The organism is Pseudomonas sp. MS15a(2019), from assembly GCF_013277805.1.
In the GTDB taxonomy this organism is placed as follows: Bacteria; Pseudomonadota; Gammaproteobacteria; order Pseudomonadales; family Pseudomonadaceae; genus Chryseomonas; species Chryseomonas benzopyrenica.
Genome location: NZ_VBTN01000003.1, coordinates 345,492 through 400,817, shown reverse-complemented (window position 1 = coordinate 400,817; position 55,326 = coordinate 345,492). Strand labels below are relative to the sequence as shown.

51 protein-coding genes, 1 tRNA gene, 1 pseudogene and 2 riboswitches (1 of these 55 cut by a window edge) are annotated in these 55,326 nt (G+C 66.2%); of the genes and pseudogenes, 24 read left to right on the top strand and 29 right to left on the bottom strand.

Annotated elements, in window-relative coordinates; all coding sequences use genetic code 11:
* On the bottom strand, positions 1–1,065 hold the 5' portion of the coding sequence (locus FEZ61_RS05430; RefSeq protein ID WP_017640452.1) for an isovaleryl-CoA dehydrogenase. The gene continues 99 nt to the left of window position 1, outside the view; the window shows 1,065 of its 1,164 coding nt (coding positions 1–1,065); the start codon lies at positions 1,063–1,065; its stop codon lies beyond the left edge, outside the window.
* 365 nt (positions 1,066–1,430) lie between these two features.
* Between FEZ61_RS05430 and FEZ61_RS05425 the strand changes: the two genes are divergently transcribed.
* On the top strand, positions 1,431–2,339 hold the full coding sequence (locus FEZ61_RS05425) for a LysR family transcriptional regulator (RefSeq protein ID WP_017640453.1): 909 nt from the start codon (positions 1,431–1,433) through the stop codon (positions 2,337–2,339).
* Between the two features lie 19 nt (positions 2,340–2,358).
* Here the strand turns inward: FEZ61_RS05425 and FEZ61_RS05420 are convergent, their stop codons facing one another.
* The 6 genes from FEZ61_RS05420 to FEZ61_RS05395 form a co-directional block, all read right to left on the bottom strand.
* On the bottom strand, positions 2,359–2,583 hold the full coding sequence (locus FEZ61_RS05420) for a DUF2188 domain-containing protein (protein ID WP_017640454.1): 225 nt from the start codon (positions 2,581–2,583) through the stop codon (positions 2,359–2,361).
* Positions 2,584–2,703: 120 nt separating this feature from the next.
* A complete protein-coding gene (gene aldA, locus FEZ61_RS05415; RefSeq protein ID WP_173147602.1) occupies positions 2,704–4,137 on the bottom strand; it encodes an aldehyde dehydrogenase in 1,434 nt (477 codons plus the stop codon).
* Between the two features lie 13 nt (positions 4,138–4,150).
* Positions 4,151–4,951: an HpcH/HpaI aldolase/citrate lyase family protein gene (locus FEZ61_RS05410; protein WP_173147600.1), complete on the bottom strand. Its 801-nt coding sequence runs from the start codon at positions 4,949–4,951 to the stop codon at positions 4,151–4,153.
* Between the two features lie 20 nt (positions 4,952–4,971).
* The gene (locus tag FEZ61_RS05405; protein WP_173147598.1) at positions 4,972–6,306 is read right to left on the bottom strand and encodes an MFS transporter; all 1,335 of its coding nucleotides are present in this window, start codon (positions 6,304–6,306) and stop codon (positions 4,972–4,974) included.
* 21 nt (positions 6,307–6,327) lie between these two features.
* Positions 6,328–7,512, bottom strand: coding sequence for an L-rhamnonate dehydratase (gene rhmD, locus FEZ61_RS05400; RefSeq protein WP_027599531.1), 1,185 nt, complete (start codon positions 7,510–7,512; stop codon positions 6,328–6,330).
* A 12-nt stretch (positions 7,513–7,524) separates the two neighbouring features.
* Entirely contained in the window at positions 7,525–8,823 is a 1,299-nt protein-coding gene (locus FEZ61_RS05395) for an MFS transporter (RefSeq protein ID WP_064308597.1), read from the bottom strand.
* A gap of 178 nt (positions 8,824–9,001) precedes the next feature.
* On the opposite strand from FEZ61_RS05395, the gene FEZ61_RS05390 reads away from it, so the two are divergent.
* The 5 genes from FEZ61_RS05390 (at position 9,002) to FEZ61_RS05370 (ending at position 11,933) form a co-directional block, all read left to right on the top strand.
* Complete coding sequence (locus FEZ61_RS05390) at positions 9,002–9,949, top strand: LysR family transcriptional regulator (RefSeq protein ID WP_064308596.1); 948 nt, start codon at positions 9,002–9,004, stop codon at positions 9,947–9,949.
* Positions 9,950–10,114: 165 nt separating this feature from the next.
* Positions 10,115–10,191 (top strand) — tRNA-Asp (locus tag FEZ61_RS05385).
* Between the two features lie 155 nt (positions 10,192–10,346).
* Positions 10,347–10,922, top strand: coding sequence for a hypothetical protein (locus FEZ61_RS05380; RefSeq protein ID WP_017640461.1), 576 nt, complete (start codon positions 10,347–10,349; stop codon positions 10,920–10,922).
* A gap of 362 nt (positions 10,923–11,284) precedes the next feature.
* Complete coding sequence (locus tag FEZ61_RS05375; RefSeq protein WP_017640462.1) at positions 11,285–11,659, top strand: histone-like nucleoid-structuring protein, MvaT/MvaU family; 375 nt, start codon at positions 11,285–11,287, stop codon at positions 11,657–11,659.
* Positions 11,660–11,792: 133 nt separating this feature from the next.
* Entirely contained in the window at positions 11,793–11,933 is a 141-nt protein-coding gene (locus FEZ61_RS05370; protein ID WP_156522342.1) for a hypothetical protein, read from the top strand.
* Between the two features lie 28 nt (positions 11,934–11,961).
* On the opposite strand, the gene FEZ61_RS05365 is transcribed toward FEZ61_RS05370, so the two are convergent.
* The 11 genes from FEZ61_RS05365 to FEZ61_RS05315 form a co-directional block, all read right to left on the bottom strand.
* A complete protein-coding gene (locus FEZ61_RS05365; protein ID WP_064308595.1) occupies positions 11,962–12,651 on the bottom strand; it encodes a response regulator in 690 nt (229 codons plus the stop codon).
* Positions 12,652–12,712: 61 nt separating this feature from the next.
* Positions 12,713–15,340, bottom strand: a complete 2,628-nt coding sequence (locus FEZ61_RS05360) for a sensor histidine kinase KdpD (RefSeq protein WP_173147596.1) — start codon at positions 15,338–15,340, stop codon at positions 12,713–12,715.
* On the bottom strand, positions 15,337–15,888 hold the full coding sequence (gene kdpC, locus FEZ61_RS05355) for a potassium-transporting ATPase subunit KdpC (RefSeq protein ID WP_173147594.1): 552 nt from the start codon (positions 15,886–15,888) through the stop codon (positions 15,337–15,339). The genes FEZ61_RS05360 and kdpC overlap by 4 nt, the downstream gene beginning before the upstream one ends.
* A gap of 10 nt (positions 15,889–15,898) precedes the next feature.
* Positions 15,899–17,929, bottom strand: a complete 2,031-nt coding sequence (gene kdpB, locus FEZ61_RS05350; protein WP_173147592.1) for a potassium-transporting ATPase subunit KdpB — start codon at positions 17,927–17,929, stop codon at positions 15,899–15,901.
* A gap of 1 nt (position 17,930) precedes the next feature.
* Complete coding sequence (kdpA, locus tag FEZ61_RS05345; protein WP_173147590.1) at positions 17,931–19,628, bottom strand: potassium-transporting ATPase subunit KdpA; 1,698 nt, start codon at positions 19,626–19,628, stop codon at positions 17,931–17,933.
* Between the two features lie 9 nt (positions 19,629–19,637).
* Positions 19,638–19,727: a potassium-transporting ATPase subunit F gene (locus FEZ61_RS05340; protein WP_017640468.1), complete on the bottom strand. Its 90-nt coding sequence runs from the start codon at positions 19,725–19,727 to the stop codon at positions 19,638–19,640.
* Positions 19,728–19,865: 138 nt separating this feature from the next.
* Entirely contained in the window at positions 19,866–20,084 is a 219-nt protein-coding gene (locus FEZ61_RS05335; RefSeq protein WP_158897040.1) for a hypothetical protein, read from the bottom strand.
* A gap of 338 nt (positions 20,085–20,422) precedes the next feature.
* The gene (locus tag FEZ61_RS05330) at positions 20,423–20,635 is read right to left on the bottom strand and encodes a hypothetical protein (RefSeq protein WP_093251390.1); all 213 of its coding nucleotides are present in this window, start codon (positions 20,633–20,635) and stop codon (positions 20,423–20,425) included.
* A 157-nt stretch (positions 20,636–20,792) separates the two neighbouring features.
* A complete protein-coding gene (gene acnB, locus FEZ61_RS05325; RefSeq protein WP_160922539.1) occupies positions 20,793–23,393 on the bottom strand; it encodes a bifunctional aconitate hydratase 2/2-methylisocitrate dehydratase in 2,601 nt (866 codons plus the stop codon).
* Between the two features lie 352 nt (positions 23,394–23,745).
* Positions 23,746–24,477, bottom strand: a complete 732-nt coding sequence (locus tag FEZ61_RS05320) for an aspartate/glutamate racemase family protein (protein WP_093251383.1) — start codon at positions 24,475–24,477, stop codon at positions 23,746–23,748.
* 8 nt (positions 24,478–24,485) lie between these two features.
* Positions 24,486–25,190 carry a GntR family transcriptional regulator gene (locus tag FEZ61_RS05315; protein WP_017640473.1) on the bottom strand — a complete coding sequence of 235 codons (705 nt, stop codon included), beginning with the start codon at positions 25,188–25,190 and terminating at the stop codon, positions 24,486–24,488.
* Positions 25,191–25,488: 298 nt separating this feature from the next.
* On the opposite strand from FEZ61_RS05315, the gene FEZ61_RS05310 reads away from it, so the two are divergent.
* The 3 genes from FEZ61_RS05310 (at position 25,489) to miaE (ending at position 28,192) form a co-directional block, all read left to right on the top strand.
* Positions 25,489–26,934: an NCS1 family nucleobase:cation symporter-1 gene (locus tag FEZ61_RS05310; protein ID WP_093251375.1), complete on the top strand. Its 1,446-nt coding sequence runs from the start codon at positions 25,489–25,491 to the stop codon at positions 26,932–26,934.
* A gap of 96 nt (positions 26,935–27,030) precedes the next feature.
* Positions 27,031–27,507, top strand: coding sequence for a DUF1289 domain-containing protein (locus FEZ61_RS05305; protein WP_026083772.1), 477 nt, complete (start codon positions 27,031–27,033; stop codon positions 27,505–27,507).
* A gap of 73 nt (positions 27,508–27,580) precedes the next feature.
* A complete protein-coding gene (miaE, locus tag FEZ61_RS05300; protein WP_160922795.1) occupies positions 27,581–28,192 on the top strand; it encodes a tRNA isopentenyl-2-thiomethyl-A-37 hydroxylase MiaE in 612 nt (203 codons plus the stop codon).
* A gap of 27 nt (positions 28,193–28,219) precedes the next feature.
* Here the strand turns inward: miaE and FEZ61_RS05295 are convergent, their stop codons facing one another.
* Positions 28,220–28,912, bottom strand: coding sequence for an endonuclease I family protein (locus tag FEZ61_RS05295; RefSeq protein ID WP_017640477.1), 693 nt, complete (start codon positions 28,910–28,912; stop codon positions 28,220–28,222).
* A 138-nt stretch (positions 28,913–29,050) separates the two neighbouring features.
* Here FEZ61_RS05295 and earP point away from each other — a divergent pair.
* The 3 genes and pseudogenes from earP to FEZ61_RS05280 form a co-directional block, all read left to right on the top strand.
* Positions 29,051–30,178, top strand: a pseudogene (gene earP, locus FEZ61_RS05290) (elongation factor P maturation arginine rhamnosyltransferase EarP); the annotation flags it as partial.
* Positions 30,179–30,226: 48 nt separating this feature from the next.
* Positions 30,227–30,793 (top strand): elongation factor P, encoded by a 567-nt coding sequence (gene efp, locus FEZ61_RS05285; RefSeq protein WP_160922794.1) that lies wholly within the window; start codon positions 30,227–30,229, stop codon positions 30,791–30,793.
* 116 nt (positions 30,794–30,909) lie between these two features.
* Entirely contained in the window at positions 30,910–31,650 is a 741-nt protein-coding gene (locus FEZ61_RS05280) for a sulfite exporter TauE/SafE family protein (RefSeq protein ID WP_173148097.1), read from the top strand.
* A 176-nt stretch (positions 31,651–31,826) separates the two neighbouring features.
* Here the strand turns inward: FEZ61_RS05280 and FEZ61_RS05275 are convergent, their stop codons facing one another.
* Positions 31,827–32,678: a LysR substrate-binding domain-containing protein gene (locus FEZ61_RS05275; protein WP_017640480.1), complete on the bottom strand. Its 852-nt coding sequence runs from the start codon at positions 32,676–32,678 to the stop codon at positions 31,827–31,829.
* Between the two features lie 101 nt (positions 32,679–32,779).
* Here FEZ61_RS05275 and FEZ61_RS05270 point away from each other — a divergent pair, with 101 nt between their 5' ends.
* On the top strand, positions 32,780–33,031 hold the full coding sequence (locus tag FEZ61_RS05270) for a DUF1127 domain-containing protein (RefSeq protein WP_017640481.1): 252 nt from the start codon (positions 32,780–32,782) through the stop codon (positions 33,029–33,031).
* Positions 33,032–33,065: 34 nt separating this feature from the next.
* A complete protein-coding gene (locus FEZ61_RS05265; protein ID WP_173147588.1) occupies positions 33,066–34,265 on the top strand; it encodes a crosslink repair DNA glycosylase YcaQ family protein in 1,200 nt (399 codons plus the stop codon).
* 19 nt (positions 34,266–34,284) lie between these two features.
* Here the strand turns inward: FEZ61_RS05265 and FEZ61_RS05260 are convergent, their stop codons facing one another.
* On the bottom strand, positions 34,285–35,631 hold the full coding sequence (locus FEZ61_RS05260; RefSeq protein WP_173147586.1) for a 3-deoxy-7-phosphoheptulonate synthase class II: 1,347 nt from the start codon (positions 35,629–35,631) through the stop codon (positions 34,285–34,287).
* Between the two features lie 112 nt (positions 35,632–35,743).
* Between FEZ61_RS05260 and FEZ61_RS05255 the strand changes: the two genes are divergently transcribed.
* Both FEZ61_RS05255 and FEZ61_RS05250 read left to right on the top strand, forming a co-directional pair.
* A complete protein-coding gene (locus FEZ61_RS05255) occupies positions 35,744–36,493 on the top strand; it encodes a spermidine synthase (protein WP_017640484.1) in 750 nt (249 codons plus the stop codon).
* Between the two features lie 281 nt (positions 36,494–36,774).
* Complete coding sequence (locus tag FEZ61_RS05250; RefSeq protein WP_017640485.1) at positions 36,775–38,469, top strand: DEAD/DEAH box helicase; 1,695 nt, start codon at positions 36,775–36,777, stop codon at positions 38,467–38,469.
* Between the two features lie 69 nt (positions 38,470–38,538).
* Here FEZ61_RS05250 and FEZ61_RS05245 read toward each other — a convergent pair whose 3' ends face one another.
* Positions 38,539–39,921: an adenylate/guanylate cyclase domain-containing protein gene (locus FEZ61_RS05245; RefSeq protein WP_017640486.1), complete on the bottom strand. Its 1,383-nt coding sequence runs from the start codon at positions 39,919–39,921 to the stop codon at positions 38,539–38,541.
* 200 nt (positions 39,922–40,121) lie between these two features.
* On the opposite strand from FEZ61_RS05245, the gene FEZ61_RS05240 reads away from it, so the two are divergent.
* On the top strand, positions 40,122–40,688 hold the full coding sequence (locus tag FEZ61_RS05240; RefSeq protein ID WP_173147584.1) for a nitroreductase family protein: 567 nt from the start codon (positions 40,122–40,124) through the stop codon (positions 40,686–40,688).
* On the opposite strand, the gene FEZ61_RS05235 is transcribed toward FEZ61_RS05240, so the two are convergent.
* From FEZ61_RS05235 to FEZ61_RS05220, 4 genes are all read right to left on the bottom strand, one after another.
* Entirely contained in the window at positions 40,663–42,036 is a 1,374-nt protein-coding gene (locus FEZ61_RS05235; protein ID WP_017640488.1) for a HAMP domain-containing sensor histidine kinase, read from the bottom strand. The two genes, FEZ61_RS05240 and FEZ61_RS05235, sit on opposite strands and share 26 nt — an antisense overlap.
* 227 nt (positions 42,037–42,263) lie before the next feature.
* Positions 42,264–42,698, bottom strand: coding sequence for an LTXXQ domain protein (locus FEZ61_RS05230; RefSeq protein ID WP_058791428.1), 435 nt, complete (start codon positions 42,696–42,698; stop codon positions 42,264–42,266).
* A gap of 111 nt (positions 42,699–42,809) precedes the next feature.
* The gene (locus FEZ61_RS05225) at positions 42,810–43,487 is read right to left on the bottom strand and encodes a response regulator transcription factor (RefSeq protein WP_173147582.1); all 678 of its coding nucleotides are present in this window, start codon (positions 43,485–43,487) and stop codon (positions 42,810–42,812) included.
* A gap of 4 nt (positions 43,488–43,491) precedes the next feature.
* A complete protein-coding gene (locus tag FEZ61_RS05220; RefSeq protein WP_064308855.1) occupies positions 43,492–44,076 on the bottom strand; it encodes a septation protein A in 585 nt (194 codons plus the stop codon).
* 60 nt (positions 44,077–44,136) lie between these two features.
* On the opposite strand from FEZ61_RS05220, the gene FEZ61_RS05215 reads away from it, so the two are divergent.
* From FEZ61_RS05215 to FEZ61_RS05205, 3 genes are all read left to right on the top strand, one after another.
* On the top strand, positions 44,137–45,009 hold the full coding sequence (locus FEZ61_RS05215; protein ID WP_017640492.1) for a PHP domain-containing protein: 873 nt from the start codon (positions 44,137–44,139) through the stop codon (positions 45,007–45,009).
* On the top strand, positions 45,006–45,635 hold the full coding sequence (locus FEZ61_RS05210; RefSeq protein WP_064308856.1) for an L-threonylcarbamoyladenylate synthase: 630 nt from the start codon (positions 45,006–45,008) through the stop codon (positions 45,633–45,635). Before FEZ61_RS05215 ends, FEZ61_RS05210 begins: the two co-directional genes overlap by 4 nt.
* Positions 45,636–45,745: 110 nt before the next feature.
* The gene (locus FEZ61_RS05205) at positions 45,746–46,474 is read left to right on the top strand and encodes a ScpA family protein (protein WP_160922791.1); all 729 of its coding nucleotides are present in this window, start codon (positions 45,746–45,748) and stop codon (positions 46,472–46,474) included.
* Here FEZ61_RS05205 and FEZ61_RS05200 read toward each other — a convergent pair.
* The 3 genes from FEZ61_RS05200 to FEZ61_RS05190 are packed head-to-tail and all read right to left on the bottom strand — an operon-like array spanning position 46,465 to position 47,720.
* On the bottom strand, positions 46,465–46,839 hold the full coding sequence (locus tag FEZ61_RS05200; RefSeq protein WP_017640495.1) for a cobalamin biosynthesis protein: 375 nt from the start codon (positions 46,837–46,839) through the stop codon (positions 46,465–46,467). The genes FEZ61_RS05205 and FEZ61_RS05200 overlap by 10 nt on opposite strands.
* Positions 46,839–47,516, bottom strand: a complete 678-nt coding sequence (locus tag FEZ61_RS05195; RefSeq protein WP_017640496.1) for a CbtA family protein — start codon at positions 47,514–47,516, stop codon at positions 46,839–46,841. The genes FEZ61_RS05200 and FEZ61_RS05195 overlap by 1 nt, the downstream gene beginning before the upstream one ends.
* 12 nt (positions 47,517–47,528) lie before the next feature.
* Positions 47,529–47,720, bottom strand: a complete 192-nt coding sequence (locus tag FEZ61_RS05190; RefSeq protein ID WP_017640497.1) for a CbtB domain-containing protein — start codon at positions 47,718–47,720, stop codon at positions 47,529–47,531.
* A gap of 85 nt (positions 47,721–47,805) precedes the next feature.
* Positions 47,806–48,144, bottom strand: a riboswitch (cobalamin riboswitch).
* Positions 48,145–48,202: 58 nt separating this feature from the next.
* Positions 48,203–48,434: riboswitch (cobalamin riboswitch) on the top strand.
* A 101-nt stretch (positions 48,435–48,535) separates the two neighbouring features.
* Here FEZ61_RS05190 and cobW point away from each other — a divergent pair.
* The 4 genes from cobW to FEZ61_RS05170 are packed head-to-tail and all read left to right on the top strand — an operon-like array spanning position 48,536 to position 55,048.
* Positions 48,536–49,588, top strand: a complete 1,053-nt coding sequence (gene cobW, locus FEZ61_RS05185; protein WP_173147580.1) for a cobalamin biosynthesis protein CobW — start codon at positions 48,536–48,538, stop codon at positions 49,586–49,588.
* A gap of 6 nt (positions 49,589–49,594) precedes the next feature.
* On the top strand, positions 49,595–53,344 hold the full coding sequence (gene cobN, locus FEZ61_RS05180) for a cobaltochelatase subunit CobN (RefSeq protein WP_173147578.1): 3,750 nt from the start codon (positions 49,595–49,597) through the stop codon (positions 53,342–53,344).
* Between the two features lies 1 nt (position 53,345).
* Positions 53,346–54,383 carry an AAA family ATPase gene (locus FEZ61_RS05175; protein ID WP_173147576.1) on the top strand — a complete coding sequence of 346 codons (1,038 nt, stop codon included), beginning with the start codon at positions 53,346–53,348 and terminating at the stop codon, positions 54,381–54,383.
* A gap of 20 nt (positions 54,384–54,403) precedes the next feature.
* Positions 54,404–55,048 carry a VWA domain-containing protein gene (locus tag FEZ61_RS05170; protein WP_173148095.1) on the top strand — a complete coding sequence of 215 codons (645 nt, stop codon included), beginning with the start codon at positions 54,404–54,406 and terminating at the stop codon, positions 55,046–55,048.
* Positions 55,049–55,326: the final 278 nt, after the last annotated feature.

Here is a 55,326-nt window from a genome sequence, read left to right as displayed (position 1 = left end):
GCCGGTGGGGTACTCGTTGATATAGCCGTTGCCTCCGAGGATCTGGATGGCTTCCAGGGCCATCTGGGTGGCCTTCTCGGCGGTGTAGAGAATCACCCCGGCGGCGTCCTTGCGGGTGGTCTCGCCACGGTCGCAGGCCTGGGCCACGGCATAGAGATAGGCGCGGCTGGCATTGAGGCCGGTGTAGAGGTCGGCCACCTTGCCCTGGATCAGCTGGAATTCGCCGATGCTCTGGCCGAATTGCCGGCGGTCGTGGATATAGGGCAGGACCACGTCCAGGCAGGCCTGCATGATGCCCACCGGACCACCGGCGAGGACCACCCGCTCATAGTCCAGGCCGCTCATCAGCACCTTCACGCCCCCGTTCACCTGTCCCAGCACGTTGTCCTCCGGCACCTCGACGTCGTCGAAGAACAGCTCGCAGGTGTTGGAGCCGCGCATGCCCAGCTTGTCGAACTTGCTGCCGCGGCTGAAACCGGTCCAGTCACGCTCGACGATAAAGGCGGTGATGCCATGGGCGCCTTGTTCCGGTTCGGTCTTGGCATAGATGACATAGGTATGGGCATCGGGGCCGTTGGTGATCCAGGTCTTGCTGCCATTGAGCACGAAGCGATCGCCACGCCGCTCGGCGCGCAGCTTCATGGAGACCACGTCCGAGCCGGCATTGGGCTCGCTCATGGCTAGGGCGCCGATGTGCTCGCCGCTGACCAGCCTGGGCAGGTAGCGCGCCTTCTGCGCGGCGGTGCCGTTGCGATGGATCTGGTTGACGCAGAGATTGGAGTGGGCGCCATAGGAGAGGGCCACCGAAGCCGAGCCGCGGCTGATCTCCTCCATGGCCACCGCATGGGCCAGGTAGCCAAGTCCCGAGCCGCCGTATTCTTCCCCCACGGTGATGCCGAGCAGCCCGAGGTCACCAAAGGTGCGCCAGAGGTCCATGGGGAAACTGTTGCTGGCATCGATCTCGCCCGCGCGCGGTGCTACCTCGCGCGTGACCAGGTTGCGCACCTGATCGCGCAGCAGATCGAGGGTCTCGCCCAGGGCGAAGTTGAGACTCGGATAGCTCATGGGGTCACCTGTTGTTGGGATTGTCGGGTGAGGAGAGGGCACAGGAGGCTGTGCGGGCACAGCGGGGCAGCGCCGGGCGTACCAGGGCTCAGAGGAAATACGGGAAGACCTGGCAAGCAGAATCCTGCGTGGCCCGGGAGCACGGGCAGGAAAGGCGTCGGACGTGGCTGCCGACGGCACGCTATGGGCGCGGGGGAGACGCGCCTGCGGAGCGATGGCGCCAGGGCGCGCATGGTCCGTCCTCCTGTTCATTATTCTTGTCATGGCGACCGCGAGAGGGAGGCGGTGCCTGTGCCTCTGAGTCTAGGAGGAGAAATGCGCTATCGTGAAACGATAAAAATAGAATCCAGGTATTGGAAAATCAGATGGCACTGCATAAGGACATCTCGATGCGGCAACTGCGCTATTTCGTCGCCGCCGCCGAGAACAGCCAGTTTTCCCTGGCCGCCAGCGCGGTCAACGTCAGCCAGTCGGCGGTGACCACGGCGGTCAGCCAGTTGGAGACGATGCTTGCGGTGCGGTTGTTCGAGCGACTGCCCCATGGAGTCAAGCTGACCGCCGAGGGGCACCAGTTCTACCACCATGCCCGACACATCCTCGACACCCTGCAAGACGCCGTGAGTCAGCCGCTGTTCCAGAGTCATGCCCTGACCGGCCAGGCCCGGGTCGGCGCTTCCTATGCGGTGCTCGGCTACTACCTGCCGACCCTGCTGGCGCGCTTCAAGCGCAGCTATCCGCAGATCGACATCGACCTGCGCGACATGGATCGACCCAGTATCGAGGCGGGCATCAACGATGGCACCCTGGAGCTCGGCCTCACGGTCATCTCCAACGTCGACGCCGCCCAGCCCTTCGAGCGGCATCTGTTGATGCGCTCGCCGCGCCAGCTCTGGCTGCCCAGCGCTCATCCGCTGCTGGCTGCGGAACGCGTCACCCTGGCCGACATCGCGCCCTATCCCTATATCCTCGCCACGGTGGACGAAGGAGAAACCTCCACGCTGCGCTACTGGCGCGCGGCCGGCCTGGAACCCAACGTGGTGTTCAAGACCTCGTCCATGGAGTCCCTGCGCGGCCTGGTCGCCCATGGCTTTGGCGTGACCATCCTGTCCGACATGCTCTATCGCGGCTGGTCCCTGGAAGGCCGCAAGCTGGAAGCCCGCCCGGTGGCCGATGCCATCCCACCCATGGAGCTGGGCCTGATCTGGAGTCCCGAGGAACGCCTGAGCCCTGGGGCCCAGGCGTTTCGGCAGTTTCTGGTATCGGCGGCGGGATAGCGGAGGCACCTGCTTGGAGTCAGCCCTTGGACTGCGCCGGATCCGCACTGCGCGGATAGGTGCGCTCTTCCTCGATACGACCGTCGCTGGTGTGGATCTTGACGCTGCCGGTCTTGCCGTCCATGAACTGCGCAGCCTGGTGGACGATGGCGTCCTTGGTAGAGGCCTTAAGCAGGGCGCGATCGCCGTGCTCTTCCTTGAATTCCCAGCCGGTGTCGGTGGGTAGGATGTGGTAGTTCTGCATCTGGTCTCCCTGGGGCCCTGGGCCCTTGCCTGGTCATGGGTTGCGCCTGTTTCGACCCGCTTTCATTCGAGAACATTCGAGCGAAGCGGCCAGGCCTGGCAGGGAACCACGCCGCGCTACTCATCCCTGCAGATAGACCACCTGGGTGTGGGTGTACTCATAGAGCCCGTGCTTGCCGTCGGCACCGCCGATGCCGGACTTGCGCACCCCGGCGTGGTAGCCCTGCATGGCCTCGAAGTTCTCCCGGTTGATGTAGGTCTCGCCGAAGTCGATCTCGCGCATGGCGTGCATGGCCTTGCTCAGGCTGCGCGTATAGACGGATGAGGTGAGGCCGTATTCGCAGTCGTTGGCCAGGGCGATGGCTTCGTCGAGATCGTCCACCACCTGGATCGGCAGCACCGGGCCGAAGATCTCCTCGCGCATGATCGGCATCTCGGCGCGACAGTCTGCCAGTACCGTGGGCTGGAAGTGAAAGCCGCGGCCCAGGTCGGCGCGACTGCCACCGGTGACCAGGCGGGCGCCCTGGCCGAGGGCGACGTCGACCTTGGCCGCCACCTTGTCCAGGCCGGCGGCGTTGATCAGCGGTCCCATCTCCACGCCGGTGTCAGCCTGAGGGTCGCCATAGCGGGTGGCGGCCATGGCGCGGCCGATGCGCTCGATGAAGTCCTCGGCCACCGCGCGTTCCACATAGACCCGCTCGGCGCAGTTGCACACCTGGCCGGTGTTGATGATGCGCGAATCGCGGATGGCGCGTACCGCCAGGTCCAGGTCGGCATCGGCCAGGACGATGGCCGGCGCCTTGCCGCCTAGCTCCAGGTTGAGCTTGGTCAGATTCGGTGCCGCAGCGGCCATGATCCGCGAGCCGGTGGCGACGCTGCCGGTAAAGCTGACCATGTCGATGCCGGCGTGGGCACTGAGCTGGCCACCTATGGCCCCGGCGCCGCTGACAAGGTTGAAGACCCCGGGCGGCAAGTCGGTCTCGGCCACCAGGCGGGCGAATTCATGGGCATTGATCGGGGTTTCCTCGCTGGGTTTGATCACGATGGTGTTGCCGGTGATCAGCGCCGGTGCCAGCTTGCGGGCGATGAGAAAGAAGGGGAAGTTCCAGGGCAGGATGCCGGCCACCACGCCCAGTGGCTTGCGCAGCAGAAAGATCTGCTCGTCGGGCCGGTCGCTGGTGATGATCTCGCCTTCTATGCGTCGCGCCCACTCGGCCATGTAGTCGAGATAGTCGGCGGTGAAATTGACCTCCACTTCGGCCAGGCCACGGACCTTGCCCTGTTCGGCGACAATGGTCCGGGCCAGCCGCGGTGCGTGCTCACGCAGCTTTGCCGCGATGCGCCGCAGATAGCCGGCGCGCTCGATGGCTGGTTTGCGCGCCCAGGCCTTCTGGGCACGGCGGGCGGCGGCGATGGCCTGATCGACGTCTTCACGACTGGACGCCGGCACCCGGGCCAGGGCCTCGCCGGTGGCCGGGTTATGGACGAGAAAGTCCTCGGCGGCCGGCAGGAAACGGCCATCGATGTAGTTCTGGTAGAGGGGCAGATCGGCCATGGCGGACTCCGGGTCAGTAGGTGCGAGAGGGCGGCTGGGGCGCTTCGAGGGGGCGATAGCGGGCCAGGTTGGCCAGCGCCGCCTGGCGGAACAGGCTGATGTCGATACCGACGGCAACGAACTGGCACCCCCAGTCGCGATAGCGCCGGGCATCGTCTTCCTGGGGCGCCAGGATCCCGGCCACCTTGCCGGCAGCGCGGGTCGCCTCGATGGCGGCGCGGATGCGCGCCTGGACCTCCGGGTGGCCCGGATTGCCGGCATGCCCCAGGCCACTGGAGAGGTCCGCCGGGCCGACGAAGACGGCGTCCACGCCCTCCACCGCGGCGATCTCGGCAACGTTGTCGCTGCCCAAGCGCGATTCCACCTGGACGATCAGGCACAGCTCGCTATGGGCGGTGTGCAGGTAGTCGGGCACTGCGTCCCACCGGGTGGCGCGGGCCAAGCCGCCGCCGACGCCACGGATGCCGTGGGGCGGATAGCGCATGGCGCGCACCAGGGCGCGGGCCTGCTCGGCGGTCTCCACCATGGGCACCATCAGCGTCTGCACGCCGATGTCCAACAATTGCTTGATCAGCACCGCATCGCCGGTCACGCAGCGCACCACCGGTGCCGTGGAATAGGGCGCCACCGCCTGCAATTGCGCGAGGATGCTCGGCACCGTATTGGGGGCGTGCTCGCCGTCGATCAGCAGCCAGTCGTAGCCGGTGCCGGCGGCGATCTCGGCGGCATAGCCGGTGGCGAAGCCGGCCCAGAGGCCGTAGAGGGTGTCGCTGCCCGTGAGGCGGGCCTTGAAGGGATTGCGCGGCAGATCCATGACGGTCGTCTCCAGGGGAATCAGGAAGGGGTGTCGGGCAGGCGCACCAGCAGCCCATAGCTCAGGGCACCGGCCACCGCGACCGCGGCGGCGATGCCGAGCGCGAGGCCGAAGGAGCCAGTCTGCTGGACGATCATGCCGGTGATGACCGGGGCGAAGGCGCCGCCGAAGTAGCCACCGAAGTTCTGGATGCTGGCCAGCGAGGCCACCTGGTGCGAGGGCACCGCGACGCTGACCAGCGACCAGGTGCCGGCCACCGCCACGTTGAGGCTAAACAGCGCCAGGCTGAAGCAGAGGATGACGCTGCCGATGCCGGTCACCCCGGCGCTGCACAGAGCGAACAATCCGGCCGCGGCCAGACCGCCGCAGATCGGCAGCTTGCGACTGAAGGCCAGGCTGCGCCCGCTGCGGGTCAGGCGATCCACCAACAGGCCCCCGCCGATCACGCCACAGGCGCCGGCCAGGAACGGCAGACTGGCAACCCAGCCGGCCTGGGCCAGGGACAGGTGGTGGACCCGTTCCAGGTAGGCCGGCAGCCAGGTCAGGAACAGCGACAGCATGTAGATGATGCCCACGTAGCCGATCACCACGCCCCAGGTCAGGCGGCGGCGGAACAACCCCAGCCAGTCGGCGAAGGTCAGCCGCTGGCCGGCGTCCTGGGGTGGCAGTCCGGCGTCCAGGTGTGCCCGCTCGGCGGCGTCCAGCGCTACCTGGACCCGATCGCGATAGCTCAGGTACCAGAGCGCCGCCACCAAGACGCCCAGCACGCCCATGGCGATGAACATCTGCCGCCAGCCCAGCCACAGCAGCAGGGCGGTGAGGATCGGCTGGGAGATCGCCGGCCCCAGAGAGGAGGAGAGGTTGAAGATGCCGGAGGGCAGGCCGCGCTCGCGCACGTTGAACCACTCGCTGACCACCTTGGCGCCGGCCGGGAATTGCGGCGCCTCGCCGATGCCCAGGCCGACGCGGGCAAGGATCATCAGGTGCAAACTGCTGAGCAGCCCGAGCACGCCCTGGGCGATGGACCAGAGGCAGATGCCCAGGCCTAGGGTCAGGCGCGCGCCGAAGCGATCCAGCAGGCCGCCGATGGGCAGCTGGGCGAAGGCATAGGCCCAGGCGAAGGCCGACAGCAGCAGGCCCATCTCAGTCGGCGTGAAGCCAAGCTCGCCGCTGATGGTCTGGTTGGCGATGGCCAGGGTGCTGCGGTCCAGGTAGTTGACGAAGCCGGCCAGCACTAATAGCGCCAGGGCGATCACCTGGACCCGCTTGAGCCGGGCGCTCTTGGGTGGCAGCGGCGTTGCCGCGGGGCGCGCATCCGGCAGGGGCGTCGCCAGGGTGTCTTGGGTCGCTTTCATCCAGCCCTCCTGGGCAACGCCTCAGTGGCGATAGGGACGTTCCAGGGCGCACTCCGGATTGAGGCGCACGCCGAAGCCGGGCCGATCCAGCGCCGAGGCGCGCATGCGGCCGCGCACCGGGACGGGTTCGTCGAGCAACTGCGGATGGAACATGGGCACCACCTCGTCGGCCTTGGGCGCCATCATCAGGAACTCGGCGAAGGGACTGTTGGTGCGGGTGATGACGAAGTGGTAGCTGTAGACCGAGGAGCCATGGGGCACCACCAGGGCGTTGTGGGCATCGGCCAGGGCCGAGATGCGGATCAGCTCGGTGAGGCCGCCGCACCAGCCCACGTCCGGCTGGAGGATGTCGCAGCAACCCATCTCCAGCAGCAGGCGGAAGCCCCAGCGGGTGGCCTCGTGCTCGCCGGTGGTGACCAGCATGCCCTTCGGCACGTTGCGTTTGAGTTCGGCATAGCCCCAGTAGTCGTCCGGCGGCAGCGCCTCCTCGATCCACTTGAGCCCGAATTGCTGGGCGCCCTGGGCCAGACGGGTAGCGTAGTTGAGGTCCAGGCTCATCCAGCAGTCGAGCATCAGCCAGAAGTCGTCGCCGACCCGCTCGCGCATGGTCGCCAGGGCCTCGAGATTCTTGCGCAGGCCCTCTTCACCCTCGGCCGGGCCGTGCTGCAGCGGCAGCTTGCCACCGATGAAACCCATCTCCTTGGCCAGGTCCGGCCGGGCGCCGGTGGCATAGAACTGCAATTCGTCGCGCACGGCGCCGCCGAGCAACTGGTGTACCGGTTCCTGGCGCAGCTTGCCGAGCAGGTCCCAGAGCGCAAGATCCACTCCGGAGATGGTGTTGAGCACGATGCCCTTGCGGCCGTAGTAGAGAGTCGAGAGGTACATCTGGTCCCAGATCTTTTCCAGGTCGGTGACCTTGGCGCCCTCCAGGAAGCGCGCCAGGTGTCGCTCAACGATGAAGGCGCCCAGCTCGCCGCCGGTGGTGACGGCGAAGCCCACGGTACCGTCACTGGCCTCGACTTCCACCACCAGGGTGCCCAGCACGTTGATGCCGAAGCTGCGGCGGCTCTGGCGGTATTCCGGGTACTTGGCCATGGGCGTGGCGATATGGTCGTCGATCCAGTGGCCGTCGCCCTGGTCGTGATAATCGGCGCCGCCGCCACGAAGGGTGTAGGCGCGCACCTGCTTGATGGTGGGTAGGGTCATGGCGAAGCTCCCTTAGTGACTGGGCGTGAGCTGGGGTTGGGGATCGACCTGGCGACGCTGGCGCAGGCCGAGAATCAGGGCGGCCGCCACCAGGGTGGTCCCGGCGAGCAGATAGAGACCGGCGCCGGGGTGGGCGAAGGTCACCTCGGCCCAGCGCTTGGCCAGGGGCGCGATGAAGCCGCCGATGGCGCCGCAGGTATTGATCAGGGCGATGCCGCCCGCGGCGGCGCTGCCGCGCAACTGGTCGGACGGAAAGGTCCAGAACAGCGGCTGCACGGCGATAAAGCCGGCGGCGGCAAAGCACAGGGCGATCAGCGCATAGAGCGGCGAGAAGGTCACCGATGCAGCGATGCCCAGGCCGGAGATGGCCAGCGTGGCGGCGGCGGTGCGACGGCGTTCGCCGGTGCGATCCGACCAGCTGGGGATCAGCCAGGCGGCGAGCAGGGCGCAGACCCAGGGAATCGCCGAGACCAGGCCGACCAGCAACCCGACCTTCTGCCCGAGCAGCCCGGCCACCTGGGTCGGCAGGTAGAAGACCACGCCATAGACGCTGCCCTGGATCAGCAGGTAGATACTGCACAGTAGGAGGATGCGCGGCTGACTGAGCAGACGAAGCAGCCCGCCGTGATGGGGCTTGGCGGCGTCCTCGGCATCCAGCGCTTCTTGCAGCGCCTGCTTTTCCGCATCGCTCAGCCAGCGCGCATCGCGCGGCCGGTTGTCCAGGTAGAACCAGGCCCAGACCCCCACCAGGCTGGCCAGCACCCCTTCCACCAGGAACATCCATTGCCAGCCGTGCAGGCCGCCGAAGCCGTCGAATTCCAGCAGCAGCCCCGACAACGGGCTGCCGAAGATGAAGGCCAGGGGCGCGCCGAAATAGAAGAAACCCAGCGCCCGGGCGCGATAGCGCGAGGGAAACCAGTAGGTGAGGTAGAGGATGACCCCGGGAAAGAAGCCGGCTTCGGCTACCCCGAGCAGGAAGCGCAGCACATAGAAGGCCGTCGCCGTATGGGCGAACATCATGGCGGCGGAGATCAACCCCCAGGTCACCATGATGCGGCACATCCACAGCCGGGCGCCGACGCGGTGCATGATCAGGTTGCTGGGAATCTCGAGAAAGGCGTAGCCGACGAAGAAGATCCCGGCGCCAAGGGCGAAGGCCGCGTCGGAGATGCCGGTATCGGCCTGGAAGGCGACCTTGGCGAAGCCTACGTTGGCCCGGTCGAGAAAGGCCATGACGTACATCAGCAGCAGGAAGGGCAGCAGGCGCCGGGTGACCTTGGCGACCAGCCCCGGTGACAGGGTGGTGTGCATGGCGATCTCTCTTGTTGTTGTGATTCGGCCACGGCTCAAGGTAGTCGCAGTCGCAATGCCTGGATAATCGCTTTTTGTTTAGGTCCGATACCCTTAAGGTATCGGTTCGCGGTAGGGGCCTGGCCAGAGCCAGGGAGCCCTGCTGGACGCCTCCACTCGCGCTACCAGGATGCTGCCGATGAATGCCTCCCCCCATGCCCGCGCGCTATTCGGTCGGCTGCGCTACAAGCACCTGCTGATGCTGGTGACCCTGGCCGGTACCCGCAATCTGCACCGCGCCGCGGAAGCCCTGCACATGTCGCAGCCAGCGACCACACGGATGCTGCAGGACGTCGAGGAAGCCTTTGGCTGCGTGCTGTTCGAGCGTCAGGCGCGCGGGTTGCAAGCGACCGCGCTGGGAGAAGAGGTCCTCGACTTCGCCAGGCGCGCCCTCAACGGTCTGGATCGTTGCGCCGAAGATCTCAATACGCGACGCGCCGGGGGGTACGGGCATCTCGCAATCGGCGCCATCATGGGTGCCTTGCCCGACCTCGTGGTGCGGGCCATCGCCGAAAGCAAGGCGCGCCAGCCGGGCCTGCAGCTACGCATCCTAGGCGACACCAGCGATCAGCTCACCGAATTGCTCGAGCAGGAACGGATCGACGTGGCCATCGCCCGGTTCACCCAGCCGGCGGACCGCGGGCGTTTCGTCTTCGAGCCGCTGGGCAACGAGCATCTGGCCGTAGTGGTGCGTACCGAACATCCGCTGACCGGTCGCATCACGCCCGATCTGGCGGAACTGGTGGCGGACTGGCCGTGGATCCTGCAACCCGAGGCCAGTCCGGCACGGGTGGCGCTGGAAGCGGCTTTCGCCCGCCGTCAGCTGCCGCCCCCCGCAGACGTCATCGAATGCGGCTCGGTGTTCGCCATGCTGCAACTGGTGCAGATCACCGACGCCATCCTGGTATTAACCGAGGCGGTGGTGCGCGATCACCTGCGTACCGGGCTGATGGTCTCGCTCGACCTGGAAATCACCGAACCCCTGACGCCCTTCGGTATCCTGCTGCGCACGGGGCAGGTACCCAGCGCGGCCCTGGAAGGATTTCTCGGCCTGCTCAGGCAGCAGGCCGCTGGCGCCACGGCCTGAACGAGACGAGGGCTTTCGCCGCCGCCGGTGCACGGCGAGAAATATTTTCTCTACGCCTGTTGTTTCTTCCCTGATAAATCAGTATCTTAGCCGCCGCTGGTGCAGAGAACCCCCGCTGAACAGGTTCTCGGCAACTGCCAGCCGGATGCCGCAAGGCTTCCATGCGCAGCGGTAGTTCAGTCGGTTAGAATACCGGCCTGTCACGCCGGGGGTCGCGGGTTCGAGTCCCGTCCGCTGCGCCATATACCACCCATGAGCTCTGCCTCGCGAGTATCGAAAGAAGCGGCCCTTGTGGCCGCTTTTTTTCGTCCGGTACTTTTGTCGCCAAGTCTTGCTGCCTGGAAACCCCAACGCCTCGGTAGCCTCCAATGGCTATTGTCGGTTTACGGGAGTGGCCATGAAGATCGCCTGTCTGGGTTGGGGTTCGTTGATCTGGAAGGCGGCGGAATTGCCGGTCGCCTCGGACTGGTTCGCCGAGGGCCCCCTGTTGCCCATCGAATTCGCCCGGGAGGGCGACAGCGGCGAATTGGCCACGGTGCTTTGCGAAGGTGTGGCCGAGGTCCAGGTACTCTGGGCGTTTCTTGAGGTCGACACCCTGGAAGCGGCCCGCGAAGCCCTGCGCGAGCGGGAAGGCGTTCCAGTCGAGCAGCCCGCGTGCATTGGCAGCTGGCCAGGCGGTCCGCAATCGCCATTCCAGCAACGAATCGCGGCGTGGGCAGGCGAGCAGGGGCTCGATGCGGTGGTCTGGACCGCCTTGCCGCCACGCAGCGGTGGCCTCAATCAGCGCATGCCCAGCGTGGAAGAGGCGCTCGACTACCTGCGTAAACTCGATCCTGAGCGCCAGGCTCACGCGCGGGACTATATTCGCCGAACGCCGGTGGCCATAGATACCGAATACCGGCGGGTAATAGCCCATACCTTCAATTGGCAGCCCGCGCCTGAAGCGCAGCTGGATCTGGATGCGTCCGCCTGAGGTCCATTCCAGCGCGTTTCTCCAACGCTTTTTCCAAGGAACTGACCGCGGTTCAACCGAGTTCTCATTGATTATGCAAGTTGAGATTGGAACTTTTAATCGGTCGGTCTTCCTTGCGCTATAGCCTGCCACTACCTAATTCACTGGAAACCTTGAGTATTGGCGTCTGACAGCACCGACTCATCGGCTTGGATTAACGTCTTCTTAACATTCAAACTTGCCATCGCGCATAATGCCCCCTATTTTTCAAAAAGGTTATTTGCCACTGGCAACCAAGACATCAATCCTTTATCTTCGCGTTCAAGTTTCGCCCGCGGGCGAAATCATACATTCCCTTTTTCATGTTGTTGTCAGGAGCGTCCATGTCCCGTCTCGCCGAATTCCGTGCTGCCGAAGAACAACTTCGTGCTCAGCTGCAATTGCTCGAAGACCTCAAACAGGACAGTTCCCTGCAGAAGGAAATCGAATTCGAAAGCAAGCTGCAGGAGTTGATGGACGAATACCAGATGAATCTGGGCGATATCATCGGCATCCTGGATCCGAACGCCGCCCCCAAGCACAAGGCCCAGACGCCGCATCCGGAAAAGCCGGTTGGCAAGCGTCGCCCACGCAGCACCAAGCGTTATCAGCACCCCAAGACCGGCGAGATCATCGAGACCAAGGGCGGCAACCACAAGGTGCTCAAGGCTTGGAAAGCCGAACACGGCGCCGATACCGTGGAAGGCTGGTTGCAGTAAGGCGTTACCCGGGTTTCGGTCGGTGCCGTGCAAGACGTGTCTACCGACCGGAATCTTTCTACCGCTAGAGCCGCCTGAGCACGTTCCGCAATTCCGCCAGCATCAGACCGCCAAGATCGGGCGATTGTCGTCCATGCGCATCCTGGTCGCCGATTCCGGTCATATTCATCATATCTTCAATGCTTCTACGCCGGGATTGGAAGGCCATGCCGGTCGCGCTTTTGCAGGCGCTTCGGAAAGTGGTGAAGACTGGGCGGGCAGGTGCTTTTCTTAATGGACGAATCCTATCCAGCCTAGGCGGACTAACCGTCGTAACGCAGGCGATAGCCCACACCGGGTTCCGTCACGATATAACGCGGGGCGACTGGATCGTCTGCCAACTTCTGTCGGAGATGGCCGATCACGATGCGCAAATAATGACTGTCCTGCGCATGAGTCGGGCCCCAGATATCGATCAGCAACTGGCGCTGAGTTACTACGCGTCCTGGATAGTGGGCGAGGGCAGCCAGCACGGCGTATTCCTTGCGCGTCAGAGCGATCTCGCTCGCGGCCAGAGTGACCCGGCGATAGGCGAAATCCACTCTCAAGTCACCCACGTCCAAGGCCGCGATCTGCGGGGTCGCCGTGGCCGGGCTCTGGCGGAGCAGGGCGCGACTGCGCGCCAGGAATTCCTGGATACCGAAGGGCTTGGTCACATAGTCGTTGGCGCCTGCATCCAGGGCGCGCACCTTCTCGCGCTCGTCCGCCCGCACCGACAGCACCAGCACCGGCACCGCGGACCATTCGCGCAATTCGACCAGCACCTCCTGGCCGTCGCGATCGGGCAGGCCCAGGTCGAGGATGACCAGATCCGGCTGGCCCAGCGCCGCCTGGGCGAGGCCCTCGGTGCCGGTGGCGGCTTCACTGACCTGATAGCCCTGGGCCGCGAGGCTGATGCGCAGGAATTTGCGGATCTGGGGTTCGTCGTCGATGACGAGGACGTGAGCGGGCATCTGGGGCTTTCCAGGCAAGAGGGCATCATCATAGCGTCTGGTACTGCAGGGATACGCAGCCTTATTCCGCAGGTGGCGCCGCCGGTAGCGGCAGGTGCATCCGCAGCGTGGTGCCACGACCGTCCAGGCCGTCTTCCACGCTGACCCGCCCGCCATGGGCGCCCACCATGCCCTGGCAGATCGCCAGGCCCAGGCCGGTGCCCTGGCCGCCCCGGTCACCCCGCGCGGCGGTATAGAACATGTCGAAGATCCGTGGGCGCTCTTCCGGCGGGATGCCCGGGCCTTCGTCGGCTACGGCGATCTGCAGTTCACCTCCCTGGCCTAGCAGGCTGATCTCCAGCCGGCCACCGGGTACGGAAAAGCGGATGGCGTTCTCCAGCACATTGACCAGCGCCTGTTCGATCAGCGCCGGATGAACCCAGAGCAGTGGCAGACCCGCCTCGATCCGGGTGGCTACCTGCAATCCGCTCAGCAGCGGCTGCAGGCGCTGCAGGGCGCTGGCGAGGATGTCGCCGGGGTCGACCCAGTCCCGTGCCAGCTGCAAGCTGCCGTGGCCGAGGCGGGTCATGTCTAGCAGATTCTGGATATAGCGATCGAGGCGTTCGGCCTCCTGGCGGGTGGCTTCCAGCAATTCCTGTCGATCGCTGGCGGGAATGGCGTCCCCGAGGGTGGCCAAGGCGTCGATGGAGCCGCGCATCACCGTCAGCGGGGTGCGCAGGTCGTGGGACACCGAGGCGAGCAGGGCGCTGCGCAGCTGTTCGGTCTCGCCGTGCAGGCGGGCGGCCTCCAGATCCTCGCTGAGGCGGACCCGTGCCAGGGCCTGGCCCAGGGGCTGCGCCAGGCTGGCCAGCTGGCGACGCTCCGCGTGGTCCAGGGGTTGGGCGTTGTCTCGTCGCACGCCCAGCACAGCCAAGCTGCCGCTCTCACTCAGCAGCGGCCACCACCACCAGCCGCCGGAGGGCAGGGTGTCGGTGCCGCAACCGGCTGGCTTTTCCTGCTTCCAGGCCCATTCGGCGGCGATGCGTTCGTTGTTGGCCAGGGTCAGATCGCCCGGTTGGGTCACCAACTGCCCGGCCTTTTCCGGCAGCAGCAGGCAGACGTGGCGAGTCGCGTCGCCCAATTGCTTGAGCGTGACACTGACCACCGCCTGGCGATCGCTGGCGGCGCTCAGCTGACGGGTGAAGTCCAGTAGCGCCAGCGTCTCGCGCTGGGTCAGGCGTAGCGCCTGCAGCTGGCGCCGCTGGCGAGCGGCCAGATCCCCGGTGAGCAGCGCCATCAGCAGGAAGAAGGCCAGGGTGAGGACATCCTGCTCGCGGTTGATGGTTAGCGAGAAGGCCGGCGGAATGAACAGGAAATCGTAGGCGAGAAAGCCCAGCAGGGCGCAGAACAGCGCCGGGCCGCGACTGCTGCGTACCGCCACCAGCAGGACGGCGGCAAGAAAGATCAGCGAGATATTGGGCAGTTCCAGCAGCCCGGACAGGCCTTCGGCGATGGCCGCGGCTACCGTGGTCGCCAGGATCGCGGCGCCATAGGGGCCGGGCTTGATCGCCCGCCGCGGGCGGGCGGCGGCCGGGGCGTCGCGATCCAGATCGAGGATGGCGATCTCCAGCCCCTGGGCCAGGCGCAGCAGGCGACTGGCCAGGCGGCGCCTCAGACTGAAGCCGCGCGGGCGGCCGCGGCCGATCAGCAGCACGCTGGCGCGCTGGTCGCGGGCATGGCGGACCAGGGCGCGGGCCGGATCGCTGTCGCGCAGCGTCAGCACCTCGCCACCCAGGCGTTCGGCCAGGCGTTGGCTAGCCTGGAGGTTGGCGCGGGCAGCATCGTCCAGCGGCTGGCCGGTATCGACGTGGACGAGGGTCCAGGGCAGGTGGCGCTGGTCGGCGAGGCGACTGGCATGGCGCACCAGGCGCTCCGCCGAAGGCGCGGTGCCGGCGCCGACGATCAATCGGCCCAGCAGCGGCGGGGCAGCCTGGCCCTGCTGGCGGTATCTCAGGGCGAGCGCCGAATCCACCTGGGCTGCGGCGGTGCGCATGGCCAGTTCACGCAGGGCGGTGAGATTGGTCTGGCTGAAGAAGGCATCGATGGCTGCGCGGGCCTGCTCGGGCACATAGACCTTGCCCTCGCGCAGCCGCTCCAGCAGCTCTCGCGGCGGCAGGTCGATGAGCACCAGGTCATCGGCGTCGAGCAGCACCAGGTCGGGCACGGTCTCGCGGACCTGGACGCCGGTGATGTCGCGCACCTCGTCGTTGAGGCTTTCCAGGTGCTGGACATTGACCGTGGTGTAGACGTGGATGCCGGCGGCGAGCAGATCCTCCACGTCCTGCCAGCGCTTGGCATGGCGACTGCCGGGGGCGTTGCTGTGGGCCAGTTCGTCGACCAGCACCAGCTCCGGCGGATCGGCCAGCAGGCCTTCTAGATCCAGTTCGCTGAGCTTGAGGCCGCGGTGCTCGACCCGCCGCAGCGGTTGCTGGGGCAGGCCGGCGAGGAGGGCGGCGGTCTCCCGCCGCCCATGGGTTTCAACGATCCCGGCGCGCACCCGGCGGCCCTGGCGCAGCGCGGTCTGGGCCGCCTGCAGCATGGCGTAGGTCTTGCCCACGCCGGGCGCCGCCCCCAGGAAGACCTTGAGGCGGCCACGGCCTTCGCGGTGTTCGGCGAGCAGCGCTTCGGCGCGCCCGGTGCTGTCGGTCATTTGCTCAGGTCTGCCAGGGCCAGGTTGAGGAGCAGGACATTAACCGTTGCCGGACCGAAGCGCGAGGTGCGCGTCTGTTCGCTCACCAGGGCTTCCAGGCGCTCCGGCGCCAGGCCGCGCGCGGCTGCGACCCGGGCGATCTGATAGCGGGCGCCGGCCGGGGTGAGGTCCGGGTCGAGGCCGCTGGCGGAGGTGGTCACCAGTTCCTGGGGCACCGGGCCTTGGCCAGCCATCTGGATGTCGGGCAGCGCCTTCTCGATCCGCTCGCCCAGCGCTGGCGACGACTGCGCCAGGTTGCTGGCACTGCTGGAGACGGTGGCGTAGTCGCCGGCGGAAGGGCGCGGCTGGAACCACTCGGGGCCGGTGAATTGCTGGGCGATCAGGCGGGAGCCAATGACGCTGCCGTCGTCGCGGCGGATCAGGCTCCCGCCTGCCTGGTCGGCGAACAGCACTTGGCCGAGCACCGTCACCAGCAGGGGGTAGGCGCCCCCGGTCAAGGCGCTGAGCAACAGGAGCATCAGCGCGGCGGAACGTAATTGCATGAGCATGGCGGTCTCCTCAGACCAGACCCAGGGCGCCGAGCGCCAGGTCGATAGCTTTGATGCCGATGAAGGGCACGACGATGCCGCCCAGCCCATAGATCAGCAGGTTGCGGCGCAACAGGGCGGCGGCGCTGGCGGCCTTGACCCGTACCCCGCGCAGCGCCAGGGGAATCAGCGCGACAATGATCAGGGCGTTGAACACGATGGCCGACAGGATGGCGCTCTGCGGACTGGCCAAGTGCATCACGTTGAGCACGTTCAGCTGCGGATAGATGCCGGCGAACAGCGCGGGCAGGATGGCGAAGTACTTGGCCACGTCGTTGGCCACCGAAAAGGTGGTCAGGGCGCCGCGGGTCACCAGCAACTCCTTGCCCACCTGCACCACGTCGAGCAGCTTGGTGGGGTCCGAATCCAGATCCACCAGGTTGGCGGCCTCGCGGGCGGCCTGGGTGCCATCGTTCATCGCCATGCCGACATCGGCCTGGGCCAGGGCCGGGGCGTCGTTGGCGCCGTCACCGCACATGGCCACCAGCTTGCCCTCGGCCTGTTCGCTGCGGATGCGCTCCAGCTTCTTCTCGGGCGTGGCTTCGGCGATGACATCATCCACCCCGGCCTCGGCGGCGATGGCGGTAGCGGTCAGGGGGTTGTCGCCGGTCACCATCACGGTGCGGATGCCCAGGGTACGCAGCTCGGCGAAACGCTCGCGGATGCCCGGCTTGACCACGTCCTTGAGGTGGATGGCGCCCAGCAGCCGGCCTTCGCCGCAGACCAGCAGCGGGGTGCCGCCACTCTTGGCGATGGTCTCGATCTCCCGGGCCAATACCTCCGGCAGGTCGGCGCGGGTCTGGCCGAGAAACATCAGCACGGCGTCCACCGCACCCTTGCGATACTCGCGGCCCTGCCAGTCGATGCCCGACAGGCGCGTCTCGGCGCTGAAGGGAATGGGCGTGACCTGGGCGCGCGGCGGCTCCTCCAGCGGGTGCAGGTTGCGCAGGTATTCCACCACCGAGCGGCCTTCCGGGGTTTCGTCGGCAAGGGAGGCATAGAGGGCGCCCTCCGCCAGGGCCTTGGGGGTGATGCCCTGGGCCGCGTACAGGGCGCTGCACCGGCGATTGCCGAAGGTGATGGTGCCGGTCTTGTCCAGCAGCAGGGTATGGACGTCACCGGCGGCTTCCACGGCGCGCCCCGAGGTGGCGATCACGTTCAGCCGCACCAGGCGATCCATGCCGGCGATGCCGATGGCCGAGAGCAGGCCGCCGATGGTGGTGGGGATCAGGGTTACCAGCAGCGCTACCAGGAAAAGCAGCGGCAGCTCGCCACCGGCCAGGGCGGCGAAGGGCTGCAGGGTCACCACCACCAGCAGGAAGATCAGCGTCAGGCCGATCAGCAGGATGTCCAAGGCGACCTCGTTGGGGGTCTTCTGGCGCTTGGCGCCTTCCACCAGGGCGATCATGCGGTCCAGGGTCGATTCGCCGGGGTTGGCGGTGATGCGCACCCGGATCCAGTCCGACACCACTCGGGTGTTGCCGGTGACGGCCGAGCGATCGCCGCCGGATTCGCGGATCACCGGCGCCGATTCACCGGTGATGGCCGCCTCGTTGACCGCGGCCACGCCTTCGATGATCTCGCCGTCACCGGGGATCAGCTCGCCGGCTTCCACACGCACGATCTGGCCCTTGCGCAGCGAGCTGGCCGGCACCATGCGCTGCTCGCCGTTTTCCTCCAGGCGCGCGGCGAGGTTCTGGCCGATGCCCTTGAGGCTGTCGGCGCGCGCCTTGCCACGCCCCTCGGCGAGGGCTTCGGCGAAGTTGGCGAACAGCAGGGTGAACCACAGCCAGAGGGTGATCTGCACCGCCACCCCGGTGCTCACGCCATTGTTGGGCGCCAGGCACAGCAGGGTGGAGAACAGCGCGGTGATCTCCACCACGAACATCACCGGCGAGCGGATCTGCTGGCGCGGGTCGAGCTTGACGAAGGCCTGCCGCAGCGCCTGGCGCCACAGGGTGCCAGGGGTAGGAGTGGGCAGGGTGTGGGTCTGGGCATCCATTTCAGCGGACTCCGAACAGTTGCAGATGGTCGGCGATCGGCCCCAGGGCGAGCGTCGGCAGGAAGGTCAGGCCGCCCACCAGCAGCAGGGTGATCACCAGCAGGGTGACGAACAGCGGCCCGTGGGTGGGAAAGCTGTTGGGGCCGAGCGGCACGGGTCGCTTGGCGGCCAGGCTGCCGGCGATGGCCAGGATCGGCAGGATGTAGCCGAAGCGACCGATCAGCAGGGCCAGGCTCAGCATCAGGTTGTGGAAGGGGGTGTTGGCGCTGAAACCGCCAAAGGCCGAGCCGTTGTTGGCCGTGGCCGAGGTGTAGGCATAGAGCAGCTGGCTGAAACCATGGGGGCCGCTGGCGCCGATCCCGGCCACGCCGGCCGGAACGCCGGCAGCGATGGCGCCCAGCACCAGCACGCCCAGCGGCATGACCAGCAGGGTCGCCACCAGCAGCCGCACCTCGGGGGCTTCCAGCTTCTTGCCCAGGTATTCCGGGGTACGACCCACCATCAGGCCGGCGATGAAGACGGCGATCAGCACATTGAGCAGCATGCCGTAGAGACCGGCGCCGACGCCGCCAAAGATCACCTCGCCGAGCATCATGTTGAACAGGGCGATCAGGCCGGTCAGGGGTGCCAGGCTGTCATGCATGGCGTTCACCGAGCCGTTGGAGGCGGCGGTGGTCACCGTTGCCCAGAGCGCCGAGGCGGTACCGCCGAAGCGGGTCTCCAGGCCTTCCAGGGACGCCCCCTGGGTGATCGACAGGCCGGCCAGCGCGGGGTTGGCGTGGTTCTGGGCACCGATGGCCACGGCGCCTCCGACCACCAGCAGGCTGAACATGGCGGCGAAGATCGCCCAGCTCTGCCGCCGATCCTTGACGTAGTGGCCAAAGCTGAACACCAGCGCGGCCGGAATCATCAGGATGGCCGACAGCTCCAGCAGATCGCTCAGCGCCGTGGGGTTCTCGAAGGGGTGCGCCGAGTTGACGCCAAAGAAGCCGCCGCCGTTGGTACCCAGCTGCTTGATCGCGATCTGGCTGGCCGCCGGGCCCAGTGGCAGGGTCTGGCTAGCGCCCTGCAGGGTGGTGGCATCGACATAGGCGGCGAAGGTCTGGGGCACGCCCTGCCAGATCAGCAGCAGCGCCAGGGGCACGCACAGCGGCAGCAGCACATAGAAGGTGGCGCGAAACAGATCGACCCAGAAATTGCCGATCTCCTGGGCGCTACGGCGGGTGATGCCGCGGGCCAGGGCGGCCAGCACGGCCACGCCCACCGCGGCGCTGACGAAGTTCTGCACGCCCAGGCCAACCATCTGGCTGAAGTAGCTCAGCGAGGCTTCGCCGCTGTAGGCCTGCCAGTTGGTGTTGGTGACGAAGCTGATGGCGGTGTTCAGCGCCAGGGTCCATTCCAGACCGGGCAGATGCTGCGGATTGAGCGGCAGACTGCCCTGCAGCAGCAGGATGGTGAACAGCAGGATGATCCCCAGCCCGTTGAACAGCACCAGGGCGATGGCATAGGTGCGCCAGTCCTGGCCGCGGCCATCGGTGCCCACCACCTTGAGGGTCAGGCGCTCCAGGGGCCCGCCGACAAAGGTCAGCCAGGTCCGCTCGCCTTCCAGCGCGCGGTAGAAGTAGCGCCCCAGGAAGGGCGCGGGAAGAAAGGTCAGGGCCAGGAAGGCCAGGATCAGGAACGCGGCTTGGCTGTCCATGCCGCCTCCCTAGGACCGGCCGGCGCGCAGCAGCGCCGCCAGCAGATAGACGAACAGACCCAGTGCCAGGAGCAGGGCCAGAAGATTCCAGGGGGTCATCGCGAGTTCTCCAGAGACGGCCGTTGCCGCGTGGAGAAATTGTCGGGAGGAGGGGTGTAAAGAAGCGAGGCGGGGAGCGGTGGCGGGGCGTAAAGAAAGCGTTAAATCGGCCCCGCCAGTGCTGGCGGGGCCTTGCAACTATTGCTTGGGCGCGGCCTGCTGTTCTTCCTTGGCCTTCTTGTTGGCCTCGTGGTGACCGATGGCGCAGCCCGCCGCTGCACCGGCAACGCCGTGACCACCGGCGACGTGGCCCGCGGCGCCGCCGACCACGGCGCCCTTGACGCAACCGGCGGCGAAGGTGGCTTGGCTGGCGCCGAGCAGCAGAACAGACAGGGCAAGGGTAGGCAGGAGCTTCATGGTGGCGACCTCTCGTGGGTGCGAAGTAATGTCCTGTAACAATTGACCTTGCCGAGCCTCGCCAGTTCTCCTGCGCTACAGCTTGGCCGCCAAGTCGCCCTGGACGCCATTAATCACCTGGGTCGTTGGCGGACTATCGATATCGCGGCCATGGCCCGCTCCTACAGCCATGCCTGAAGCTGTAGGAGCGGGCCATGGCCGCGATACGGACTGGGCTTGGGAGAGCGTGAAGAGTCTGCGTTAAAGCCGTCTCAGGCGCTGTGCGAATGGCTGCTTCGGTGAATAGTCGCGATGTTGATAGCGACTCATGTCCACCGCTGGAAAGCGCCTCATCGCATTCAGGAATGACCGTGCTGCTGCTCTTCCTTGGCCTTCGCCGCCAGGTGATGGCCGATGACGCAACCGGCGACGGCACCGGCGATGGCGTGGTGACCGGCCACATGCCCCGCCACGCCGCCAACCACGGCGCCCTTGATACAACCCGCTGCCATCGTCGTCTGACTGAGACCGAGCAGCAGGGTGGATAGGCTCACGATAACAAGACGTTTCATGAGGTGATCTCGGTAGATGGAAAACTTGAGGGTAGGGCGTTTGGGTTAACCGCCGCTTAAGACCGGTTCAAGGGGAGGCAGCTGTCCTGGACAGCCAGGATCGCGGCGCAATAAAAAACCGCCCCGAAGGGCGGTTTCTCAGTACCTAACGCTAACGTCAGACTTCGACGGCGGCGATACGGGCCTTCTCGGCGCTTTCACGGAATTCGGCGATCTGGTCGAAGCTCAGGTAGCGGTAGACGTCCGCGGCCATGCTGTCGATGCTCTTCGCGTATTCCATGTATTCCTCGACGGTGGGCAGCTTGCCCAGGATCGAGGCCACCGCGGCCAGTTCCGCCGACGCCAGGTAGACGTTGGCGCCGTCGCCCAGGCGGTTGGGGAAGTTACGGGTGGAGGTGGACACCACGGTGGCGTTGGCGGCTACGCGGGCCTGGTTGCCCATGCACAGCGAGCAGCCCGGCATTTCCATGCGTGCGCCAGCCTTGCCGTAGATGCCGTAGTAGCCTTCCTCGGTCAGCTGGTGCTGGTCCATCTTGGTCGGCGGCGACAGCCACAGGCGGGTCGGAATCGAGCCCTTGACCTTGTCCAGCAGCTTGCCGGCGGCGCGGAAGTGACCGATGTTGGTCATGCAGGAACCGATGAACACCTCGTCGATCTTGTCGCCGGCCACCTGGGACAGCAGGCGGGCGTCGTCCGGATCGTTCGGGGCGCACAGGACGGGCTCGTTGACCTCGGACAGGTCGATCTCGATGACTTCGCTGTATTCGGCGTCGGCATCGGCGGCGAGCAGTTCCGGGTTGGCGATCCAGGCCTCCATGGCGCGCGCACGGCGCTCCAGGGTACGCGGGTCACCGTAGCCTTCCTCGATCATCCAGCGCAGCAGGGTGATGTTGGACTGCAGGTACTCGGTGATGGACTCCGGCGACAGCTTGATGGTGCAGCCGGCGGCGGAGCGCTCGGCGGAGGCATCGGACAGCTCGAACGCCTGCTCCACGGTCAGGTCTTCCAGGCCTTCGATCTCGAGGATGCGGCCGGAGAAGATGTTCTTCTTGCCTTTCTTCTCGACGGTCAGCAGGCCCTTCTGGATGGCGTAGTAGGGAATGGCATGCACTAGGTCACGCAGGGTGATCCCGGGCTGCATCTTGCCCTTGAAGCGCACCAGTACCGACTCCGGCATGTCCAGCGGCATGACGCCGGTGGCCGCGGCGAAGGCGACCAGACCGGAACCGGCCGGGAAGGAGATGCCGATCGGGAAGCGGGTGTGGGAATCGCCACCGGTGCCGACGGTGTCGGGCAGCAGCATGCGGTTCAGCCAGCTGTGGATGATGCCGTCGCCCGGACGCAGGGAAACACCGCCACGGGTGCGGATGAAATCCGGCAGGGTGTGGTGGGTCTTGACGTCGATGGGCTTGGGATAGGCCGCGGTATGGCAGAAGGACTGCATCACCAGGTCAGCCGAGAAGCCCAGGCAGGCCAGGTCCTTCAGCTCGTCGCGGGTCATCGGGCCAGTGGTGTCCTGGGAGCCCACGGTGGTCATCTTCGGCTCGCAGTAGGTGCCGGGGCGCACGCCCTCGACGCCGCAGGCCTTGCCGACCATCTTCTGCGCCAGGGTGTAGCCCTTGCTGCTCTCGGCCGGCTGGTCCGGCTTGTTGAACAGGTCGGTCGGACCCATGCCCAGTTCGGCACGCGCCTTCTCGGTCAGGCCACGGCCGACGATCAGCGGGATACGGCCGCCGGCGCGGACTTCGTCCAGCAGCACGGGGGTCTTGAGTTCGAAGGTGGCGAGCACCTCGTCGCTGCCATGGCGGGTGACCTTGCCAGCCTTGGGATAGACGTCGATGACGTCGCCCATTTCCAGCTCAGACACGTCGAATTCGATCGGCAGGGCACCGGCGTCTTCCATGGTGTTGTAGAAGATCGGCGCGATCTTGGAGCCGAAGCAGAAACCGCCCGCGCGCTTGTTGGGCACGTAGGGGATGTCGTCGCCGAAGAACCACAGCACCGAGTTGGTGGCGGACTTGCGGGAAGAACCGGTGCCGACCACGTCACCGACGTAGGCGACCGGGAAGCCCTTGGCACGCACTTCCTCGATCTGCTTGAGCGGACCGATGCTGCCTTGTTGCTCGGGCACGATGCCGTCGCGGGCCATCTTCAGCATGGCCAGGGCGTGCAGCGGGATGTCCGGACGCGACCAGGCGTCAGGGGCGGGGGAGAGGTCGTCGGTGTTGGTCTCGCCTGGCACCTTGAACACGGTCAGGGTGTACTTCTCGGCGATTTCCGGACGCTTCTTGTACCACTCGCCTTCGGCCCAGGACTGCATGACGGCCTTGGCGTGGGCATTGCCCGCCTTGGCTTTCTCGGCCACGTCGTGGAAGGCGTCGAACATCAGCAGGGTGTGCTTGAGTTGCTCGGCGGCCACGGCGCCCAGTTCGGCGTCGTCCAGCAGCTCGACCAGGGTGGCGATGTTGTAGCCGCCCTGCATGGTGCCCAGCAGCTCGGTAGCGCGCTGACGGGAGATCAGCGGGGACTGGGCTTCGCCCTTGGCGATGGCGGAGAGGAAACCGGCCTTCACGTAGGCGGCTTCGTCGACGCCCGGCGGTACGCGGTTGGTAATGAGGTCGACGAGGAATTCTTCCTCACCGGCCGGGGGATTCTTCAGCAGTTCGACCAGACCGGCCGTTTGTTCGGCGTTCAGCGGCTGGGGCACGATGCCCTGGGCGGCACGCTCTTCTACGTGTTTACGATAGGCTTCAAGCACAGGTTGACCCTCATCAGTGGTCCAATATTGCGTCCGGGGGCTGGCGCCCCGAAATGTATCCGGCAGGGTATGACGGGGGAGGCTGCGGGCAGGACCGCCGTCGCGCCGGACGCATTCCGCTGGAAGCTGTTTTCAAAGTTTTACGCCGGCTGCTGGAGAGCTAATCGGCAGCAGGCGGTTGATGAGGCCGCCGCTGCCGGATCGCCGGATACTTTGCTCGTGACGCTTTGAAAACAGCTTCGTATCGGACATTGCGCCTATAAGGCTGCCTAATTCTACGCCAAGCCTCTGACGAAGTTAAGCGCCGCGTTGTCGCATCGTGTGCGTCACGCCGTTAGACCTTGGCCGTAGCCTAGCGACCCAGATGCGCGAAGCGTCCGCTGAAGGGCTTGGCGATGGGATAGGCCAGGTCACCGTGCTTGCTGGTGCCCAGGCCCAGGTCGACCAAGGATTCGGCCAGCTTGACCGCGGCGCTGACACCTTCGATCACCGGAATGCCGATGGCCTCGCTCAGGGCTTCGCGCAGATCGGCCATGCCGCCACAGCCCAGCACGATGGCCCCGGCACCTTCCTCGTCCCGGGCGCGACGCCCCTCGGCGGCGATCAGCTCGATCAGGCTGTCGTCGGCGGCCTCCAACGCCAGCACCGGCAGGTCGATGCAGCGCACCGAGGTGCACAGCTCGGCAAAGCCGTAACGCTGCAGCAGGTGCTCGGCGATGATGCGGGTGCGGGTGAGGGTGGTCACCACGGCGAAGCGGGTGGCCAGCAGGCTGGCCAGGTGAAAACCGGCCTCGGCGATACCCAGCACCGGCCCCTTGGCCATTTCCCGCGCGGCCAGCAGGCCCGGATCGCCGAAGCAGGCGATGACATGGGCCGCGCAGCCCGCGTCGACGCCCTTGCGCATTTCCTCGATCACGCCAACCGCAGCCACGGCTTCGTCGTAGTGACTCTCGATGGAAACCGGACCGGCTTCGGGGTTGCTGGCGAGAATGGTGGTACCCGGGCGGGCGATGGCCTGGGCTGCGCGACCGATCTTGGCGGTCATGTTGGCGCTGGTATTGGGATTGATGACCTGAATCTGCATGGGACGCCTCAACTGCGTTTGAAGATGCTGCGGAAATCGGGCTCGGCGGCCACAGGCCGGTCGATCCGCAGGGATTCGCGGATCAGGCGCAGATGCTGCGCCATCCAGTCGCTGGCGGCCGCGCCCTTGCCCTGGACGAGCAGGTCCAGCAGGTCTTCGTGCTGGCCGCAATCGCAACCCAGACTGTGCCGCGAGCCATAGATGGCGATCAGCAGCGAGGAGCGACTGGCCAGTTGGGCGACCTGCTCGGTCAGCACCTGATTGTCGGCGAGGGCGGCGAGTTCGACGTGGAAGCGCGCGGACAGCTGGATCGCCAGGCTGTGGCGGCCGCCATGCTGGGCCTCGTGCTCCTCGAGGCACAGCTGCCGCAGGGGCGCGAGCTGGGCGCTGTCGACCCGTGCGGCCACCAGGGGCATCAGCGCCGGTTCGATCAGCTGGCGTGCGGCGAGGATGTCCTGGGCTTCCTTGGCGCTGGGCTGGGCGACCTGGGCACCGCGATTGGCGCGCAGGGTCACCAGGCGTTCCAGGGCCAGCCGCTGCAGCACCTTGCGAATGCCGGTGCGGCTGATGCCGAAGGTTTCCGCCAGGGTGTCTTCCGGCAGCCGGGTGCCCGGAGTCAGGCGATGCTCGACGATGGCGTCGAGGATGTCCTGGTAGATCCGCTCGTCCCGGGGCGAGGCGGCAACGGCGAGCGGCGAGGGTACTGCACTCATGGGCTGGCTCCGGCGATTTGCCTATATTGTATACAAGTTATGGGGCCTCGACGATGGGGGAATCTGGTCGACTCTGTGCGCCAAGGTAGCGCCTGTCTGCCACCAAACGCCCCAGGGGAGTGCACGTCCGGTAACGTCTGGAATGCTGCATTGGTAGCTCTTCCTGTGAAAAATCCCTAGTGAGCCAGCGAGTTAAAGGTATTTCGCGGTAACTGGCACGGTCTCTGCTCGGTGGGATTGTATACAAAACAAGGCGGGCGCCGTATGCAGGTACCCGCCACCATGGAGGAGGCGATTCATGAACCAGCAGATTCCCCCGGGCTACAGCCCACGTCTGTACAACGAAGACCTCGGCCCGGTCGAGCAGAAATGGAGCTGGTACAACATCTTCGCCTTCTGGATGAGCGACGTGCACAGCGTCGGTGGCTATGTCTTCGCCGCCAGCCTGTTCGCCCTGGGGCTGGCCAGCTGGCAGGTGTTGATCGCGCTGCTGGTGGGGATCTGCATCGTTCAGGTCATCGCCAATCTGGTCGCCCGGCCCAGCCAGCAGGCCGGCGTACCCTATCCGGTGGTCTGCCGGCTGGCCTTCGGCGTCTTCGGCGCGAACATTCCAGCGGTGATCCGTGGCCTGATCGCGGTGGCCTGGTACGGCATCCAGACCTACCTGGCCTCCAGCGCCCTGGTCATCGTGGTGCTGCGCTTCTTCCCCGCGCTGGCGGTCTATGGCGACAGCGATTTCCTGGGTCTTTCCTACCTGGGCTGGGGTGGCTTCCTGACCCTCTGGTTCCTGCAGGCCTGCGTGTTCTGGGCCGGCATGGAGTCCATTCGCCGCTTCATCGACTGGGCTGGCCCTGCCGTCTATGCGGTGATGTTCCTGCTCGCCGCCTGGATCGTCTGGCGCGCCGGCTGGAGCAATATCAGCTTTACCCTGGCGGAAAAGCAGCTGACCGGCTGGGCGGCCTTTGGCCAGGTGATCGTCGCCATCGCCCTGGTGGTGTCCTATTTCTCCGGGCCCACGCTCAACTTCGGTGACTTCAGCCGCTACTGCCGCTCCATGCAGGACGTTCGTCGCGGGAATTTCTGGGGCCTGCCGATCAACTTCCTGGCCTTTTCCCTGGTCACCGTGGTGATCGTCTCCGGCACCCTTCCGGTGTTCGGCGAGATGATCCACGATCCCATCGCCACCGTGGCCCGCATCGACAACACCACCGCGGTGCTGCTGGGTGCCTTCACCTTCGTCACCGCCACCATCGGCATCAACATCGTCGCCAACTTCGTTTCGCCCGCCTTCGACTTCGCCAACGTGGCGCCGAGCAAGATCAGCTGGCGCGCGGGCGGCATGATCGCTGCCGTGGCCTCGATCTTTCTCACCCCCTGGAATCTGTTCAACAACCCCGAGGTGATCCACTACACCCTGGACGTCCTGGCGTCCTGCATCGGCCCGCTGTTCGGCATCCTGCTGGTGGACTACTACCTGCTGCGCAAGGGCCGCATCGATGTCGATGCGCTGTTCGACGACAGCCCGAGTGGCGCCTACTGGTATAGCGGCGGCGTCAATTGGGTCGCGGTCCAGGCACTGGTGGCCGCGGCGCTGATCGGGCTGTGCTTCACCTTCGTGCCCTGGTTCAAGCCCATCGCCAACTTCGCCTGGTTCACCGGCTGCTTCCTGGGCGGGCTGTTCTTCTACGGGCTGAGCCGCCGTAGCGCCAATCCGCTGCCAAGCCGGAGCGTCGCCGCGGTGTGATTTGGCCTGGGGTTCTGCACGACCGGCGCGGGTGGCCCGCGCCGGTCGTCGACGTTTCCGGCTAGACTAGGCGTTTTGCTCCAAGGCTTGCCGCCCATGCCCGCTCCTGTCATCAAGACGCCCTGTGTCGGCCTGTGCTCGACGATGTTCGGCGACCACGTCTGCCGTGGCTGCAAGAGATTCCACCACGAGGTGGTGAACTGGAATCTCTACGGCGAAGAAGAGCGCCGCGCCGTCTGGGCGCGTCTGGAATTGCTGCTGGTGCAGGTGGTGTCGGCCAAGGTCGATGTCTTCGATCCGGGGCTCTTGCGCCAGCAATTGCAGCAGCGCAGCATCCGCTTCCGGCCGGATCAGTCGGAATACTGCTGGGCCTACCAGCTGCTGGCCCGCGGTGCGCGCCACATCCAGCAGCTGGATGCCTATGGCGTGCGCCTCTTGCCGGAGTTTCGCGAGCGCCCCCTTGCCGATCTGCGTGACGCCATCGACCGGGAATTCTTCCTCCTGTCCGAAGCTCACTACGATCGCTACATCGCCCCACGCTTCCTGCTCGAAGGCGTCGACAGCCGCGTCTGAGTGCTGCCGGGCGAGTGGCGCTGCCCAGGCGCGCGCCTTTCTCTATAATGCGCGGCTTTTGCACGGGATTACGCTGATGTCCTTGCCCGAGATGAACGAATTCCTCGGTTGCCGCACGCCGGATGCCTGGGTCGAGGCCGCGCTGCAGGACCTGCCGACGCTGCTGCAGGACCACGCCAACAACGAGAAGAAGGCCGCTGGCGCCGCCTTTCACTATCTGTTCACCTATTCCAATCGCGCCGAGCTGTCCTGGAAGATGTCCCGCATCGCCCGTGAAGAGCTGCGCCATTTCGAGCAGGTGCTGCAAATCATGAAGCGCCGTGGCATCGAGCACCGCAACGTCAGTTCGGCGCGCTATGCCGGTGCCCTGCGCAAGCTCTGTCGCAACCACGAGCCGCTGAAGCTGACCGACAGCCTGGTGATCGGCGCCTTCATCGAGTGCCGCTCCTGTGAACGCTTCGGTGCTGTGGCGCCCCACCTAGACGCGGAGCTGGGCAAGTTCTATAGCGGCCTGCTGGCCTCCGAGGCCCGGCATTTCCAGGACTATCTCAAGCTCGCCTATCTCTATGGCGAGCGCGACGACGTCGACGCCAAGATCGCCGAGGTGCGTGCCCTGGAAGTGGAGTTGATCACCTCCAGCGATCGCGAGCTGAGATTCCATAGCGGCATCCCCTCCGCCGCCTGAGAGCCTTTGAACTGGCTCTGCACCGCCTTACTTGCAGGCCTTGGTCTCGCCTACATAGGGATTGCCACGCCCCATGATGCAGGCCAGCCGTTGGTTGCGCTGGCGCTCCCAGGCTTCCGGCGGATACTGCTTGGTCCAGGCGGTATAAAGCTGGCGGTCCTGCTTGGACAGGCGCAGGCCGTAGCGGTCGCTCATGTAGAAGTAGGTGCGCGCCACCATGCCGCGGATCTCCGGGCGCGGCATGGCGGTCTTGGCCTTGAAGTCCACCACCATCTGGCAGGCACCGTACTGGCTCGGTTTCTGCGGCAGCCAGCCGAAGGCGAAGTTGCTGCGATCGCCATTGACCTCGCCGACCACCGGCACCAGGTTGAAGAGATCGGCCTCGGCCTTCTGGTACACCGGATCGTTGGCGGTGCAGTTCTTGCGGCCGCCTTTCTGCCAGCATTGGCGCTGATGGCCGATCACCCAGGCCGGCACGATGTGTTCCCATTCGATGCGGCTGGCACGCTGGGCGCTCTTGCGCGGGACGTAGCCACAGCTCTTGAGGTCCACGGTCTTGCCGTTGTAGTGGCAACCGCAATAGAAATCCACGCCCTGCTTGGCATAGACCTTGGCCGCGACCACCTTGGCTTCGCTGAAGGTGCGAGGCGGCTGGGGGGTCGCCAGGGCGCTCAAGGAAGCCAGGCTCAGGCAGAACAGCAGGGCGGGGCGCAACGACATGGAGAATCCGTCCGAAAAAGCGCGGATACTACCGACCCGCTTGGGGTCGCGGTGTGATTGGGTTCACTGGAATCCGCCTCGCGACCGCCTGGCAAGGGCGCAGAACACGATTCGATATCAATGACTTAGAGGTATGGCATGGCTGCCTGGGACATCTTCTGCACCGTGGTGGACAACTATGGTGACGCCGGCATCACCTGGCGCCTGGCCCATCAGCTGGTCGCCGAACATGACCAGCAGGTCCGCCTCTGGATCGACGACCTCTATCCCCTGGCACGCATCCAGCCGGGGGTCGATGGCGCGGCCGAGCAGCAATGGCACCGTGGCGTCGAGGTGCGTCTCTGGCGCGCCGATTGGGCCGCAGCGGAGCCGGGCGACGTGGTGGTGGAGGCCTTCGCCTGCCAGCTGCCGGACGGCTTCGTCACGGCCATGGCGCGTCGCGCCGAGCGACCGCTCTGGCTGAACTTGGAATACCTGAGCGCGGAGGAATGGATCGAAGGCTGCCACGCCCTGCCGTCGCTGCAACCCACCGGGCTGAACAAGTATTTCTTCTTTCCCGGCTTCACCGCCAAGGTGGGCGGACTGCTGCGTGAGCACGACCTGCTCGATCAGCGTGACGGCTTCCTCCAGGCGGCCACGGCCCGGGACGACTTTCTGGCTGGGCTGGGCGTTCGACGCCAGACCGGGGAGCGACTGTTCTCGCTGTTCGCCTACGAGAACCCGGCGCTGATCGACTGGCTCGATGCCCTCAGCGCCGGCACGCGCCCCACCTGCCTGCTGGTACCGGAGGGCCGGGTGCTGGCCAACGTCGCCGCCTGGCTCGGCGTCGACTGGCTCAAGGCCGGCGACAGCCACCGTCGCGGCGCCCTGCGGGTGCAGGTGCTGCCCTTCGTCTCCCAGCAGGACTACGACCGGCTGCTGTGGTGCTGTGACTTCAATGCCATCCGTGGCGAGGACTCCTTCGTCCGCGCCCAGTGGGCGGCGCATCCCTTCGTCTGGCACATCTATCCGCAGGAAGAGGACGCCCACTTCGTCAAGCTCGAGGCCTTTCTGGCGCGCTATGTCGCCTCGGGCACCCCTGAACTGGGCGCTGCGGTCAGTGACCTATGGCTAGCCTGGAACGGTCGCGGCGACCTGGCAGTAGCCTGGTCGGCGCTGGAGGCGCAGGTCGAGGACTGGCGTCTGCTGGCGCGGGATTGGAGCGATCGGATGGCTTCTCACAGCGATCTTGCCGCCAGCCTGGTGCATTTCCATACAGATTGGCTATCATATGGCGCCTCGAAATCCCGTTCTTCCATCCATACGGATAACCGCATGAAAACCGCACAAGAGTTCCGTGCCGGCCAAGTGGCCATGATCGACAACGCTCCCTGGGTCATCCAGAAAGCTGAATACAACAAGTCCGGCCGTAACGCTGCAGTGGTCAAGATGAAGCTGAAGAGCCTGCTCTCCGGCAGCGCGACCGAGACCGTCTTCCGCGCCGATGACAAGCTCGAGCCGGTGATTCTGGATCGCAAGGAAGTGACCTATTCCTACTTCGCCGATCCCCTGTATGTGTTCGTCGACAACGACTACAACCAGTACGAAGTCGAGAAAGACGACCTGGGCGAAGCCATTGCCTTCATCGAAGACGGCATGACCGACGTCTGCGAAGCGGTGTTCTACAACGACCGCGTCATCTCCATCGAGCTGCCCACCACCATCGTGCGCCAGATCGCCTACACCGAGCCGGCCGTTCGCGGCGACACCTCGGGCAAGGTCATGAAGACCGCGCGCCTGAACAATGGCTACGAGCTGAAGGTTTCCGAGTTCTGCGATATCGGCGACCACATCGAGATCGACACCCGTACCAACGAGTACAAGTCGCGCGCCAAGGTCTAAACCAGGCGTCTCGACAGAAAGCCCGGCTTGCCGGGCTTTTTGCTGTCTGGGTGTCTGCCGGGATCGACCGCTGTTTCAACCTTTCTTCGCTGCTGGATAGTGCCATCGTGGAATCGCTGTTTACGTTGTTGATCGATGTCGTCCTCGGCGCGCTGCTGGGCGTGGTGGGTGGCCTGTTCGGCATCGGCGGCGGCTTGATCGCCATTCCGGTGCTGGCCCTGCTGTTCAGCCTCGACCAGCAACTGGCCCAGGGCACCGCCCTGGTGATGGTGGTGCCCAACGTGCTGCTGTCGGTCTACAAGTACAACCAGCGCAACCGCATCGACTGGCAACGCGCCGGGCTGCTGGCCGCGGCCGGGATGCTGTCGGCCCTGGTGGGCACGGCGTTGGCGGTGTCCCTGGATGCCCGCTCGATGCGCCACGGCTTCGTCGGCTTCCTGTTCCTGCTGGTGCTCTACAACCTCTGGCAACTCTATCGTCGTGGCCAGCCGCCGCTGACGACGCCGAGCCGGCTGGGTCTCGGCGTGCTGGGGCTGGTTGCGGGTATGGTCGGCGGGCTGTTCGGTGTCGGTGGGGCGGTGATCGCCACGCCGATCCTGGCCGGAGTCATGGGCCTGACCCAGGTGGCGGCCCAGGGCATGTCCCTGGCCATGGCGCTGCCTACCACCGGGGTCACCCTGGCCAGCTACGCCTGGCATGGGGAGGTCGACTGGAGCGTGGGTATTCCGCTCGCCCTGGGTGGGCTGCTCAGCGTGAGCTGGGGCGTGAAGTTGGCGCACCAGCTGCCAGAGCGCCTGCTGCGGCTGCTGTTCTGTGGCTTCCTGCTGCTGTGTGCGGTGCTGCTGGCGCTGCGCTGATTAGACGTTGTCTGAAAACTGCCTGCGCATGGGTGATCCTGCGTTAAAAATCAGCTGGATCGCCAGCTCGGTCGGAATGCTCATTTACCATTTGTAAACTCGAGCGCGAGTCCAATCCGCTTCCTCGCTGATTCTTGCTTTGCCTCACCTTCGCTCGGCGACTTTTCAGACAAGTCCTACTGCCGAAAGCCCTCGGCGATATGCTCGGCGAGAGTGTCGATGATGGGTGAAGCGCTGCGCGGATTGCGCAGCAGTTCGATGGAGCAGGCCGGCAGATCGGGCATGCCCTCGGCTTCGCTCAGGCGGCGCAGTTCGCTGGGCAACAGGCTTTCCAATTGCGCGGTGACGGCCAGGCCCGCCTTGACGATGCCCAGCAGCGCCGCCAGGCTCGGGCTGCTGTAGGCCAGACGATAGCCACGCCCACGACTGTCCAGGGCGCGTCGGGCCCATTCGCTGAGAAAGCACGAGGTGTTGAACATCGCCAGCGGCAACGGATCGCGCTGGTGGATATCGAAACCCGGCGCCTCGGCCCAGATGAAGCGCTCGCGACGCAGGGGCAGGCCGATCTCGTTGCCCGGTTCGCGGGTGACGATGGTCAGATCCAGGTCCTGACGTTGCAGCAGGCCCGCGGTGGTCTCGCAGTGGACATCCACCTGCACCAGCGGATAGGCCTTGGCGAAGCCCGCCAGGATGCCCGGAATGAACCTCATGACATAGTCATCGGGGGTGCCGATGCGCACCGTGCCCACCATGTGCGGCTCGCGCAGGGTAGTCATCACCTCGCCATGCAGCTTGAGGATCCGCCGGGCGAAGCCCAGCAGGATCTGGCCTTCCGCCGTCAGGCGTACCTGGCGGCCCTCTCGCTCGAACAGCCGCCGCTGCAGTACGTCTTCTTCGAGCTTGCGCATTTGCATGCTCACCGCCGACTGGGTGCGATTGACCACCTCGGCGGCACGGGTGAAGCCGCCCTGGTCAGCGATGGCGACAAAGGTGCGCAACAGATCGGTCTCTATGCTGGGATAGTTCATGGCATCAGCCTGGTGAATGGATCGCATCAGAAAGATTCGTTGGATTGATGTTATGCCAGCTTCCAGACTTGAGCCATACCCCTTGGAGAAGGAGTTTCACCATGGCTCGGCTCGCTACTCACCATGATTCGTTCGCTCGCGCCCGTGGATATCTGGACGTCAGCTGCCGCCTGCGTCGGGCCCTGGCCTGGTTGCAGCGAGCGATGCAGGTCTCCCGTCAGCGCCGTGCGCTCTATCGGCTGGATGACAGTGCCTTGCACGACCTGGGTCTGAGTCGCGCCGATGCCTGGCAGGAGGCTGACAAGCCCTTCTGGCAGCAGCCGGCAGAGGAGGGCGGCCGCCGATCCTGCTAGGGTGGAGCATCACCTCTCGCTATCAGGAGTTCGGATGGAAAGCCTTTCCCTGCGCGAGGCCAGACGCCTGGCCTTGCGCGCCCAGGGCTTCGGTAGCCAACCCAAGGGCGGCGCGGGCGCTGCCGCCCTGTACCGCCAGGCCGTGCGCCTGAATGTGCTGCAGATCGACTCGGTCAACGCCCTGGTGCGCTCGCACTATCTACCGCTGTTCAGTCGTCTCGGCCGCTATGCCTTCGCCGACTTCGATGCCCTGGCCTGGGGCCGGGGGCGCAAGCGCCAGCTCTACGAATGCTGGGCCCACGAGGCCTCGCTGGTGCCAGCCGAGGTCTGGGCCGAGTTGCGCTGGCGTCGCGAACAGGCGCGCCAGGGCGTCGGCATCTATCGCCAGCTGGCACGGTTCGCCGTCGAGCAGCCGCAGGTCGTCGCCCAGACCCTGGAAGCGGTCGTGCAACGCGGCGCCCTGGGCGCTGGCAGCCTGGCGAAGCGTGCCGAGCAGGCCGGTCCCTGGTGGGACTGGAGTCCGGGCAAGCTGGCGCTGGAGTGGCTGTTCGCTGCCGGCGAGGTGACGGTGGCGGGGCGGCGCGGTTTCGAGCGGCTCTATGACCTGCCCGAGCGGGTACTGCCGGCGGCGCTGCTCGCGGCTCCGGCCCCCACGCCTGAAGCCGCACGGCGGGCACTGCTGTTGCGCAGCGCCCGTGCTCTGGGGGTTGCGAGCGAGGTCCAGCTGCGCGACTACTTCCGTCTGAGTCCCGCCGAAGCACGCCAGGGTATCGCCGAGTTGCAGGAGGAGGGCAGTCTGCAGCCGATCCAGGTGCAGGGTTGGTCGAAGCCAGCCTATGTGGTGGATACCCCGAACCCCGGGCGGCCGGTGCAGGCCGCCGCATTGCTATCGCCCTTCGATTCCCTGGTCTGGGAGCGCGAGCGCACCGAGCAGTTGTTCGGTTTCCGCTATCGACTGGAGATCTACACGCCGGCGCCCAAACGGGTCTATGGCTACTATGTGCTGCCCTTTCTCTACCGAGAGCGGCTGGCCGCGCGGGTGGATCTGCGCGCCGAGCGGGCGCAGTCGCGCCTGGCGGTGCATGCGGTGCACCTGGAGCCGGCGGGGTTGGATGAGGAAGGCCTGGATGCCCTGGCTGGGCAGTTACGGGCCCTGGCCGACTGGCTGGGCCTCGCCGACCTGCAATTGCACGGGCCGGCGGACGTCTTGCGGGAGGCAGTGGCGCGGCGCTAGAGAGCGCCGCGCATGCTGCTCAACGACGGATGCCCTTGAGCGTCTCGGCGATCATGAAGGCCAGTTCCAGGGACTGATCGGCGTTCAGGCGCGGATCGCAATGGGTGTGGTAACGATCGGAGAGGGCGTCCTCGGTGACCGGACGGGCGCCGCCGATGCACTCGGTGACGTTCTGTCCGGTCATTTCGATATGGATGCCGCCAGCATAGGTGCCTTCGGCCTTGTGCACGCCGAAGAACTCCTTGACCTCGCCCAGCACGCTGGCGAAATCCCGGGTCTTGTAGCCGCTGGAGGCCTTGATGGTGTTGCCGTGCATGGGGTCGGAACTCCACAGCACCTGGCGGCCTTCACGCTCGACGGTCTGGATCAGCCGCGGCAGGTGATCGCCAACCTTGCCCACGCCCATGCGCACGATCAGGTTGAGGCGGCCTGGATCGTTCTCCGGATTGAGGGTGTCGATCAGGCGGATCAGGTCTTCGCTGGTGGTGGAAGGGCCGACCTTGACGCCGATGGGGTTGTTCACGCCACGCAGGAATTCCACGTGGGCACCGTCGGGCTGACGGGTGCGGTCGCCGATCCAGAGCATGTGCGCGGAGCAGTCGTACCAATCGCCGGTCAGGCTGTCGCGGCGGACGAAGGCTTCTTCGTAGTTGAGCAGCAGCGCCTCGTGGGCGGTGAAGAAGTTGGTTTCCTTGACCTGGGGCGCGGTGTCCAGGCCGCAGGCGCGCATGAACGCCAGGGTCTCGTCGATGCGGTCCGCCAACTGGTGATAGCGGTCGGCCAGGGACGAGTTGGCGATGAAGTCCAGGTTCCAGCGATGCACCTGGTGCAGGTCGGCGAAACCACCCTGGGCGAAGGCGCGCAACAGGTTGAGGGTCGCGGTGGATTGGTTGTAGGCCTGGATCAGGCGCTGCGGATCCGGGACACGGCTGCCTTCGGTGAAGTCGATGCCATTGACGATGTCGCCGCGGTAGGCCGGCAGGGAGACGCCATCCTGGACCTCGTCATTCGCAGAGCGTGGCTTGGCGAACTGGCCGGCCATGCGACCGACCTTGACCACCGGGCAGCCGGCGGCAAAGGTCATGACCACCGCCATCTGCAGCAGCACCTTGAAGGTGTCGCGAATTTTGCCGGCAGAGAATTCGAAGAAGCTTTCCGCGCAATCGCCGCCCTGCAACAGGAAGGCCCGCCCCTGGGTGACCTCAGCGAACTGTCGGCGCAATTCGCGGGCTTCGCCAGCAAAGACCAGAGGCGGATAACCCGCCAGGGTGCGCTCGACATCGGCGAGACGGGCTTGATCGGGGTATTCGGGCTGTTGCTGGATGGGCAGGCCTCTCCAGCTGGTGGGGCTCCAGGGCGCGGACATGATTCTCTCTGAGTGGTGCGACGAAGCCTTCCATGGTAACCGATAGCAGCGACAACTCTCGATAGACAGTGCCCATCGCGGCTACCATGGGCGGCTATAGAGGAGGGTGGTGATGGTCGAGACGGAAGTGTTGCTGGAAGAGGTCGTCGACGACCATGGCCGGATTCGGGTGGTGGAGGTGGGGCCTTACCGCTTCCTTGAATTCGGCGAAGAGGTGGAGCAGAGCTGTGTCTTCACCACGGACCCCGCCTGGCTGGAATACGACTACAACCGCGCCATGCTGCTGGGCGCGCTCTGCCACCCGCAGCCGCAGCGGGCGCTCTTTCTCGGCCTGGGCGCCGGCACCCTGACTCAGGCCTGCCTCAAGTGGCTGCCCCTGGAGGCGGTGGAAGCCCTGGAGCTGCGCCCCGCGGTGCCGCGCCTGGCACGGCAGCATCTTGGCCTTGGCGAAGATCCGCGGCTGCAGATCCGGATCGGCGATGCCCTGGAGCTGCTCGATAGCGCGGCGCCGGCAGATCTGATCTTTGTCGATCTCTACACCGATGTCGGCCCGTCCAGCGCCCACCTGGCCTGGCGCTTTCTGGAAAACTGCCAGGCCAAGCTCAACCCGGGCGGCTGGTTGATGATCAACCAGTGGAGCGCCACCGACGGCAAGCCGCTGGGCGCGGCGCTGCTGCGCGGGCTGTTCCGCCATCATTACTGGGAGTGCCCGGTGGTGGAGGGCAACGTGATCCTGCTGGTACCGGCGAGCCTGGAGCAGGAGCTGGACGAGGCTGGCACACGGCAGCGCGTTCGCGAACTGAGCCTGCGCATCGGCTTCGATCTGGAGGCCTATCTGAACAACCTGCGTGCGGCAACCTGACCCTAAAAGTAGACCAAGGTTCTCTGGAGAAATGTCCAGGGTTCGGGTATTATTCGCCCCGGTCTTTTTGACCTTCCGTTCAGGAACTGCATTTTCCCGGTCCGCCGCCATGGTTACACCGGTCGTGCGTTCGCCCGACGGCGAACAATCCTAGACGCTCCACCCCTTTTTCATCTTTATTTCGCAAAAAGCTCACACCTTGGCTGCCTGGGCGACTTCGGTCATTCGGATAAGCGCAGCTCTTGGCTTTGGGGTCTTTGCGAAGCACACGAGGCAAGACAATGACCCAGGACATCAGCAATTTCGCTGCGCTCAATCTCAATCCCGCCATCCTCGCCGCCATCAAGGCCGTCGGCTACGAAGAGCCGTCGCCCATCCAGTCGCAGTCCATCCCGGTGATCCTCGCCGGCCACGACATGATCGGCCAGGCGCAGACCGGTACCGGCAAGACCGCAGCCTTCGCTCTGCCGCTGCTCTCGCAGCTCGACCCGTCCCGTCGCGAACCCCAGATTCTGGTGCTGGTTCCCACCCGTGAACTGGCCCTGCAGGTGGCTACCGCCTGCGAAACCTATTCCACCGAGATGCCCGGCGTGAAGGTCGTGGCCCTCTACGGCGGCGCGCCCATGGGCCCGCAGCTGAAGTCCCTGCGCATGGGTGCCCAGGTACTGGTCGCCACCCCCGGTCGTCTGTGCGACCACCTGCGTCGCGACGACAACCTGCTGGCCACTGTCCAGCACCTGGTGCTCGACGAAGCCGACGAGATGCTCAAGCTGGGCTTCATGGATGACCTCGAATTCATCTTCGAAGCCATGCCGGAATCCCGCCAGACCGTGCTGTTCTCGGCGACCCTGCCGCCGTCGATCCGCGCCATCGCCGAGCGTCACCTCAAGGAGCCGCAACACGTCCGCATCGCGGCCAAGACCCAGACCGTCGCCCGCATCGAGCAGGCGCACCTGATGGTCCACGCCGACCAGAAGCCGGCCTCGGTGCTGCGCCTGCTGGAAGTGGAGAACTTCGACGCCCTGATCGCCTTCGTGCGCACCAAGCAGGCGACTCTGGACCTGGCCGAGCTGCTGGAGCGCCAGGGCTATCGCGTCAGCGCCCTGAATGGCGACATGCCCCAGGCCCAGCGCGAGAAGACCATCGAGTCCCTCAAGGACGGTTCGCTGGACATCGTGGTCGCCACCGACGTCGCTGCCCGTGGTCTGGACGTGGCGCGCATCACCCACGTGCTGAACGTGGACATGCCCTACGATCCGGAATCCTATGTGCACCGGATCGGTCGTACCGGCCGTGCCGGTCGTGAAGGTCGTGCGCTGCTGCTGGTCACCCCGCGCGAGCGCCGCATGCTGCAGGTCATCGAGCGCGTCACCGGTCAGCGCGTCGGCGAAATCCGCCTGCCCGACGCCGAAGCCGTGCTGGAAGCCCGTATCTCCCGCCTGGCCGATGGCGTGGGTTCGCTGCTGGCCGATGCCGACACCACTCACGGCGCCCTGCGTCAGGAACTGTGCGAGCGTCTGCAGTGCGATCCTTCGACCCTGGCGGCGGCCCTGCTGGCCAAACTGACCAGCGGCCGCGCCCTGGATATCGAGTCGGTGCGTCGCGAGCAGCCGCTGACCCCCGGCGCCGGTCGTGGCGAACGTCCCCGTGGCGAGCGTCCTGAGCGGGGCGACCGCCCTGAGCGCGGCGAGCGTCCGGATCGCGGCGAGCGTCGTCCGATGCAGCCGCTGCCGGAAGGCCGCGTGCGTTGCCGCACCGCCCTGGGCGCCCGTGACGGCGTTGCCGCCAAGAACCTGCTGGGTGCCATCATCAACGAAGGCGGCATGGATCGCGAGGCCATCGGCCGCATCCAGATCCGTGACTCCTTCAGCCTGGTGGAGCTGCCCGAGGAAGGCCTGGAGCGTCTGCTGACCAAGCTCAAGGACACCCGTGTAGCTGGCAAGGCCCTGCGCCTGCGTCGCTATCGCGAGGATTGATTCCCGCGGTCCCATGGAAAAGCCCCGGATATCCGGGGCTTTTTTCTGCCTGCAGGAAAGGCGGAGGAGTTAGAGGATCACCTTGTCCTTCAACTTTTCCGCCGCCAGTTGCAGCGCCTGGATGACTCGCTCCTTGTCGTAGTTCTGGATGTTGTTGGTATCCAGGTACATGGAGAAGCCCGGCAGTTCGTGTTCGACATAGCTGGGGGAGGCGCCCAGGTCGCGACGGAAGTCCACCACCTGGTAGATCTGCACCGGCTTGCTGAAGCCCTTGACGGTGATCCAGCTCTTGTCGCGGCACATGATGGTTTCCTTGACCAGCGAGTAGGTCTCGTGGCTGATCAGGATCTCGCCGGCATCGGCGGCATTCTCCAGGCGGCTGGCCAGGTTCACTTCGCGACCGATGATGGTGTAGTCCATGCGCGTGCTGGAGCCGAAGTTGCCGACCGTGCAGTAACCGGTGTTCAGGCCCATGCGGATTTCCAGCGGCTTGTTGATGCCCTGGCTGCGCCACTGCTGGCGCAGGACCTTCATGTGCTTGCGCATGGCGATGGCCATGGAGACCGCGGCCACGGCGTCCTTCTTGGCGCCCTGGCTGTTGGCGTCGCCAAAGAACACCATCACGCAGTCACCGACGAACTTGTCGATGGTGCCGCCGTACTTCACGGCGATCTTCGACATCTCGTTGAGGTAGTTGTTGAGCATGTCGGTGAGGGCTTCGGCCTCGAGTTCTTCGGACAGCTCGGTGAAGCCCTTGATGTCGGAGAAGAACACCGTGATCTTCTTGCGCTGGGTGCCCAGGGCGATGTGCTGCTTGCCCGTGAAGATGGATTCCCAGACCTGGGGCGAGAGGTATTTCGCCAAGTTATGCGCCAGGATCGCCGACTTCTCCTGCTCGCGCTTGAGGTCGTCGTTGATCTGGATGAGGCGCTTGCGCTGCCGGTGCAGGAAGTAGCCGGTACCCCAGAGGTGCAGCATGGTGCCCACTACGCTGGTGACCGCCACCAGTAGCGGGCTGGTGAGGTCGACGCCCTGGAAGAAGGTGGCACTGCCCAGCGCCGCGGCACTGGTGGCGAACAGCAGGCAGAGGCCGAGCAGACGGGGACCACCGCGCAGCATGCTGGTGTAGCCGAGCATGAACAGCAGCATCAGGGTAGGCATCAGCGGAAAGCGCAACACCACTGCGGCCATGCCGACGTGAATGGCGTCTATGGCGGCCAGCAGGATATCGGTCTGGGCGCCACGATCGCGTCTGAGCTTGAGGCTCAGGGTCTGGGCCAGGTGCGGATAGAGCAGGGCATAGGGGATCAACCACAGGCCCACGGCATCGGTCTGGGTGTAGTAACCCGCAGTGACGCTGGCGGCGGCGATCAGATAGGCGAACACCCGGGCGTAGTAGACGCCCAGGCTGTCACCGGACGCAGCGAGGAACCGGTTGAGCGCAAACTTCATCTGTCGGGTCCGTTTCGAGAAAGGCGAGAGGTCGGGATAACTCCGTTCGCGACGATGAAAGCGGCCGGGTTTTCTAGCATTCGCGATCTTAGCTGACCATCCGGGTAGCGGCCAAGAATGTCAGTGATTCCGCTGCTGTGACAGCCAAATTCGGCCGTCGTCCCTGGGTTACACTGCGGCATCCTTACAGGAGAGACGCTATGGATGCCCTCGAAGCTCTTTGCAATCGCGCCTCGGTCGGTCGCCTGACCGAACCGGGCCCCACCCCCGAGCAACTGGAGGTCCTGCTGCGCGCCGCGGACCGGGCGCCGGACCACAAGCTGCTGCGCCCCTGGCGGCTGATCCTGGTGGCCGGCGAGGGTCGCACGGCGCTTGGCAGGCTCTATGCCGACGCCTTGCGCCGTCGCGAGCCCGACGCGGATACCGCGGCCGTGGAAAAGGCCCGGCGCATGCCCCTGCGGGCGCCCCTGGTGATCGCCGTCGTCGCCGTGCCCCAGGCGCACCTCAAGGTGCCCGTTCAGGAGCAGATCATCACCGCCGGTTGCGTGGCCCACGGTCTGGTCAATGCGGCCTTCGCCCTGGGCCTGGGTGCGGTCTGGCGCTCCGGTGAGTTCAGCTACGATCCCTGGGTCCTGCAGGGCCTTGGCCTGACCGAGGACGAGCAACTGGTGGGCTACATCTACCTGGGCACGCCCGAGGTGGCGCCGCGGCTTCCGGCGCCACGTGATCTGAGCGCTCAGGTCAGCCATTGGCCAGCACCGGTCTGAGCGGCAGGGTGACGGTGGCGAGAAAGCCGCCGTCCGGGTGATTGCTCAGGTGCAGCTCGCCACCATGGCGCTCCACGGCGCGGCGAGCGATGGCCAGCCCCAGGCCGTACCCTGTGGCGTGCTGCTGGTCCGAGCGGAAGAAGGGTTCGCCCAGGCGCGGCAGGTCGTCGGCCTTGACGCCGGGGCCATGGTCACGTACCTGGATGCGTACCTCGCCGGCGGTCGCGGCTGCCGAGATGACGATGGGACGGGCGGGCGGATTGAAGCGCAGCGCATTGCGCAGGAGATTGTCCAGGGCGCGTTCCAGGACGTCCGGCCAGCCGTCCAGGCGCAGGGCGGCGGGAACGTCGAGTTCCACCCGCTGCTGGGGTGCGCTGAGTTGAGCATCGTCCACCAGGCCTTCGAGTAGCGGATGCAGTTCCAGCTGCTCGGGTGGGCCTGGATCCGCTTCCTGACGCGCCAGGGCGAGGATCTCGCCGATCAGGGTTTCCAGGCGGTCGCATTCCAGAGTCAGGCGCGGCCACATGTTGCCCAGGTCATGGGGGTCGGAGCGTTCGGCCAGTGCCAGGGCGATGCGCAGGCGGGCCAGCGGGGAGCGTAGCTCGTGGGACACGTCGCGCAGCAGCTGCCGCTGGCTGTCGATCAGGCGCTGCAGATGGGCGCCCATGCGATTGAAGTCTTCGGCCAGCACGCCCAGTTCGTCCTTGCGGCGGGCGAGGCGGGCGAGGGTGTCCTGCTGGTAGGCGGTCTGCCCGAGATCATGGACCGCACGCCTTAGATGATTGAGCGGGCGGGTCAGGCTGAGGGTCAGCAGCAGGCTGAACAGGGTCAGCACCACCGTGGCGATGGCCAGCATGCCGACCGGCCAGAACAGGCTCTGCCGGCGCCAGGCACCCAGCTCGGGGGTGGGCAGGTGGTAGATGAACAGGTAGGTCTGGCCGCTCGGGCTGGTGTATTCGTCGGTCAGGCGTCGCCAGGGCAACGGCCGGTTGGGGTCGCGGGCGCCGGGGCCGGGGCGCTGCTGACGCTGCGGCTGGTCGAGATCCTGGTCGAAGATGCGCGGTGGCAGGGTGCCGCGCACCAGGGGCGAGCCGTTCTCGCCCAGCACCAGCACATCGATGCCATAGCGGCCCTTGCGCTGTTCGAGTAGGCCTTGAGCGGCGGCGGGACCTTCGTTTTCATAACGTTGCACCCACTGTTCGGGGAGGTCGCGCAGGCCGGGATGCTGCGCGAGGATCCAGGAATCCTGATCGGCCAGGTGGCCGAGCAGCATGGTCAGGCCGACCGCGGACAGGATGGCCAGCCAGAAGGTGGCGAAGATGCGCCAGAAGAGAGAACGAAAAACCATGCAGTCGCCTTAGAAGCTGCTCAAAGTCTGCTGCGCGTCGGCCAAACGGCGTTGAAAATGCCTTCGGAATGCTCATTTACCACTCGTAAACCCGAGCGCGGGTCCGATCCGCTTCCTCAGGCATTTTCGTGGGGCCGCCTAGGCCTTGTTTGTCTCTAGCTCGCGAGACTTTGGGCAGATTCTTAGTCAGACGCTGCGCCGAGGACCATCGGCGCAGCGATCGGGGATCAGGAGGACTTGTGGTCTTGCTTCCACTGCTGGAACTCGGCCCACTCCTTGGCGCGATCCTCACGCTTCTTCTCCATTTCGTCGAAGCGCTTCTGCTGATCGGGCTTGAGCAGGGCGCGAATGGACTGACGGGTCTTGTCGCGGTTGCCATCCAGCTGATCGTGCAGAGCCTTGCGCTGATCCTCGGGCAGCTTGTCGAGGTAGCTCTTGACGATCTCGCGCTGCTGCTGGCGTTCCTCGCCCATCAGCTTGCCGACCTGCTCGCGTTGCTCGGGGGTCAGCTTGAGACCGCGCAGGGGGCCGTCGCCACGCGGACCGCCATCCATCAGCTTGCCGTGGGGCGGCGGGGTGATGTCGGTGCTGTCCTGGGTAGCGGCCAGGGTCAGGGTCGGCAGCAGGGCGGCGAACAGCACGGCGGGCATGAGTTTGCGCATCGAGAAATCTCCTTGGGATGACCGGTGCAACACCGGATGAGCCCAGTCTAGGAGCGGAGGAGTCAGTGGCGGTCAGCGGGGGTAAAGAGGGGGTAAAGGCTGCGCGGTGGGCTAGACGCTGTAGTAGTAGCCGCGGCCCCGCAGCGCCAGGATGCGCGGACGACCGTCGGCATGGCTGCCGAGCTTGCGGCGCAGATTGCTGACATGCATGTCCAGGCTGCGATCGTAGAGGGTCAGCTTGCGGCCCAGGGCCGCCTGGGCCAGGGCCTGCTTTTCCAGGGGATCGCCCGGCTGGCGCAGCAGGGCTTCGAGGATGCGACTCTCGGTGAGGGTCAGGGTGATCTCGGTTTCGCCGATGTTGGCGACGCCGCGCGCCAGACTCAGCGACAGGTCGCCTAGCTGCAGGCGGGCCGCGGGCTGGGCCGGATGACTGCGTCTGAGGATGGCTCGGAGGCGGGCGGTGAGTTCGCGCGGATCGCAGGGCTTGGCCAGATAGTCGTCGGCACCCAGCTCCAGGCCGAGGATCCGGTCGAGCGGTTCGCCCCGTCCCGACAGCATCAGCACGGGCAGTTGCGGATGATCGCTGCGCAGCTGCTTGAGCAATTCCAGGCCACTGCCGTCAGGCAGCATCACGTCCAGCACCACCACGTCCGGCGTCGCCTCGCGCAACTGGGTGCGGGCGTCGCTGCCGGCATGACAGGCGGTGACCTCGAAGCCTTCCTGTTTCAGCCAGGCACCGAGCAGGTCGCACAGTTCCTGGTCGTCGTCGATCAGCAGTATCTGACTCATGGGATCAGTCTCGCGGTTCATCCATGGGTTGCAGATGGCGCGCCAGATAGAGGCCCTGACCGAGCATGAATACCAGGGTCATCGCCAGACTGCCAAAGACCTTGAAGTCGACCCAGAAGCTTTCGTAGGTGAAGGCCACGTAGAGATTCGCGCAGCCGCAGACGATGAAGAAGATGATCCAGGCGATGTTCAGCCGCGTCCAGATCGGGGCCGGCAGTCGCACCGCGTGGCCCAGCATGCGCTGGATCAGCGGCTTGTCGCCGATGAACTGGCTGCCCAGGAAAGCCAGGGCGAACAGCCAGTTCACCACCGGCGCTTTCCACTTCAGGAAGGTCTCGCTATGGAACGCCAGGGTCATGCCACCGAACACCAGGCAGGCGATCAGCGTCAGCCACTGACTCTTCTCCAGCCGGCGCTGGGTCGCGAAGATCGCGCCGTAGACCACCAGGGAGGCGATGATCAGGACCGCGGTGGCACTGAAGATGCCGCCCAGGGTAAAGGCGTGCCCGGCGAACTCCACCGGACGCGGATCGAGCTTGTAGACCAGGAAGAACAGGAGCAGGGGGATGAAATCGATGAATTGTTTCATTAACGCAGCCGATAGCAGTGCATCGCGGCATAATACCTGATGAAGCCGGAGGAGAAAGCCATGCGTATCGACCTGCACTGTCATACCACCGCGTCGGACGGCGCCTTCGCGCCCGCCGAGGTGGTCAGACGCGCCCATGAGCGCGGGGTGCAACTGCTGGCCATCACCGACCACGACACCCTGGATGGCTATGCCGAAGCCCTGGCAGCCGCGGATGGCCTGGGGCTGCGCCTGCTCTCCGGGATCGAGATGTCCTGCACCTGGGGCGGCGCGACCCTGCATGTGCTGGGCTACAACTTCGACCCCGAGGCGCCTGAGTTGAACGCCGCGCTGGAAGCCCTGCACGAGGGGCGCTGGGAACGCGCTCGGGAAATCGACCGGCGGCTGGCGGCCAAGGGCATGCCCGGCACCCTGGACGGCGCCCGGGCGGTGCAGCTGGCCCTGGGCGACAGTCGCAATGCGCCGGCCCGGCCGCATTTCGCCGAATACCTGGTGCAGGCGGGCTTTGTCGAGGACCGCGGCGAGGCTTTTCGCAAATGGCTGGGCGGCGGCAAGCTCGGCGACGTCAAGCAGCACTGGCCGACCCTGGCCGAGACCCTGGCGACCTTGAAGGGAGCCAAGGCATGGATCAGTCTGGCCCATCCGCTGGCCTATGGCTTCACCCGCACCAAGCTGCGCAAGCTGATCGGGGAATTCGTCACCGGCGGCGGCCACGCCATCGAGGTGGTCAATGGCGTGCAGCCGGCCGAGCAGGTCGGCACCCTGGCAATTCTGGCGCGGGAATTCGGTCTGATGGTGAGTGCGGGCAGCGATTTCCATGCGCCGGCCGACTGGTCGGACCTGGGCATGTACCGTCCGTTGCCCGAAGATCTGCCGCCCCTCTGGGCGCGCTTCAGTCAACCGCTGTACCCTCAGAATCGGGAACCCCAATGAGCCAGTTCATCGAGATTCATCCGCAGAATCCCCAGCCGCGGCTGATTCGTCAGGCCGTGGAAGTCATCCAGTCCGGTGGCGTCATCGCCTATCCCACCGATTCGTCCTATGCGCTGGGCTGCCGTATCGGCGAGAAGAGTGCTGTGGAGCGCATCCGCCGCATCCGCCAGCTCGACGACAAGCACAACTTCACCCTGGTGTGCTGCGATCTCTCCGAGCTGGGCATCTATGCCAAGGTGGATACCAGCGCCTTCCGGCTGCTCAAGGCCTATACCCCCGGCCCCTACACCTTCATCCTCAACGCCACGCGCGAGGTGCCGCGCATGCTGCTGCACCCCAAGCGGCGCACCATTGGCGTACGGGTGCCCCAGCATCCCATCACCCTGGCGCTGTTGGAGGCGCTGGGCGAACCCTTGATGAGCGTGAGCCTGATCCTGCCGGGGGATGACGAAGCCCTGGGCGATGCCTGGGAGATCCGCGAGCGTCTCGAGCACTTCGTCGATCTGGTGATCGAAGGCGGACCGGGAGGCTTGCAGCCATCGACCGTCATCAGCCTGGCCGCCGACGAGCCGGAAGTGATCAGGGTCGGTGCCGGGGATCCGACGCCCTTCATGATCGAAGCATGAGCGAAGCCCTGGATCCCCAGCTGCTCGAACCCGAGCAGCTGCGTCTGGCGCTGGTCTATGGCGAGGCCTTCACCGAACTGCCCCAGGACCTCTATATCCCGCCGGATGCGCTGGAGGTCTTTCTCGAAGCTTTCGAAGGGCCGCTCGACCTGCTGCTCTATCTGATCCGCAAGCAGAACATCAATATCCTCGACATCCCGGTCGCCGAGATCACCCGGCAGTACATGAGCTATGTCGAGCTGATGAAGGCGGTGCAGCTGGAGTTGGCGGCCGAGTACCTGCTGATGGCCGCCATGCTGGCGGAGATCAAGTCGCGCATGCTGTTGCCGCGCGCCGAAGGCCTGGAAGCCGAGGAGGAGGATCCCCGTGCCGAACTGATCCGCCGCCTGCAGGAGTACGAGCGCTTCAAGAAGGCCGCCGAGGAGCTCGATGATCTGCCGCGGGAGGGCCGCAACTTCGTGGTGCCCACCTTGCCGGCGCCCGAGGCACGGGCGCGCAAGCTGTTGCCCGAGGTGGAGCTGGGCGAGTTGCTGCTGGCCATGGGTGAGGTCCTGCGCCGGGCCGATCTGTTCGAGAGTCACCAGGTGACACGCGAGGTCCTGTCCACCCGCGAGCGCATGAGTCAGGTGCTGGAGCGCCTCAAGGATGGTGCCTTCGTGCCCTTCGTGGCACTGTTCACCTTGGATGAGGGGCGCCTTGGCGTGGTGGTGACCTTCATGGCGATCCTCGAGCTGGTCAAGGAAGCCCTGGTGGAACTGGTACAGAACGAGCCCTTCAGCCCCATCCATGTCCGCGCCCGGGTCAGCGACGCCGAAGCGCAAGCGGCGTCTCAGGCGTAGGCCAAGGCTGCCGTTGCCGCCGCGCTCTTGCGTTTGCTCACCAACAGGCGGGCGCCTTCACCGGCCGCAACCAGGGCCGCGGCTTCGGCGACACTGGAGCTGCCAACATGCTGCAACACCGGCTTGCTGGCTGAGGTTATGCCGCGTTCTTGCGCCAGGCGTTCAGCGGGAAAGCCCTGTAAAGGCAGCTGCCAGCGTTGGGCGAGGGCGCGCAGTCCGCGTTCTTCGAGTCGACTGGCCACCGTCGCCAAGGCGGTCAGGGCGGCGCGGTCGCAGCCGGCTTCCTGCAGCACCTCTTGCGCCAGCTCGGCAAGCTCCTCCACCGAACAATCTCGACGGCAACCTAGGCCCAGGACCAGCGCCATCAGCCTTGCGGCTCCTGACGGCAGAACAGCCAGCTGCACGCCAGGCCTAGCAATAGCCAGAAAGGCAGGTTGCTCACCAGCACGGCGATCTGGAAGTGCCGTTGCAGTTCTTGTGGTGCCAGGCTCTCATGCGCGACCGGCTGGGGCGCTCCCAGCAAGTGGGGAATGACCAGCAGGCCCAGAGCGGCGATCTTGAAGCCTGGGTGGCGGGCGAACGCCAGCAGGGCGAGGGCGGCCGCGGTAGCGCCCGCGGTGCCTATCCACCAAGCCTGGCGCAGGGTGAGGTCCGCCGCGGCCGTGCCTGGTAGCTCCGGTGGCAGACCCAGGCTCGGCGCGAGGCAGAAGGTGGCGTAGCCGGCCAGCCCCCACAGCAAGCCCTGGTAGGTCCGGTTCGGCGCGCGCAGGTTGAGCAGGCCGGCGAGCACCAGGCCGAAACCCACGGCCACCACCAGGTTACCGCCGAAGGTCGACAGGGTGCGCGGCCAGCCATCTGCCGGGGCCCAGGCTTCTTCCTCGCCATGATCCTGATGCTCGGCCGTGGCCGGGGCTTCGGTCTGGACCTCGTAGGTTTCCGCCTGGAGGATGAGCGGCGTCATCCAGACGCTTTGCAAGATGCTCAGCAACAGAGCGGCGAGCAGCCCGGCCACGCCGGCACTGAAGGCGATACGCTGGAACATGACGAACTCCTCTTAGTGGCAAGGGAAGCCTTCGCTGTGGCGGGTATCGTGGGCGCCGTTGTGCAGCGCCTCGACATGGGAGAAACCGGCCAGGAACACCAGGCCCAGGCCGAGCAGGCAGGCGAGCAGCGTAGCGGTCAGGCGTTGGGCGCGGGTATGGGTATGAGGCTGGGGCAGGGCGGTCGTCGAGCGGGTAGCGGTCATGGCAAGGCCTCGGAGTCGAAGCGGCAGGGACGCGCCGAGGCAGCGAACCGCAGGCGGCCGCCGTCCAGCACGACCGCCCACCGCGGGTTGCTTGAAAGCGACAGGCCGGTCTCCGGACTCACGAGGGTCTCAAGGTGCGGTTTTGGCTGCGCGTCGGCCTGGCTGCGCTGAAGCCCTTCGCGGAGTGCTCATTTACTCTCGGTAAATTGCGTTTCCTTGCAGGGTTCCGCCTTGCCAGGTGCTAGCTCGCGCAAGACCGCATTCCCGTACGACTACCAGGATCGCCTTCCCCAAGCTTGCCAGCCGGGTGGCATCGTGATCCTGCGCTCGTCTACCGTTGCGGGGGCAGTGCCGGACTTGGACCGGCTTCCCGTTTCACCGCGACCCCTGGCGGAGTCGCGACACCTGAAGCAGGGGCGAGCAGACCACGCGGGTCGTCCGACGGTCAAGCCTGTTCGATTGACACCCCGGCGGGGCACTCGTAGCCTGTCGGGCTTCGAGGTGCTCTTGTCCGCAAGAGCTTGAAAGGGAACGCGGTGCGACACCGCGGCTGCCCCCGCAACTGTAAGCGGCATCTTCAGCCTCTCCACAGAGCCTGTTCATAATTGACGCTAGCTCGCGAAATTATGAACAAGCTTTAAGGCCACTGCTCACGCGGGAAGGCTGGAGTAGGGCGCCGTGAGCAGGAGACCTGCCTCGCTAGCTTTCCATACGCAACCGGGCGGGGTGATCCGGGCTGCCACCAGGGCCTTGCCGCTGCGCGAGCGCCTGGCATGCCTGCCCGTCTTTTTTTGCTTTCTTTCTAAGGGCAGCCCATGAAAACCCTGGCCAAGACTCCCGTCACCATCGTTACCGGCTTCCTCGGTTCCGGCAAGACCACCCTGTTGCGGCACATGCTCGACCATGCCGAAGGCCGCCGCATCGCGGTGATCGTCAACGAATTCGGCGAGCTGGGCATCGATGGTGAGATCCTCCGCCAGTGCAGCATCGGCTGTACCGAAGAAGAGGCCCAGGGCCGCGTCTTCGAATTGGCCAATGGCTGCCTGTGCTGCACCGTGCAGGAAGAATTCTTTCCGGTGATGAAGGAGCTGGTGGCGCGTCGCGGCGACATCGACCACATCCTCATCGAGACCAGCGGCTTGGCGCTGCCCAAGCCTCTGGTGCAGGCCTTCCAGTGGCCGGAGATCCGCAGCGCCTGCACCGTGGACGCGGTGATCACCGTGGTCGACAGTCCCGCGGTGGCGGCCGGCACCTTCGCCGCCCATCCCGAGCAGGTGGATGCCCAGCGCCGCCAGGATCCGAACCTGGACCATGAATCGCCGTTGCACGAGTTGTTCGAAGATCAGCTCGCCAGTGCCGACCTGGTGATCCTCAACAAGGCCGACGGCCTGGACGCCGAGGCCCTGGCCCGGGTCCGCGCCGAGGTGAGCGAAGAGTTGCCGCCCGCGGTCAAGGTGGTGGAAGCCAGTCGTGGCGTGCTGCCCCTGTCGGTGCTGCTGGGCTTGCAAGCCGAATCCGAGGCCCATATCGACAGCCGTCCGACCCACCATGACCTCGAAGGTCATGAAGACCATGACCACGATGAATTCGACTCCTTTGGCGTAGACCTGCCCGAGGTGGCGGAAGCGACCCTGCTGGCGGCGCTGACCGAGGTGGTCAAGAGCCATGGCGTGCTGCGGGTGAAGGGCTTCGCGGCCATTGCCGGCAAGCCGCTGCGACTGCTGGTGCAGGGGGTCGGTACCCGCTTCGACAAGCATTTCGACCGTGCCTGGAAGACCGGCGAGACCCGCAGCACCCAGTTGGTGCTGATCGGCCAGGAGCTGGACCAGGCGGCGATCACCGCCCAGTTGCGCGCCGCGGTCGCCTGACGCCAGATGCATCTGCTGCGTACCCAGCCGGGTGGCTTCGTCCCGGACGACGGCATCGCCCATCTGGCGCAGACGCCGGGTGAGATCGTCGTGCTCTGCAGTGGCGATTCGCATCTGGCCCTGCTGGCCGAGGCGACCCGTACCCTGGATGCCGGCTATCCCAGCCTGCGCCTGGCCAATCCCATGCAGCTGCAGAACCACGCCTCGGTGGACCTCTACGTCGAGGAGGTGGTGAGCCAGGCGCGAGTGGTGTTCATCTCCCTGCATGGCGGCCAGAGCTACTGGCGCTATGGCATGGAACGCCTCGCCGAGCTGGCCGCGCGGGGGCTGACCCTGATCGCAGTGCCCGGCTGCGATCGCCCTGACCCTGAGCTGATGGCTCTGGGCACCGTGGCACCGGACCTGGCCGAACGGCTGTGGCGCTACCTGCGTCAAGGCGGCCTGGGCAATGCCCGGGATTTCCTGCACTGCCTGGCCGCCGAATGCCTGGATGCCCGATACCTTTACGAGCCACCGCGGGAGTTGCCGCGGGTGGCGGTCTATCAGCCTGAAGGCCTGGGGCTGGCCGGCTGGCGCCCACGCTGGCGACAGGACTGGCCCACGGCGGCGCTGCTGTTCTACCGCACCCATCTGCAGTCGGCCAATACCGCCTTCATCGACGCTTTCTGCGCGCAACTCGAGGCCCAGGGGCTGAATCCGCTGCCCATCGCCGTGGCCAGCCTCAAGGAGGCGGCCTGCCTGACGGAAGTCGAGCGGCTGCTGGACGAGACCGACACCGCGCTGATTCTCAATACCACCGGCTTCGCCCAGTCCAGTCCGGAGCGGCCGAATCTCACGCCGTTCCGCCGACCGGTGCCGGTACTCCAGGCCATCTGCGCCCAGGACAATCGCGAACGCTGGCAGGAGAACCCCCAGGGTCTGGGGGCCCGCGACCTGGCCATGCACATCGCCCTGCCGGAACTGGATGGGCGCATCATCACCCGGCCGATCAGCTTCAAGGGCCTGGCCTGGCGCTGCGAGCGCAGTCAAAGCGACGTGGTCAACTACCAGGCCGATGGCGAGCGCATGGCCTTCGTCGCGCGGCTGGCGCGCAGCTGGATCGAGCTGGCGCGGCGTCCGGCGGCGGACAAGCGCATCGCCCTGATCCTGGCCAACTATCCGACCCGCGATGGCCGTATCGGCAACGGCGTTGGCCTGGATACCCCGGCAGCGGCACTCAAGGTGCTTCAGGCCCTGCAGACGGCCGGTTATCCAGTGGCCAATCTGCCCGAGAGTGGTACCGCCCTGATCGAGCGCCTGCTTGGTGGAGTGACCAACGACAGCGCCCTGCGGGATCTGCGCCCGGCCCTGCAGAGCCTGGCGCTGGATGACTACCAGGCGCTGTTCGCCCGCCTGCCGCTGAGTTTGCAGCAGGCGGTGACGGAACGTTGGGGGGCGCCCGAGGCCGATCCCATGCATCGGCGCGGTCGGCTCATGGTAGCCGGGGTGCGCTTTGGCCTGACCTTCGTCGGTATCCAGCCGGCGCGCGGCTATGACGTCAATCCGGCGGCGGTCTACCACGATCCCTCGCTGGTGCCGCCCCATGGCTACCTGGCCTTCTATTTCTGGCTGCGCGAGGCCTATGGCGCCCAGGCGGTGGTGCATATGGGCAAGCACGGCAATCTGGAGTGGCTGCCGGGCAAGGGCGTGGGCCTGTCCCAGGAATGCTGGCCGGACGCCATTCTCGGACCGCTGCCCAACGTCTATCCCTTCATCGTCAATGACCCGGGCGAGGGTGCCCAGGCCAAGCGGCGCACCCAGGCGGTGATCATCGACCATTTGATGCCGCCGCTGACCCGCGCCGAAAGCTACGGGCCGCTGCGCGACCTGGAGCGCCTGGCCGACGAATACTACGACGCCAGCCTGCTGGACCTGCGACGCGCGACCGAATTGCGCGGCGAGATCCTGCAACTGGTGCGCGAAACCGCCCTGGATCGTGAGCTGGGGCTGGTGATCACCGAGGACCCGGACAGCTGGCTGCCGCAACTGGACGCCTATCTCTGTGATCTCAAGGAATCCCAGATTCGCGACGGCCTCCATGTGTTCGGCGAGTCGCCCACCGGGCAGCTGCGGCGGGATACTCTGGTCGCCCTGCTGCGCATCCCCCGGGGCGATGCCCAGGGCGGGAATGCCAGTCTCCTGCGGGCGCTGGCCAAGGATCTGCAGCTGGCGTTCGATCCCTTGGCCGCCGATCTCGGCGAGCCATGGCAGGGACCGCGTCCGCCGTGCCTGGTGGCTCTTTCGACCGAAGCCTGGCGGACCCTGGGCGATACGCGCGAGCGGCTCGAGTTGCTGGCGCTTGCCCTGGTCGCCGCAACGGTGGAGGGTGAACCCTTGCCACTGGCGCTGGCCGAACTGCCGGCGACCCGTCCGGTGCTGGAGCACCTGGTCGCCCAGGTGGCGCCGGCGCTGGACGCCTGTGGGCCGGCGGAAATCGGCGGCCTGCTGGCGGCCCTGGACGGGCGCTTCGTTCCTGCCGGACCCAGCGGCGCCCCCAGTCGCGGCCGGCTGGACGTCCTGCCCACCGGGCGTAACTTCTTTTCCGTGGATGTGCGCAATCTGCCGAGCATGACCGCCTGGCGCCTCGGCTGGCAGTCGGCCAATCTGTTGCTGGAGCGCCATCTGCAGGAGGAGGGCGATCACCTGCGCCAACTGGGCCTCTCGGTCTGGGGCACCGCGACCATGAGAACCGGCGGCGACGACATCGCCCAGGCCATGGCGCTGCTGGGCGTGCGTCCGGTTTGGCAGACCGGCAGCGCTCGGGTGGAGGATTTCGAGATCCTGCCGCTGTCGCTGTTGGATCGACCGCGGGTGGATGTCACCCTGCGCATCTCCGGTTTCTTCCGCGACGCCTTCGGCGGTCTGGTACGGCTGTTCGATGCCGCGGTCCAGGCGGTCGCCGCGCTGGACGAACCGGACGATCTCAACCCCCTGGCCGCCCAGGTGCGCCGCGAGCGCGCGGTCCTGGAAGCGGCCGGTACCGCCGCCGATCTGGCGCGGCGTCAGGCCGGCTGGCGCATCTTCGGCGCCCAGCCCGGGGCCTATGGCGCCGGTGTCCAGGGTGCGGTGGAAGAGCGCCAGTGGCAGGAGCGCAGCGAGCTGGCCACGGCCTATCTCAATTGGGGCGGCTACGCCTATGGCGCCGAGGATGACGGCACCGCCGCCCGTGACGACTTCTTGCGCCGCCTGGGTCGCCTGCAAGCGGTGCTGCAGAACCAGGACAACCGCGAGCACGACCTGCTCGATTCCAACGACTACTACCAGTTCCAGGGCGGCATGCTGGCCGCGGCCGAGACCCTGAGCGGCCAGCGTCGCGCCAGTTACTTCGGCGACCACGCCCAGGCCGATCTGCCCAGGATCCGTACCCTCAAGGAAGAGCTGGGGCGGGTAGTGCGCTCCCGGGCGGCCAATCCCAAGTGGATCGCCGGCATGAAGCGCCACGGCTACAAGGGCGCCTTCGAGATGGCCGCTACCGTGGACTATCTGTTCGGCTTCGGCGCCACCACCGAGCTGGTGGAGGATCACCAGTACCGGCAACTGGCCGATGCCTACTTGCTCGATACCGATACCCGCGACTTCGTCGAACGCCACAACCCCGAGGCCCTGCGCGACATGACCGAGCGCCTGCTGGAAGCCCAGCAACGTGGGCTCTGGCAGGAACCAGGCGACTACCGCGACGCCCTCGAACAGCTATTGATGGATATGGATGAAGCCTGAGATGACCGCCCCCGTCTTTCCCCTGGCCGCCGTGGTCGGCGCTGAGCCCCTGAAGCTGGCGCTGTGCCTCAACGCCATCGATCCCCGCATCGGCGGCGTACTGATCGAGGGGCCGCGCGGCATGGCCAAGTCCACCCTGGCTCGCGGGCTGGCCGACCTGCTCGGTGGCGGTCCTTTCATCACCTTGCCGCTGGGCGCCAGCGAGGAGCGCATCGTCGGCACCCTGGATCTGGACGCTGCGCTGGGCGAGGGCCGGGCGCGCTTCGCGCCGGGTGTCCTGGCGGCGGCGGATGGAGGCGTGCTCTATGTCGACGAGGTCAATCTGCTGCCGGATCACCTGGTCGACCTGCTGCTGGACGTGGCCGCCAGCGGTGTCAACCGGGTGGAGCGGGACGGCATCTCCCATGAGCACGCCGCCCGTTTCCTGCTGGTGGGCACCATGAATCCGGAGGAGGGCGAGTTGCGCCCCCAGTTGCTGGATCGATTCGGCTTCGCCCTGGCGCTGGACAGCCGGCCGGCACCTCTTGAGCGGGCCGAGATCCTGCGTCGACGCCTGGCCTTCGACAGCGATCCCGCGGCCTTTGTCGCTCAATGGGCGTCCGATCAGGCGCAGTTGCGCGAGCGTTGCGCCCAGGCCCGTGCACGCCTTGGCAGCATTCCCCTGGATGAGGCGGCCCTTGAGGCCATCACCACGGCTTGCCACCAGGCCGGCGTCGATGGCCTGCGCGCCGACCTGGTCTGGCTGCGCGCCGCCCGGGCCCATGCCGCCTGGCGCGATGCCGCGCTGATCGAGCACGCGGATATCATTGCCGTCGCCGATTTCGCCCTGCGCCATCGGCGACGGGACATAAAAGATTCAACCTCATTAATACCACCCCTAGAGGAAAGACTGCCTTCTGACCCTTCGGAGCGAGGAAAAAGTGATCAACAGAGACAGGGTGACGTCGAGCCCTCAGGCGACGATGGCTGGGGCGCCCTGGCAGCGGAGCCCGTGGCATCGGGCCCCAGACGCCGGTTGGGCGAGGCAAAAAAGCCCTAGGCATCCGATCGTCCCATACCCTGGATCGCGATGCCCGAAACGGGACGGGCAAGGCCACTGGGGGTCGCCACGGCGCTCGTTCGTCGGGCACGGAAGGTGCCATCGCCTGGGTGCCGACCCTGCTCCGCGGTCGTCCGCGGCGCGCCGGTGATCTCCTGCGCCAGCCGCGCAGTCGGCGTCCGGCACAGCTCTGGTTGGTGATCCTCGATCATTCCGCATCTACCCGCCGCCACGGTGCCCTGACCCAGGCCAAGGGCCTGCTGGCCGACTGGTTCGAGCAGGCCTACCGCCAGCGGGTCAGCGTCGCCGTGCTGCAGGCGGCAGGGGAACGGCCCGAATGGTCCTTCCAGGGGCAACGCAGCGGTCAGGCGTTGCAGGTTTGGCTGGAGCAGCTAGGCGCAGGGGGCGGTACGCCCTTGCTGGCGGGGCTGGCGGAAGCTCATGACTGGCTGAAGACTCGGCGGCGGCAGCGTCCGGGCGAGGAATGCCGGTTGCTGCTAGTCACCGACGGGCGCCTACGTGATCTGGAGGGGCTGGCCATACCGGACTGCCCCATCCGGGTGCTGGATATCGAATTGGGACCGCTGCGCCTGGGACGGGCAGCGGAGCTGGCCCGGCGCTTGGGTGCGGAATACCGACACCTCGAAGAGGTGCCGGTGGTTTAGGTGACCAGCCTCGCGTCGAAGCCGAACGCGAAGGTGCTCAACCCTCGCGTTGTTGGGCTTCGCGCCGCTCAACCCAACCTACCGGTCCGGCGTAGGTTGGGTTAAGACGGCTCCATCGTCGAAGCCTAGCAGGCAGGGGCTCGACCCTCGCGCTGTTGGGCTTCGCTATGCTCAACCCAACCTACCAGTCAGACGTAGGTTGGGTTGAGGCGGCTCCACTGTCGAAGCCCGACTTGAAGGGGCTCGACCCTCGCGCTGTTGGGCTTCGCGCCGCTCAA

Excerpts from the sequence above, each read along its gene's own strand:
- FEZ61_RS05190 (WP_017640497.1), bottom strand. The coding sequence starts at position 47,720 with ATGACCGCTACCCGCTCGACGACCGCCCTGCCCCAGCCTCATACCCAT.
- FEZ61_RS05410 (WP_173147600.1), bottom strand. The coding sequence starts at position 4,951 with ATGGATCTGCCGCGCAATCCCTTCAAGGCCCGCCTCACGGGCAGCGAC.
- FEZ61_RS05215 (WP_017640492.1), top strand. The coding sequence starts at position 44,137 with ATGCGTATCGACCTGCACTGTCATACCACCGCGTCGGACGGCGCCTTC.
- cobN (WP_173147578.1), top strand. The coding sequence starts at position 49,595 with ATGCATCTGCTGCGTACCCAGCCGGGTGGCTTCGTCCCGGACGACGGC.
- FEZ61_RS05330 (WP_093251390.1), bottom strand. The coding sequence starts at position 20,635 with ATGAAACGTCTTGTTATCGTGAGCCTATCCACCCTGCTGCTCGGTCTC.
- FEZ61_RS05335 (WP_158897040.1), bottom strand. The coding sequence starts at position 20,084 with ATGAAGCTCCTGCCTACCCTTGCCCTGTCTGTTCTGCTGCTCGGCGCC.
- FEZ61_RS05240 (WP_173147584.1), top strand. The coding sequence starts at position 40,122 with ATGGATGCCCTCGAAGCTCTTTGCAATCGCGCCTCGGTCGGTCGCCTG.
- kdpA (WP_173147590.1), bottom strand. The coding sequence starts at position 19,628 with ATGGACAGCCAAGCCGCGTTCCTGATCCTGGCCTTCCTGGCCCTGACC.
- FEZ61_RS05365 (WP_064308595.1), bottom strand. The coding sequence starts at position 12,651 with ATGCCCGCTCACGTCCTCGTCATCGACGACGAACCCCAGATCCGCAAA.
- FEZ61_RS05360 (WP_173147596.1), bottom strand. The coding sequence starts at position 15,340 with ATGACCGACAGCACCGGGCGCGCCGAAGCGCTGCTCGCCGAACACCGC.
- kdpB (WP_173147592.1), bottom strand. The coding sequence starts at position 17,929 with ATGGATGCCCAGACCCACACCCTGCCCACTCCTACCCCTGGCACCCTG.
- FEZ61_RS05235 (WP_017640488.1), bottom strand. The coding sequence starts at position 42,036 with ATGGTTTTTCGTTCTCTCTTCTGGCGCATCTTCGCCACCTTCTGGCTG.
- cobW (WP_173147580.1), top strand. The coding sequence starts at position 48,536 with ATGAAAACCCTGGCCAAGACTCCCGTCACCATCGTTACCGGCTTCCTC.
- FEZ61_RS05255 (WP_017640484.1), top strand. The coding sequence starts at position 35,744 with ATGGTCGAGACGGAAGTGTTGCTGGAAGAGGTCGTCGACGACCATGGC.
- FEZ61_RS05250 (WP_017640485.1), top strand. The coding sequence starts at position 36,775 with ATGACCCAGGACATCAGCAATTTCGCTGCGCTCAATCTCAATCCCGCC.
- FEZ61_RS05210 (WP_064308856.1), top strand. The coding sequence starts at position 45,006 with ATGAGCCAGTTCATCGAGATTCATCCGCAGAATCCCCAGCCGCGGCTG.
- FEZ61_RS05425 (WP_017640453.1), top strand. The coding sequence starts at position 1,431 with ATGGCACTGCATAAGGACATCTCGATGCGGCAACTGCGCTATTTCGTC.
- efp (WP_160922794.1), top strand. The coding sequence starts at position 30,227 with ATGAAAACCGCACAAGAGTTCCGTGCCGGCCAAGTGGCCATGATCGAC.
- FEZ61_RS05245 (WP_017640486.1), bottom strand. The coding sequence starts at position 39,921 with ATGAAGTTTGCGCTCAACCGGTTCCTCGCTGCGTCCGGTGACAGCCTG.
- aldA (WP_173147602.1), bottom strand. The coding sequence starts at position 4,137 with ATGGCCGATCTGCCCCTCTACCAGAACTACATCGATGGCCGTTTCCTG.
- kdpC (WP_173147594.1), bottom strand. The coding sequence starts at position 15,888 with ATGCTCATGCAATTACGTTCCGCCGCGCTGATGCTCCTGTTGCTCAGC.
- FEZ61_RS05220 (WP_064308855.1), bottom strand. The coding sequence starts at position 44,076 with ATGAAACAATTCATCGATTTCATCCCCCTGCTCCTGTTCTTCCTGGTC.
- FEZ61_RS05270 (WP_017640481.1), top strand. The coding sequence starts at position 32,780 with ATGGCTCGGCTCGCTACTCACCATGATTCGTTCGCTCGCGCCCGTGGA.
- rhmD (WP_027599531.1), bottom strand. The coding sequence starts at position 7,512 with ATGACCCTACCCACCATCAAGCAGGTGCGCGCCTACACCCTTCGTGGC.
- FEZ61_RS05315 (WP_017640473.1), bottom strand. The coding sequence starts at position 25,190 with ATGAGTGCAGTACCCTCGCCGCTCGCCGTTGCCGCCTCGCCCCGGGAC.
- FEZ61_RS05305 (WP_026083772.1), top strand. The coding sequence starts at position 27,031 with ATGCCCGCTCCTGTCATCAAGACGCCCTGTGTCGGCCTGTGCTCGACG.
- FEZ61_RS05320 (WP_093251383.1), bottom strand. The coding sequence starts at position 24,477 with ATGCAGATTCAGGTCATCAATCCCAATACCAGCGCCAACATGACCGCC.
- FEZ61_RS05405 (WP_173147598.1), bottom strand. The coding sequence starts at position 6,306 with ATGAAAGCGACCCAAGACACCCTGGCGACGCCCCTGCCGGATGCGCGC.
- FEZ61_RS05340 (WP_017640468.1), bottom strand. The coding sequence starts at position 19,727 with ATGACCCCCTGGAATCTTCTGGCCCTGCTCCTGGCACTGGGTCTGTTC.
- FEZ61_RS05375 (WP_017640462.1), top strand. The coding sequence starts at position 11,285 with ATGTCCCGTCTCGCCGAATTCCGTGCTGCCGAAGAACAACTTCGTGCT.
- FEZ61_RS05370 (WP_156522342.1), top strand. The coding sequence starts at position 11,793 with ATGCGCATCCTGGTCGCCGATTCCGGTCATATTCATCATATCTTCAAT.
- FEZ61_RS05175 (WP_173147576.1), top strand. The coding sequence starts at position 53,346 with ATGACCGCCCCCGTCTTTCCCCTGGCCGCCGTGGTCGGCGCTGAGCCC.
- FEZ61_RS05225 (WP_173147582.1), bottom strand. The coding sequence starts at position 43,487 with ATGAGTCAGATACTGCTGATCGACGACGACCAGGAACTGTGCGACCTG.
- FEZ61_RS05195 (WP_017640496.1), bottom strand. The coding sequence starts at position 47,516 with ATGTTCCAGCGTATCGCCTTCAGTGCCGGCGTGGCCGGGCTGCTCGCC.
- FEZ61_RS05200 (WP_017640495.1), bottom strand. The coding sequence starts at position 46,839 with ATGGCGCTGGTCCTGGGCCTAGGTTGCCGTCGAGATTGTTCGGTGGAG.
- FEZ61_RS05420 (WP_017640454.1), bottom strand. The coding sequence starts at position 2,583 with ATGCAGAACTACCACATCCTACCCACCGACACCGGCTGGGAATTCAAG.
- FEZ61_RS05260 (WP_173147586.1), bottom strand. The coding sequence starts at position 35,631 with ATGTCCGCGCCCTGGAGCCCCACCAGCTGGAGAGGCCTGCCCATCCAG.
- FEZ61_RS05230 (WP_058791428.1), bottom strand. The coding sequence starts at position 42,698 with ATGCGCAAACTCATGCCCGCCGTGCTGTTCGCCGCCCTGCTGCCGACC.
- FEZ61_RS05310 (WP_093251375.1), top strand. The coding sequence starts at position 25,489 with ATGAACCAGCAGATTCCCCCGGGCTACAGCCCACGTCTGTACAACGAA.
- FEZ61_RS05395 (WP_064308597.1), bottom strand. The coding sequence starts at position 8,823 with ATGCACACCACCCTGTCACCGGGGCTGGTCGCCAAGGTCACCCGGCGC.
- FEZ61_RS05380 (WP_017640461.1), top strand. The coding sequence starts at position 10,347 with ATGAAGATCGCCTGTCTGGGTTGGGGTTCGTTGATCTGGAAGGCGGCG.
- FEZ61_RS05390 (WP_064308596.1), top strand. The coding sequence starts at position 9,002 with ATGAATGCCTCCCCCCATGCCCGCGCGCTATTCGGTCGGCTGCGCTAC.
- FEZ61_RS05265 (WP_173147588.1), top strand. The coding sequence starts at position 33,066 with ATGGAAAGCCTTTCCCTGCGCGAGGCCAGACGCCTGGCCTTGCGCGCC.
- FEZ61_RS05275 (WP_017640480.1), bottom strand. The coding sequence starts at position 32,678 with ATGAACTATCCCAGCATAGAGACCGATCTGTTGCGCACCTTTGTCGCC.
- FEZ61_RS05295 (WP_017640477.1), bottom strand. The coding sequence starts at position 28,912 with ATGTCGTTGCGCCCCGCCCTGCTGTTCTGCCTGAGCCTGGCTTCCTTG.